Genomic DNA, 53,177 nt, shown 5'->3' on the forward strand with positions numbered 1-53,177 from the left:
GACTTCTACTGGGACATCCGGCCGAAGCCGGGTTTCGGCACGATCGAAGTACGGGTGATGGACACGCCGCTGTCGGTCGATCGCGCAGCGGCCATTGCCTGCTACATCCAGACGCTTGCACGTTACCTGCTGCTCGACAAACCCCTGACGTTGAAAGAGGACGACTACCTCGTCTATACGTTCAACCGTTTCGAAGCTTGCCGCTTCGGCCTGGAAGGCAGTTGCATCGATCCTCAAACGGGTGAGCGCCGCACGATTGCAGAAGACATCCTGGCGACGCTTGACGTGATCGCGCCTCATGCCGACGCGCTAGGGTCGAACGAAGCGCTGCGCCAGGTCGGCGATATCGCGCGCAGCAACATGAACGACGCGACCTGGCTACGAGGTGTTTTCGATCGCGAGCGTTCGCTGAATGAAGCCGTGCGCCAGCAGTGCCTGCAGTGGCGTGAGTGACGGATCTGCCTTGGCGCCAGCGGTTTGACCGCCTGCGGAAAAAAAAGAAACCCGCTTACCGGCGGGTTTTTTTGTCATTTTCTTTCAGGCTGTTGCCGATAACCCGCCTCCAAGGTTTACTGTCAAGAGTTCGTATACATACGTAATAGTAGTTAACAAGCATCGCGCAATTCTGTGGACAACCGATAAAATCTCCACAAACTCAACAGTTTGGAGTGCGCATAACCCTGGGACGAAGCCTTGCATCGGGAGGGGCAACGTGGGATAAGAAGGTGGCGGTTTTGTACGCCCGGGGGTTATCAAGAATCGGCGCACAGCCAATAATGTGGTTATCTACGGCCTTATCCACACTGTTTTGTGAATAACTAAGGTGTACGTTTGGTTCCAGTCGCTTAGAATGTCGGTTTTGCCGGTAGGGAGATGCAAAGCCGGTGAAACAAATCAAGCGCTGGAAGGTCTAGAACAGGCGCCACGGAGAAACATAGAAGTCCTGATCCGGACGACGAACTAGCTGCATCGGTTTGATCGCCCGAATTTTGAGACGGTAGTTGATACGAAAGGATTCGCCGGCCGGATACGTCGGTGATTAAGCCTGCAGCGGCTTGGGTAAAACGGGCGGGGTCTGACGTTTGCCGGTTTCAAGCCGTTGCCGAACCATCAGATAAGCATCAAGAAAGACGAAGCGAACGACTATGAGCGAAGGCGTATACGGAGAGCAGGCCACAGGGCGGGTGACCCACGGCTTGCTGCGGTTGAGCACGGCGATGCGTAGCCAGGCATGGGAATGGGCTGAGGGTGCGGGCTTGACGCCGACCCAGGGTGAAATTCTCGTGTTGCTGATGCAGCGGCGCGGTCCAATGCGGCTTGGCGAGATCGCACGGGAAACGGCGTTGACTGCCGCTACCACCAGCGATGCCGTCAGCACGCTGGAAGGCAAGGGTCTGGTCGAAAAGCGCCGCGCGCTGGACGACGGGCGCGCGCTGGCCGTGCGTCTGACGGCACGCGGAAAAACGGCGGCCAAGAAGGCGCTGGTATGGCCGGAGTTCTTGTCGAAGGCAGTCGGCACGTTGAAAGCCGATGAGCAGTCGCAGTTGTACCGCAGCCTGCTGAAGACCATTCGACAGCTCGAAGCGGTGCAGCAGATTCCGCCGCATCGCATGTGCCTGAGCTGCGCGCACCTGGAAGCGAGCAAGAACCCGAAGAAGACGCCGCATCACTGCACGTTGCTGAACATGGACATGGCCGATACCGACCTGCGTCTCGATTGTTCGGTATACGAAGAAGGCGATCTTTCCAAGCAGAAGAAGAACTGGAAGATTTTCGCGCAGGTCGCGTAAGCGTCACTGTGTGAATCGCCGCTTTCGCCGTCCGTGCTTCGCGCGTTGAGCGCGAAGCACGCGGTGTCGGTTAGACTATTCGAGCCGCGCGCCCGTTGGCGGCGCGCTGGCTGCTCGACCGTGCCTTTCCTTTGTGTGCGCCGCCTGATGCCGCGCGCTGATCTCAGCTTGCCGGCTCTTCTGGATAACCGCCGATGAAACGTGAAGTCCTGGCGATACGCCACGTCTATTTCGAAGATCTCGGCAGCCTGGAACGGGTGCTGGGCGATCGTGGCCAGCTGGTGCGTTATCTCGACGTGGGCCGCGCCCGCATCGACGCTCCCAATCCGCTCGATATTTCATTGATGGTCGTGCTCGGCGGCCCGATCGGCGCTTATGACGACCCGCTGTTTCCCCACCTGAACCCGTTGCTCGCCATGCTTGAAAAGCGCATTGCGGCGGGCTTGCCAACTATCGGGATTTGCCTGGGCGCGCAGTTGATTGCCCGCGCGCTGGGTGCGAGGGTGTATCCCGCGGCACAGAAGGAACTCGGCTGGAAAGCGCTGACGCTGACCGAAGCGGGCAAGGCCTCCGCCTTGCGGCATTTCGAAGCGGATGGCGAGCCGACACCGGTGCTCCATTGGCATGGCGATACCTTCGATCTTCCCGATGGCGCCACGCGGCTGGCATCCACGGACCTGTGTGAAAATCAGGCTTTCAGCTGGGGCGATCACGTCCTGGGCCTGCAATGCCATCCTGAAGTCCTGGTCGACCGGTTTGAAAGCTGGCTGGTGGCGTATCCGGGCGAAGTCGCGGAAAGCGGGACGACCGTGCCGGCCTTACGGGCTGACACCGCCAAATATGGCCCCGCGCTCGAACACGCTGCGGGCAAGATGTTTGGCGAATGGCTGGACCGGTTCGAGCCTGTCAAATAGAGTTCTGCAGAACGTACTGAAGGTAACGCGCCATGAATCCTGTGATTGACGCCGTGCTTACCGGAGAAGTCGCACCGCTCGGCACCCACGGCAAATACAGCGCGATTCACAAAGTGCCGGTGCCGGCCCGCGTTCGCGTAGGTGAAACCGGGCTGGAGGGCGACCACCAGTTCGAGCGCAAGCATCATGGCGGCCCTGAGAAAGCGCTGCATCACTACAGCCGCGACCACTACGCCACCTGGCAAGGTGAATGGCCGGTATCGTCTGCTGGTTTGAGTCGCTTCGATACCCCCGGCGCATTCGGTGAAAACATTTCGACGCACGGTTTGAATGAAGCGGATGTATGCGTGGGCGATGTGTTTCGCCTTGGCACCGTGATCGTGCAGGTATCGCAACCGCGCCAACCGTGCTGGAAACTCAACCTCCATTTTTCCCGCGATGACATGTCGCGACGCGTGCAGGACACGCGTCGTACGGGCTGGTACTACCGCGTGCTGGAACCCGGTGAAACAGGGGCGGGCGACGTCATTGAACGGCTCGCGCGGCCGCATCCCGAATGGAGTATCGAACGCTTGCTGAGAGTGTTTTACGTTGATCGCGATGACCAGGCAGCGCTTGAACAAATGGCCGGGCTCGCGGCGCTGACGCCATCGTGGCGAAGCACGGCGGCAAAGCGGCTCGATACCGGCAAGGTCGAGTCCTGGGCCATGAGATTGAATACGCCTGGGGACGAGGCGAAGTAGACGGCGAGGGCGGCAGCGTGACGGGTCAAGGGGCCCGGTCCGCGCTCAGCAGGGAAAAAACCGAAGTGCTATTCTGAAACGCCTTTTTTCCTTCCTCCGGAAACTCCCCCATGAGCGCTCTGTTTTCGCCCTTCACGCTGCGAGGCGTGACGCTTCCGAACCGCATCGTGGTGTCTCCGATGTGTCAGTACTCAGCCGAACGTGGCGAGGCCACTGCATGGCACATGATCCACCTCGGAAACCTCGCGCTCTCGGGTGCCGGCATGCTCTGCCTCGAAGCAACCTCGGTCGAGCCCGATGGCCGCATCACGCCCGGCGACCTCGGCCTCTGGGACGACGTGACCGAAGCCGCGCTCAAACCGGTCATCGCGGCAATTCGAAAGCATTCGCACATCGCCATTACGATGCAGATCAGCCACGCGGGGCGTAAAGCGTCGAGCGCGGTGCCTTGGGAAGGCGGTCAGTTGATCCCCGTGTCGGAAGGCGGCTGGATGCCTTCCGCGCCATCGGCGATTGCGCATAAAGAAGGTGAAACACCGCCGCTCGCACTCGATGCAGCCGGTCTGATCCGCATACGCGAAGCCTTCGTGGCGACGGCGAAACGCGCGGCGCGCCTGGGGCTGGATGCGCTTGAAGTGCACGCAGCCCACGGTTATCTGCTGCATCAGTTTCTCTCACCGCTTGCCAACCAGCGCACCGATGAATACGGCGGTTTGCTCGAAAACCGCATGCGTTTTCCGCTCGAAGTCTTCGACGCCGTGCGCGCCGCTTTTCCCGCCGACAAACCTGTTGGCCTGCGCGTGTCGGCATCGGACTGGGTGGAGGGCGGCTGGGATCTCGAGCAGACCATCGTGTTCGTGAAGGAGCTGCAAAAACACAAGGTGGACTGGATCGATGTGTCGTCGGGTGGCGTATCGCCGTTGCAGAAAATTCCGCTGTCGCCGGGTTATCAACTGCCGTTCGCAAAAGCCATCAAGGAAGCAACGGGCGTGAACACCATGGGCGTGGGCCTGATCACCGACCCGCAGCATGCCGAAGAGATCATTGAGTCGGGCGAGGCGGATCTGGTCGCGCTGGCACGCGCGCTGCTCTACAATCCGCGCTGGCCGTGGCACGCGGCCGCCCAACTGGGTGCGACCGTGGAGGCGCCGCCGCAATACTGGCGCTCGCAGCCGCGCGACCAAAAAGCGTTGTTCGGCGATATCTCGTTCGGCCAACGCTGAAACAGGCGGTATGAATTTATGGAGCGGTTGAACTCGTGCGCGCCTAACGTGTACGATGCCGTTGTTCGCCTGTGTGGTCTCACCGTAGTCTCGGTTCCGCATGGGCATCGAATGACAGTAAATTGCAGTACATGAAGCAGATGATGCACACCATGCGATGAGAAAGACAGCAACGCGGCGGCGCCTCGCATTCAGGCCGCCGCGTTTTTTTAATGCACGTTTCGGTTTGTCACCGTTCGCGTGAAACCGGGATGGGGCGAAGTTGAAGCGTCTGCCAAGCCAAACCGATTCGTTTTAAAGGATTCATTCGATGAGTTCACGGAGGGTCGCTGTCCGCCGTTCGGGCATACACGGCAAGGGCGTGTTCGCCGCGATGCCGCTCGCCAAGGGCGAACGGATTATCGAGTACAAGGGCGAACGCATTTCGTGGAAAGAGGCGTTGCGCCGTCATCCGCACAACCCGGACGAGCCGAACCATACGTTCTATTTCGCGCTCGAAAATGGCAAAGTGATCGACGGCAAGGTCGACGGCAACAGCGCACGCTACATCAACCATTCGTGCGCGCCGAATTGCGAAGCGGAAGAGAAGGAAGGGCGCGTGTTCATCCACGCGCTGCGCGCGATCAAGGAAGATGAAGAGCTGTACTACGACTACGGTCTCGTCATCGACGGTCGCGTCACGAAGAAGCTGAAGAAGGAATACGAATGCCGCTGCGGCGCCAAAAAGTGCCGCGGCACCATGCTGGCGTTGAAGAAGAAAAAGTAGGGCTTTCGTACCGGGTAAAAAAAACGCCACGGCAGGTTTCCTCCGTGGCGTTTTTCTATTTTCTATGCCGTTTTCAAAGGCATTTGCACGATGAAACGCGCGCCGCCTTCGGGCGCTGGAGCGTCCTCGTAATGCACGCTGCCGCTGTGCAGGACCATGATGTCGTGGACGATCGCAAGGCCCAGCCCGGCCCCGCCTTCCACGCCGTGGCCGTCGCCGCGAAAGAAGCGCTTGAACAGATCCGGTTGCTGTTCCAGCGGCACGCCCGGACCATTGTCTTCCACTACGATTTCGGCCATCTTGCAGCCTTTTTCATCGAAGGTTTGCGTCACCGTGACGGTCACGCGTGCACCTTCGGCCCGCGACGTGGGTACGTACTTCAACGCGTTATCGATGAGATTGGCGATCACCTCGCGCACCAGCACGAGATTGCCGCGGACTATCATCGGATGTTCGTTGTCGGGGTCGTCCAGACGCTGGAAGCCCAGGTCGACATGCGCGGCCAGTGCACGCGGCACCCATTCCGCGCCGGTTTCAAACGCGAGCGCGGCGTAATCGAAGTCAGTGAAACGTGCGGCCTGTTCACCCGGCTCGGCGCGCGCGAGCGAGAGCAATTGATTCGACAATCGCACTGCACGATCCGCCGATGCCCGCAGCTCCCTGACGGCGTCCAGCACCTTCGCGGGGTCCCTGGCGGTCGCTGCCTGCTCGGCATGCAGTTTCACGGCGGTGAGTGGCGTGCGAAGCTGGTGGGCGGCGTCGGCGATAAATTTGCGCTGGCCGTCCAGCGCCGTTTTCAGGCGCTCGAGCAGCGCGTTCATTGCGCTGGTCAGCGGACGAATTTCGACGGGGACAAACGATTCGTCGACCGGCTCCAGCGACATGTGGGTCTGCCGGTTGAGGGTATCGGCAAGATCGGTCAACGGGTTGAGCTGCTGGTTCACCACGCGCCACACGATTACCCAGCCCGCCAGCAGCAAGAGCAGCAGCGGCATCATGATGGCGACCATGAACTCGACCGCTATCCGGTACCGCGAGCCTACGCGCTGCGCGACCTCCACGACGATAGGATTGCCGTGCGTCTGGTCGACGCGCACCTGCGCCGCACGCACGCTCACGCCTTGGTAGTACGTCTCGAAGATGTAGGCGTAGTGAATCCGGCGCACGTTCGTACCGGTCAGCGGCAGATCGGGTTCGCCGGCGATCTCGCTATCGCCGTCGCTGATCCGGTAGATCAGTTGCTCGACGGGGTCCGAGAACATGGCGCGGGCGAGCGGCGGCACCGTCACCGGCGCGTCGACGCCCGCCAGCTGGATTTGCTTGGAGATAGCCGTGGCGAGATCCGCCAGCGAGCGGTCGACGACGTGCTGCGTGTATTGCCACGCCAGCCAATACGCCATCAGTCCGCTCATCAGCGCAAGCAGGGACAGCGGCGCGGCAAGGCGGCGCAGCAGCGAGCGCCGCAGGCTGGGCGGCACGCTGGCAGACATGGTTGTCGAGCGTGCCAGATGCAGCCAGTCGGCGCGGTCGAAACGTTCGTCGGGCGTGCGCCGGGGAGGGAATCGCAAGGTGCTGGGTAATCGCTCGTCAGGCTTGTTATGCCGTCGGCAAACCGCTTACGCGGCCTGCCGGATTTCCTGCAGCAAGTAGCCGAAACCTCGCACCGTCACGATTTCCACGCGGCAGTTTTCCAGTTTCTTGCGAACCCGATGCACATAGACTTCGATCGCGGTGTCGCCCAGATCGCCGCCGAAGTGCGTCAGGTGATCCTGCAACTGGGCTTTGCTGACCACACGGCCGTGGCGCAGCAGCAGCATTTCGAGCACGGCGAATTCACGCGGCGACAATTCGAGCGGCTTTTCGTCGTTGAAAATGCGGCGATCGACGCCCGACAGGCGCAAGCCGCCCAGCGACACTTCCGGACGCGGTACATCGCCATGCGGGCCGCTGCGGCGCATCACGGCACGAATGCGCGCTTCGAGTTCGGCGGGTTCGAACGGCTTGAGCATGTAGTCGTCCGCGCCGCTGTTCAGGCCCTGGACGCGGTCATGCAGCTCGTCGCGTGCGGTCAGGATAATCACGGGCGTATGGCGATTGCCCTGACGGAAACGCGACAACAGCGTCATGCCGTCGATACCCGGCAGGCCGAGATCGAGAATCACCAGCTCATGGCGATTTTGCGTGAGCGCCTGCTCCGCGAAAATGCCGTCGTGGACCATATCGACGGTGAAGCCGGCTTGTTCAAGGCTACTTTGGATGCCGCGCGCGATGGGGCGGTCGTCTTCGATTAGAAGGATTCGCATGGAAGTCGCTCTTATACGATGGGTTGGGCTCGATTGTGCGGCGCGGTCGCCAGCCGGAATTGCCTACCTTTCTTTACCGCGGCGCCGTCCGAGTCATATCAGCAATCCTTTTACGCCAAACGCTGCACCGCGCCTCGCTGTGCAGCGATTCTCCTGTGGCCGGACACGCCGAAATTCCCCGATCCCGGACGCCACCCCGTGATTGGTTTCCAGCACGTCCGCTCGGCCCCTGTGGCGACGAAACCGGTCGCTGAAGGGATGAACGGACAGTCCAAACCGTATGCGCTGCTGATTGTACAGTGTCGGTCTGTGCCGCCAATGGACTGGAGCCGTCAGAGCGCCCGAAGCATGGTGAAAGCTTACGCCTGCTTTAGATATTTGCTTTCTCGTTGAAAGATTTTGTTGCCATAAGCTTTCAAACACTATCATTTTTGCTTTCGAACAAGCGAGTCCAGGCCACATGCGGGGAGCTTATTGCGGTTTTTGAATGTCATAGTTTGTAATACGGCTGTTACGCCTTTGTCGCGGTAGTCAGGTTGGTAAACGGATTTCAGGCCGCCGGCGTGATGGAGTCGATGAATGTCGCGAGCTTTATATCGCGCTCCGTGAGGCCCTTCGCCGCGTGGGTGGAGAGCGCGATGTCCACTTTGTTGTACGCATTCGACCAGTCTGGATGGTGATCCATTTCCTGCGCTTTTATTGCCACGCGCGTCATGAAACCGAACGCCTCGTTGAAATCGGCGAACTTGAAACTTCGCTGAATTGCGCTTTCATCGGCGCTGAGTTGCCATTGCGTCAGCTGGCCGAGAAGTTCGGGGAGTTCGTCAGGTGCGAATTTCTTGATCATGGGGACCTCCTTGGCTTAAGCGATGGGGCGCCGCGCGGTTGAACGGCGCATGCGGCCGGGGAGCCACGCGGTAAGCTTGCGTCTTTCGGCACTTCACGCAGGATATCCACATGGTCGACCTCGATCACTTCGATCTCGCGCTGCTCGACGTTCTTCAGCGTTTCGGCCGCGCGACACATCAACAACTCGGCGAGGAAGTGCCGCTGTCGCCGTCGCAAATCGGGCGCCGCTTGCAACGCCTGGAGGCAACCGGTGTGATCGATGGGTATCGCGTGGTGCTGCGTCCCGAAAAGCTCGGGCTCGGCGTGACCGCTTTTACGAGCCTCAAGCTGAAGCATCACGGCGATACCGTTATAGACCAGTTCCAGCAGCAGATCGAAGCGCTGCCCGAAGTGCTCGAATGCCATGCGACGGTTGGCGACGCCGATTACTTGTTGCGCATTGTCGCGCCGGATTTGAACGCGCTGTCTACGTTTGTCATGAAAAAGCTGATGCGCGTTCCCGGCGTAGACAGTGTGCGCTCCAATATCGTGCTGACCACATTCAAGCGCAACGGACCGCTGCCGCTGGGACATCTCGCGGCCAATCCGCCGGATTCACCGGCTTCGCGGGGTTAAGCCAGCGGGGTTAAGCCGGCTCGCTCAGCAAGTCGACATACGCAACCGGCACGAGATCGCTTGCCGCCACGCCGAGCTTCGCGAACAATTCCTCCGCTTCCTTTTCGCCGCCGGCTTCGTCGTCATCCGGTGCCAGCAGCACTTCCAGTTCGATGAAATCGCCCAGTCCGTCCACGCGGTCCAGATGAATCCGCGTGCGCCCGACGATATACACGTGCCGCTCCTTGTTCACTATGCCGCGCGTATTCAGCGCCTGGGCGAGCAGCGCGTGCATGGCTTCGGGGTTGGTGACCGGGCTGCGCGAGTAGTACGAGACCTTCGGGCCGTCGCGGTCATCGCGTTGATAGAAAATCAGTTCGGCCGGCGTGTTGTCATCGAATTGACGTAGTTTCAGGCGGCCGTTCGGCACATCGTAGAAAAAATCTTGCTGGCGGTAGATCATCGGCGGTTCGCTGGCAAGCGCTGCTGCGCGTGCCAGAAGCTGGTCGAACTGATGTGCGCGAGCCTTGATTTCGATATTGCGTGCCATGTTGGGGTGTCCTGTTCACGTGGGCGCCAGATGCGCGACCCTCAGACTAACAAAATTTGATGACCGGGAGATTCCCCGGTTTCGTCAGGTCGCAGCCCTTCTTCGACTAGGTCGCCCATTGGTCTTCAATCAGACGTAACGCCGCCGCGATGCCAGGCTCTTCGCGGCGCTCCGCCAGCACGATGAACGAAAGCTGCGTAGGCACGGTGACGCCTTCCACGATGGTCAGCGCATGCGCGTGCGCTTCGGCGAGCGCAATGGAATCGCGCACGAGCGTCAGGCCCACGCCCGACTTGACCAGATCGAGCATGGACGGCTCCTGGTCCACTTCCGCCACTTTGACCGGCTGGACCCCGTGGGCGTCGAAGATCCGGGTGAGCAAGCGGTTGTGCGCCGACTCCGGCGGCGTCCAGATCCAGGGCAGCCGGGCAAGCGCCACCCAGCCATTCTCTCCGCCATCCGGGCGGTCGGGCCGGTTCACGCGCTCCTTCCAGCCCGCCGGCGCCAGCACGCGGTACAGATATGGCTTCAACTGCACAACGTGAAATCGGTCCGGATCGCGGGGTTCGTCGATTGCCGGATCGCCGATATAAAACCCCACATCGAGATCGCGCGCCTTGATGCGCTCGAGCACCCAGCCCGACATGCCGTGCCGCAGCGCGGTTTCAATGCGCGGATACGTCTCCACGAGTGCTCGCAGGAAGCCGCCGAGCCGGAGGAATTCGGGATCGAGGATCGTCCCGATGGTCAGGCGTCCGCTGACCTCGTGGCGAAGCGCGGCGGCCACGCGCCGGACCTCGCTCGCGGCCGTCAGTGCGCGCTCGGCGTGCGGCAGGAGGGTTTCACCGTCACGCGTGAGGATCAAGCCGTGCGACGTCCGCGAAAACAGCGCCACGCCGAGCGTCTCCTGCAAGTTCTTGATCTGGAGGCTGACGGCGGGCTGCGACACATGCAACAGCACCGCCGCGCGCGTGAGATTGCCTTCGCGGGCGACAGTGACAAAAGCGCGGAGTAGAGTCAGATCCATGCCTGATATTAGCCCAGCTTATAAAGCTGTTGAAGATATCTGATTGGATTGCTGCACTGCGTCCGCAGTAGCTTATGTCGAATATGGCATTAGAGCGGATCGCGCGAGCGGCGGTTTTCGGCGCTTCCAATCGGCCGGCGGTGAAGGTGAAGGGGTTGGCAGGAGACACAGATGAAACAGGACGCGCGCAAGCTTGAGGGTGAATTCGATTACATCATTGTTGGTGCCGGAACGGCGGGGTGCGTGCTTGCGAACCGGCTGACCGAAGACGCCGATGTGAGTGTGCTGCTGCTGGAAGCAGGCGGCAGGGATAACTACCACTGGATTCACGTGCCGGTCGGATACCTCTATTGCATTGGCAATCCACGCACGGACTGGCTATATAAAACGCAGCCCGAACCGGGACTCGATGGGCGTTCGTTATCTTATCCGCGGGGTCGCGTGCTGGGCGGTTGCTCATCGATAAACGGCATGATCTACATGCGTGGCCAGCGCGAGGACTACGACGATTGGGCGCGCATTACCGGGGACCGCGACTGGTCATGGGATTCGGTGCTGCCGGTGTTCAAGCGCAGCGAGGACCATCACGGCGGTCCGAATGAATGGCATGGCACCGGGGGCGAATGGCGGGTGGAGAAACAGCGGCTGAAGTGGAAGGTGCTGGAAACGTTCGCGCAGGCGGCTCAGGAGAGCGGTCTTCCCGCTACCGACGACTTCAATCGTGGCGACAACACCGGCGTTGGTTATTTCGATGTGAACCAGCGCAGCGGGATTCGATGGAATGCATCGAAGGCATTCTTGCGGCCCGCGATGAAGCGGCCCAACCTCACGATCATCACGGGTGCTCATACGCAGCGGCTGGTGATGGAAGGCAAGCGTTGCGTGGGTGTGGAGTATCGGGGTGGCGATACGGACTACCTGGCCAAGTCGCGGTGCGAGGTGATCCTGAGTGCGGGCGCGGTGAACTCGCCGCAATTGCTGGAGTTGTCCGGCATTGGCAATGGGGCGCGGCTGCAGAGGCTGGGTATTGACGTGGTGCAGAACTTGCGGGGTGTTGGCGAGAATTTGCAGGATCATCTACAGCTTAGGATGGCTTACAAAGTTCACGGCGTACAGACGTTGAACACGCTGTCGGCGCATTGGTGGGGTAAGGCGTGGATTGGCTTGCAGTACATGTTGATGCGAGGCGGGCCGATGTCCATGGCGCCCTCGCAATTGGGAGCGTTCGCGAAGTCCGATCCGGATGACTCGACCATTATGCGGCCCGACGTGGAGTATCACGTGCAGCCGTTGTCGCTTGACCGGTTCGGGGAGCCGTTGCACTCGTTCAATGCGTTCACGGCTTCGGTATGTCCGTTGCGGCCGACGTCGCGCGGGAGCGTACATATTGCGTCACCGGATGCGCGGGATGCGCCTTTGATCGCACCGAATTATTTGTCGACCGAACGTGATCGTGAGGTGGCGGTCAATGCTTTGCGTTTGACGCGGCGGATTGTAAGTGCGCCGGCGTTGGCGAAGTATTCGCCGGAGGAGATCTTGCCGGGGCCGGCGTTCCAGACGGACGCAGAGCTTGCTGTTGCTGCGGGCAAGGTCGGGACGACTATTTTTCATCCGGTGGGGACATGCAGGATGGGGACGGATAATGATCCGGCTGCGGTTGTTGATGGGCGTTTGCGTGTGATTGGTGTGAGCGGCTTGCGGGTGGTCGATGCTTCGGTGATGCCGACTATCACCTCCGGCAATACGAATTCCCCAACGTTGATGATTGCTGAACGGGCAAGCGAGATGATTCGCGCCGACCGGCCGTTTTTGTTTTCGCTTGCGCCGGTGAGTGGACTCTCTGGTTAATTTCCTGCTCCAGCCGCCAACCGCAACATGATCGACCCCGCATAAACCCGACCCTAAATCCGTTCACCGGTGCGACCGAAATTCGACGTCCACCGGTTCGAACGAAAACCAAGCTTAAAACTAAGTGCAAATCCCGATGATTGCGCTGCATCATTGGCGCGACAATAACGCGTTCGCGCTTGTGGCGCCGCAGGTCTGCATCACCATTGTGCAGCACGCAAGAAGTGCAACAGCGGTGCAACAAAACTGCAACAGCAACATCGCAATCACCCAACACAAACACCGCCAGCAAAACCACGGGCATGCGCCAAAAGCGCGCCGAGCTGAAGCTGAAACAAAGGCTCAAACAAAGCACGGAAGGGGACATGATTCTCGGCGATACGATTCTGGAAACCCGCGGCCTGACAAAAGAGTTCAAGGGCTTCACCGCCGTCAACGGCGTGAACCTGCGCGTGCGTCGCGGCTCCATCCACGCATTGATCGGCCCTAACGGCGCGGGCAAAACAACCTGCTTCAACCTGCTCACCAAGTTCCTGGAACCCACCGCAGGACAAATCGTCTTCAACGGCATCGACATCACCGGCGAACGCCCCGCGCAAATCGCCCGTCGCGGTGTCATCCGCTCATTCCAGATTTCTGCTGTATTCCCACATCTGACAGTGATGCAGAACGTACGCATCGGCTTGCAACGCTCGCTTGGGACATCGTTCAAATTCTGGAAAAGCGAACGTGTCCTGGACGAACTCAATGACCGCGCCATGGACCTGCTCACCCAGGTCGGCCTTACCGATTTCGCCGATACCACCACCGTCGAACTTTCCTACGGCCGCAAGCGCGCGCTCGAAATAGCAACCACGCTTTCGATGGAACCCGAACTCATGCTTCTCGATGAACCCACGCAAGGCATGGGTCACGAAGACGTTGACCGCGTGACGGCGCTGATCAAGAAAGTATCGGCGGGACGCACGATCCTGATGGTCGAACACAACATGAACGTGATCGCAGGCATCTCCGACACCATCACCGTCCTGCAACGCGGTGAAGTGCTGGCCGAAGGCAGTTATGCAGAGGTATCGAAGAACGCACTGGTGATGGAAGCCTACATGGGCAGCGCCGACGCGACCCTCGCCGGAGCGCATGCATGAGCACGATCGTTGCGGAACGCCGCGCGGAACAATTGCGTGAAGCATCGACTCGGGAGCCGGCGCTCGAGCTGCTCGGTGCGCAAGCCTGGTACGGTGAATCGCACATCCTGCATGGCGTGGACCTGACCGTGCACAGAGGCGAAGTGGTCACGCTGCTCGGGCGCAACGGCGCAGGCCGCACAACAACGCTGCGTGCCATCATGGGCCTCACCGGCCGTCGCACGGGATCAATTCGTATTGGCGGACACGAAACCGTCGGCATGTCGACGCATAAGATCGCGCACTACGGCGTGGGATATTGCCCCGAAGAACGCGGCATCTTTTCAAGCCTCTCGTGCGAGGAGAACCTGCTCCTGCCGCCGCTCGTGGGTAACGCGAAAGACGCCATGTCGATCGATGAAATCTATTCGATGTTCCCCAATCTCAAGGAACGGCGCAGCAGTCAGGGTACGCGTCTGTCGGGCGGCGAACAGCAGATGCTGGCCGTCGCGCGCATCCTGCGGACCGGCGCGAATCTGCTGCTCCTCGATGAAATATCGGAAGGACTTGCGCCTGTCATCGTCCAGACGCTCGCGCGAATGATCCTGATGCTGAAGGCGCGCGGTTACACGATCGTGATGGTCGAACAGAATTTCCGTTTTGCCGCACCGCTCGCCGATCGCTTCTATGTCATGGAGCACGGGAAGATCGTCGAGCATTTCAACTCCGGTGAACTCGACACGAAAATGCCGGTACTGCACGAGCTGCTCGGGGTTTAGGACGTTGAACGTGCGTTCAAAGCAAGTTCAACACATCAGCATGCGGCCCACCGCAAGAACAACAACTCAACGGAGACTGTAATGAAGAAGAAGACCCTCGCGCGCCTGTCGGGACTCTGCTTGGCGATTGCCGCGGCCACAGCCTCGCTGATCGCAGGCAACGTCCAGGCCGCCCCCGGCGACACGGTGAAGATCGGCTATATCACGGACCTGTCCGGCCTGTATGCGGACATCGATGGGCCGGGTGGCCTCGAAGCTATCCGCATGGCAATCGCGGATTTCGGCGGCAAGGTGAACGGCAAGCCGATCGAACTCGTCTACGCGGATCACCAGAACAAAGCGGACATTGCGGCATCGCGGGCGCGTGAATGGATTGACCGCGACGGTGTGAACGTGATTATCGGCGGAACGAATTCGGCAACGGCGCTTTCAACGAATCAGGTCGCCGGCGAAAAGCATATCCCGTACATCAACATTGGCGCGGGCGCGGACAACCTGACCAACGAGCAGTGCACGCCATACACGGTTCACTATGCGTACGACACCATGGCGCTCGCCAAGGGCACAGGCTCGGCGGTGACGAAGCAGGGCGGCAAGACGTGGTTCTTCCTGACGGCCGACTATGCGTTCGGCAAGGCGCTGGAAAAGAATACATCGGACGTGGTGAAGGCGAACGGCGGCCAGGTGCTCGGCGCGGTGCGCCATCCGTTGTCGGCCTCTGACTTCTCGTCTTTCCTGTTGCAGGCGCAAGCATCGAAGGCGCAGGTGCTGGGTCTGGCGAATGCTGGCGGCGACACGATCAACTCGATCAAGGCCGCAAAGGAATTCGGTATCACCAAGACGATGAAGGTCGCCGCGCTGCTGATCTTCTTGTCGGATATCCACAGTCTTGGCCTCGAAACTGCGCAAGGCCTGGTCGCAACCGACAGCTGGTACTGGAACAAGGACGCAACGACACGTGCCTGGGCACAGCGCTACTTCGCCAAGATGAAGAAGATGCCGACGAGTCTTCACGCAGCCGATTACTCTGCGGTCACCACGTACCTGAAGGCGGTGCAAGCGGCCGGCACGACGGATAGCGACAAGGTGATGGACCAGTTGCACAAGATCAAGATCAACGACTTCTACACGCAGAACGGCTACATCCGCGCGGACGGAAGCATGATCCACGACATGTACCTGATGCAAGTGAAGACGCCGGCGGAATCGAAGGAACCTTGGGACTACTACAAGATCACGGCGACCATCCCGGGCGACCAGGCTTTTGACACCAAGGCGGAAACGCGCTGCGCGTTGTGGAAGTAAGCGGCCGGGTTTTAGCGGCACTGCGGATTCAGGTGTGACGCGTAGGGCGCTGAAGCTTATGCGCCGCTCGTGATCCGCATGATCGATCGACGCATGACGGCCTGCTCATCTTGAGTCAGGGCGGCATGCGTCGAAACTACTCTGACGGCAGATTCAATGGAAATTTTCGGCATTCCGCTCGCGGCGATGATGAGCCAGTTGCTACTCGGGCTGGTGAACGGATCGTTCTACGCCATCCTGAGCCTTGGCCTCGCGGTGATTTTCGGCCTGCTCAACGTGATCAACTTCGCCCACGGCGCGTTGTTCATGCTGGGCGCGATGCTCACATGGATGGGTTTTTCGTATTTCAATGTGCCGTACTGGGCGATGCTCGTGCTCGCGCCGCTGATGGTGGGCGTGTTCGGCATCGTGATCGAACGGACGATGTTGCGCTGGCTCTATAAGCTCGATCATCTGTACGGCTTGCTGCTCACGTTCGGCCTGACGCTGGTGATTGAAGGCGTATTCCGGTCTATCTACGGTTCATCCGGCCAGCCCTACGATGTGCCCGAACTGCTGTCCGGCGCGACGAATCTCGGCTTCATGTACCTGCCGAACTATCGCGCGTGGGTGGTGCTGGCGTCGCTGGTCGTGTGTTTCGCGACGTGGTTCGTGATCGAAAAAACGCGGCTGGGCGCCTATCTTCGCGCAGGCACCGAGAACCCGAAGATGGTCGAGGCGTTCGGTATCAACGTACCGTTGATGGTCACGCTCACCTACGGTTTCGGCGTGGCGCTCGCGGCGTTCGCCGGCGTGCTTGCCGCGCCCGTGATCCAGGTGTCGCCGCTGATGGGACAGTCGATGATCATCACCGTGTTCGCGGTGGTCGTTATCGGCGGAATGGGGTCGATCATGGGATCGATCCTGACCGGTCTCGGGCTTGGCGTGATTGAAGGCCTGACGCGCGTGTTTTATCCGGAAGCCTCTGCGACCGTCGTTTTCGTGATCATGGCGCTGGTGCTGCTCGTGCGCCCGGCGGGACTTTTCGGCAAGGAAAAATGATGGTTAGGAAAGTGCTTTACGGCGTGTTGCTTGCCGGCCTGATCGCGGCGCCGTTCCTCGGCGTGTACCCGGTCTTCATGATGAAAGTGCTGTGTTTCGCGCTGCTGGCGGCAGCCTTCAATTTGTTGATCGGCTACACGGGTCTGCTTTCTTTCGGCCACGCGATGTTCCTCGCCAGCGCGGGCTATTCCGCCGGTTACGCCATCCAGACGCTCGGTTTTACGCCGGAACTCGGCGTGATCGCGGGCACGGCCGTGGCGACGCTGCTTGGCCTGGTTGTGGGCTTGTTCGCGATTCGACGCCAGGGCATCTACTTCGCGATGGTCACGCTGGCGCTCGCCCAGATGGTCTATTTCGTATTCCTGCAGGCGCCGTTCACGCATGGCGAAGATGGTATGCAAGGTGTGCCGCGCGGCAAGCTGTTCGGCGCAATCAGCCTCAGTTCCGACCTGACGCTCTACTACGTCGTGCTGCTGGTCATGGTGCTGGCGTTTGGATTTATTGTGCGTGTCGTGCATTCGCCCTTCGGGCAAGTGCTGATCGCGATCAAGGAGAACGAGCCGCGCGCCATTTCGCTGGGTTACGACACGTCGCGTTTCAAGTTGCTGGCGTTCGTGTTGTCGGCGGGACTGGCGGGACTGGCGGGTGCGCTTCAAACGCTGGTGCTGGGATTCGAAACGCTTGGCGACGCGTACTGGACCATGTCCGGTCTGGTCGTGCTGATGACCCTGGTGGGTGGCATGAGCACCATGTTTGGGCCCCTGCTCGGTGCGTTCATCATTGTGGCGCTGGAAAATCGTCTCGGCGATATTGGCACTGCACTGTCTTCGCTCACCGGTATTGATTGGTTCAACTCGCTGGGGGAGTCGGTGACGATCGTGACGGGACTGATCTTTATTGCGTGCGTGCTGCTGTTCAGGCGCGGGATTGTGGGGGAAATCGTCGCACGGGTGAAGCCGTTGCGCGGCTAGAACCACGAAACCGGGACCCACACAATTTAGTTGGCGATCCGAATCATATGCAGCCACGAACCATGATTTTCCGCAGTTAACCGCGGTATTTAAGATGGCACGGAGAAACCGGCGCCCAATAAAGGTGCTAACGTGCACCACTAGGGTAAATGCTAGGTTGTCGGTATTGGTTGCACAATCTAATATCCGTTTCAGTTCTGTTGCACCCGAATTTTGAGGTGGAGAACGAGGAGACAACGAGGCATCAAGTGCCCGACCGAAAGCGCTGTTGGATGATTCCAACAGCGCTTTTTATTTGTACTCCGCATTCACACGCATTCGCGAATTCTCACGTCCAGATCAATTTATTTTGCCGAAATTAAAGGGCCAGACGCGGTCCTCGAACATCGGCGATTCTCATTAAGTTAATCATTTTCATACGGGTTTTCCCGGCATTTTTCAATGCGTGCATTAGCGCGCACTCGCACATTCAAATTCCTTCAAAACGCTTGCCCCACGCGGTTCTCGTCCGCTACACTCGCGATTCACCGACCGTGTGGTCGGTATATAGAAATCGTAAAATCGTGCCGGTGAACAAAACACATTTACGGGGCATATCAATGAAGTTGGCTTTACGCTGGATCTCGACGGCGGCATTCGTCGCGAGCGTTTCCGCAGTGATAAGTACGCAGGCTTTCGCAGACGTAAAAATTGGTGTGACGTTGTCCGCCACGGGCCCGGCTGCATCGCTGGGAATTCCGGAAAAGAACACGATTGCGCTGCTGCCGAAAGAGATCGCCGGGCAGAAGATGGAATACATCGTTCTGGACGATGCGACCGATTCCACGCAAGCCGTCAAGAACGCCCGAAAGCTGACCAGTGAAGATCACGTCGACGCCCTGATTGGTTCCACGGTAGTCCCGAATTCGCTCGCAATGATTGACGTGGCGTCCGAGACCTCCACGCCCATGATCTCGATGGCCGCGGCGGCCACGATCGTCGAACCGATGGATGCCAAACGCGCGTGGGTATTCAAGACGCCGCAGAACGACATCCTGATGGCGACCGCCATTGCGCAGCATATGTCGAATCATGGTGTGAAGTCGGTGGCGTTCATTGGTTTCAGCGACGCCTACGGCGAAAGCTGGTTCAAGGAATTCACCAAGGCCGCCGATCTCGCGAAGATCAAGGTGGTCGCGAACGAACGGTTTGCGCGCAACGATGCATCGGTGACCGGGCAGGTCCTCAAGATGATGTCGCAGAATCCGGATGCCGTGCTGATCGCGGGTGCGGGCACGCCGGCCGCGTTGCCGCAAAAGACGCTGAAAGAGCGGGGCTACAAGGGCAAGATTTATCAGACGCACGGCGTGGCGAACAACGACTTCCTGCGTGTGTGCGGCAAGGATTGCGAAGGCACGTTCCTGCCAGCCGGGCCGTTGCTGGTCGCGGCGCAATTGCCTGATTCGAACCCGGTGAAGAAAGCGGCGCTGACCTATAAGCAGGCTTATGAAAGTGCCTACGGCGCGGGTTCGGTGTCCACATTCGGCGGTCACGCGTGGGACGCCGGTTTGTTGCTGCAACGGGCCATTCCGATTGCGTTGAAGAAGGGACAGCCGGGCACACAGGCATTTCGTGAAGCGCTGCGCGCGGCTATCGAAAGCACGAAGGATTTATCCGGCTCGCACGGGATCTTCAACATGAGCGCGAACGATCACTCGGGACTCGATCAGCGTGCGCGCGTGATGGTGGAGATTGTCGGCGGGCAGTGGAAGCTCGCCAAAGACTGACGGCGGCCCACACGACGATATGAACCGACCAAAGGCGCGTTGCTTCGAACGCGCCTTTTTTTCGGGTTTTCATGTGCTCGGCAGTGTTGGCCTGATGTGATGGCTAGCGCTGAGGGAAAACGAGCCTAGGCATGGGCAACGACCGAAAATAGATTGAGCGGCATTTAATCAAGGACCGCACGACAAAGATTCATAACAACTCGCAGTAGCGTACAAGGCGTGCGCGATGGCATAGCGTCTGGAGACGATGCAATGAAAAAGACTAACGCGTGGAAGTGGCAGGGAAGACTGACGAGCGCGGCGCTTGGCGTGGCGCTCGCCTTTAGTGCCGGCGCGGCGTTCGCGCAGGTGAAGATTGGCGTGACGTTATCGGCAACGGGGCCGGCGGCATCGCTTGGGATTCCCGAGAAAAATACGATCGCGTTGTTGCCGAAGGAGATCGGCGGGAAGACTGTGGAGTACATCGTGCTCGACGACGGTTCGGACACCAGTCGCGCAGTGCAGAACACACGCAAGCTGATCGATGAAGATCATGTCGACGCCATCATGGGCTCGACCGTCACGCCGAACTCGCTTGCAATGCTCGACCCCGCCAGCCAGGGCAAGACGCCGATGATCTCGCTGGCCGCATCCGCCGCGATCATCTCGCCGATGGACGCCAAACGCTCATGGGCGTTCAAGACGCCGCAGAACGACAGCCTGATGGCCGACGCGATTGCCGAGTATATGGAGAAGCACGGCGTGAAGACGGTTGGCTTTATCGGCTTTGCGGATGCGTACGGCGATGGCTGGTATAGCGTGTTCAACACTGCGGCGGCCGCGCACAACCTGAAGATCGTCACGAACGAGCGCTTTAATCGCACGGATACCTCGGTTACCGGCCAGGTGCTGAAGACCATGAGCGCGAATCCGGACGCGGTGTTGATCGCCGGTGCGGGCACACCGTCCGCGTTGCCCGCCAAGGCGCTGAAGGAGCGCGGTTACAAGGGCAAGGTCTATCAGACGCATGGTGTGGCGAACAACGACTTCCTGCGCGTGTGCGGCAAGGATTGCGATGGCGAACTGCTGCCGGCGGGGCCGATCCTGGTGACTGATCAATTACCGGACAGCAATCCGGTGAAGAAGTCGTCGCAGGCTTATAAGGCAGCGTATGAGAAGGCGTACGGAGCAGGGTCGGTCTCCACGTTTGGCGGCCACGCATGGGACGCGGGTCACATGCTCGAGCAAGCCATTCCCGAAGCGCTCAAGACGGCTCAGCCGGGCACCGAAGCGTTCCGTGCAGCGCTGCGCACCGCGCTGGAAAACGTGAAGGACCTGCCACTCGCGCATGGCGTGATGAACACCACGCCGACCGATCACAACGGCCTCGACAAGCGCGCTCGCGTGATGGTGCAGATTGTCGACGGCAAGTGGAAGTTGCAGAACGACTAGCTGTGACATGGACCGCTTGCCCGCCGGCAATTTGGCGCGTTAGCGTTCCAACGTTCAGCGTTCCGGAGTTTCAACCATGGCCTGAGGCTGCATTTTTCTCGCAGCGTCGGGCCATGTTTCGATGGGCTGGCCCGGCAGCCCCAGTTGCAGGATGCTCCTAAAGAGGAAGTATGGACTTATCGATTGCGGCGATTCTCGCGCAAGACGGCATCACCACGGGCGCGATCTATGCATTGCTCGCGCTCGCGCTGGTCCTCGTGTTTTCGGTGACGCGTGTCATCTTCATCCCGCAGGGCGAGTTTGTCGCGTACGGTGCGCTGACGCTGGCCGCGCTGCAAACGCAGAAGCTGCCGGCAACCTGCTGGCTGCTGATTGCGATGGGCGTGGGGTGCTTCGTCGCGGAGGTCGCGGGCATCGTGCGGCATCCGTCGCGACACCGGCACATAGGGCGCACGCTTGCCGTTCTGGCTGGCAAATATCTGCTGTTCCCGGTGGCGGTCTATGCGCTGACGCAAAGCGTGCTGATGCAGCCGCTGCCCATGATCGTGCAGGTCGCGCTCGCGCTGCTGATCGTGATTCCGATGGGTCCGTTTGTCTACCGGTTGGCCTACGAGCCGATCGCCGAAGCCAGCACGCTGCTGCTGCTGATCGTGGCGGTCGCCGTGCATTTCGCGATGGTTGGCCTTGGCCTCGTCATGTTCGGCGCGGAAGGGTCGCGCACGACCGCGTTCTCCGACGCCACGTTCAATCTCGGCAGCGTGTCCATCTCCGGGCAGAGTCTCTGGGTGGTCGGGACGGCCGCGGTGCTGATCGTCGCGCTGTATCTGTACTTCGACCGCACGATTTCGGGGAAGGCGCTGCGCGCGACCTCGGTGAACCGGCTTGGCGCGCGCCTGGTGGGCATCGGCACGACGCAGGCTGGACGGCTTGCCTTCACGCTCGCGGCCGGCTTAGGCGCGCTTTGCGGCGTCCTGGTGGCCCCAATCACGACCATCTACTACGACTCGGGCTTCCTGATCGGCTTGAAGGGGTTTGTGGGCGCGATCGTGGGCGGATTGGTGAGTTATCCGCTCGCGGCTGCGGGTTCGCTCCTGGTCGGGCTGCTGGAATCGTATTCGTCGTTCTGGGCGAGCGCGTACAAAGAGGTGATCGTCTTCACGCTGATCATTCCGGTGCTGCTGTGGCGGAGTCTGGCAAGCCCGCATTCGGACGAAGACGAGGAGTGACGCGATGAAATTCGTCATGCGAAACAAGTTTTTCTGGGTATTCCTGCTGGTCGTATTCGCGCTGCCGGTGCTGCCGCATCCGATCCATACGCCCGAATACTGGATCACGCTGCTGAACTACATCGGTTTGTATTCCATTGTCGCTATCGGGCTCGTGCTGCTGACGGGCATTGGCGGGATGACGAGCTTCGGGCAAGCGGCGTTCGTGGGCGTGGGCGCTTATTCAACGGCCTACCTGACGACGCAGTTCGGCGTGTCGCCGTGGCTGGCGTTGATAGTGGGCGTGGTGCTGACGGCGTTGATCGCGCTTCTGCTGGGCATGGTGACCATGCGGCTCTCCGGCCATTTCCTGCCGCTCGGGACGATCGCGTGGGGACTGTCGCTGTTTTTCCTGTTCGGGAATCTCGAATTTCTCGGCAAATACGACGGTATCAACGGCATTCCGGTGCTCAACCTGTTCGGATGGCATCTCGAATCCGGGCGGTCGATCTACTACCTGATCTGGGTGGTCGTGCTGCTGTCGGTAATATCTGTTCAGAATCTGCTTAATAGTCGGCCGGGGCGGGCGATTCGGGCGCTGCGCGGCGGCGGCACGATGGCCGAAGCCATGGGCGTGAATACGGCGTGGATGCGTGTGGTGATTTTCGTCTATGCGGCGGTTCTGGCTGCGATCTCGGGCTTCCTGTATGCGCATCTGCAGCGCGCAGTGAATCCGACGCCATTCGGTCTGAATCATGGCATCGAGTTCCTGTTCATGGCGGTGGTCGGGGGCGTGTCCCACGTCTGGGGTGCGGTATTGGGCGCGACAATCCTCACCGTTCTGCAGGACTACCTGCAGACCTTGCTGCCCAAGCTGCTTGGGTCGAATGGCAATTTCGAGATCATCGTGTTCGGCGTATTGATGGTCTTGCTGCTTCAATACGCACGGCAAGGGGTCTGGCCATTCGTTGCGCGGCTTTTCCCCAGTGGGCCGCGCGCCCGTGCCCCTGAGCACGCGGAAGCGCTGCCGCAACGCCCGAAGCCAACTCTTGGTGAACCCTTGCTGGTCGTGGATAAAGCCCGTAAGCAGTTCGGCGGTCTGGTAGCGGTAAACGATGTCAGTTTCCAGGTGAAGGCGGGCGAGATCATCGGCTTGATTGGACCGAACGGCGCGGGAAAGTCGACGACGTTCAATCTGGTCACGGGTGTGCTGCAAGCCACGAGCGGTTCGATCACCTTCCACGGCGAACGTATTGATGCACTGTCTTCACGTGAAATCGTCAAGCGCGGTATTGGGCGGACGTTTCAGCACGTGCGCTTGCTATCGGGAATGACGGTGCTGGAGAACGTGGCAATTGGTGCGCACCTTCGTGGCAAGACTGGCGTCTGGCGCAGCGTCGCGCGGCTGAACGCAGCAGAAGAAGGGCGTTTGATGGCGGAAGCGGCGAAACAGATCAAGCGCGTCGGTCTGGAAAAGCATCTCTACGACGAAGCCGGGAGTCTGGCGTTAGGACAACAGCGGATCCTGGAGATCGCTCGCGCTCTGTGCTGCGATCCGACTTTGCTATTACTGGACGAACCTGCTGCAGGTTTGCGCTATCAGGAGAAACAGCAGTTGGCGGAACTGCTGCGGCGCCTGAAGGGCGAGGGCATGAGCATCCTGCTGGTGGAACATGACATGGATTTCGTGATGAATCTGACTGACCGGCTGGTGGTGATGGAGTTTGGAACCCGGATTGCAGAGGGATTGCCCGAGGATGTCCAGAAGGATCCTGCGGTGTTGGAAGCTTACCTGGGTGGGGTGGACTGATGGCCGATGCAATTCTTCAAGTCGCTGGTTTGTCCGTCCGTTACGGCAAGGTTGAGGCGCTCCACGAGGGAAAGCTCACCGTTGGGGCTGGGCAGATTGTCTCGGTGATTGGTCCGAACGGCGCCGGCAAGTCCACGTTACTCAACGCAATCATGGGTGCGTTGCCTTCAACCGGTTACGCGAAGGGAACAGTGCTCTATCAGGGCGAAGATATTTCTACGCTGGCAATCGAGAAGCGTGTTTCACGTGGAATGTGTCTTGTACCGGAGAAGCGTGAGTTGTTCGCGAGCATGACAGTGGAAGACAACCTGGTTTTGGGCGCATATCGGCGAAAGCGCGCTGGCGAGCGCAATTTCCTCGATCAACTCGATCATGTATTCGAGTTGTTCCCGCGCCTGAAGGAGCGCCGCAAGCAGGCGGCCGGAACGTTGTCGGGCGGGGAGCGGCAGATGCTGGCGGTCGGCCGTGCACTGATGGGCAAACCCGATTTGCTGATGCTGGATGAGCCTAGCCTCGGGTTGGCGCCGTTAATCGTGAAGGAAATCTTCCATATCATCAGCGCGTTGCGGCAAACGGGCGTCGCTACATTGCTGATCGAGCAGAATGCACGCGCAGCGCTACAGATCTCCGACTACGGCTATGTGCTTGAGACAGGTGAATTTGCAATGGAAGGTGTAGCTAGTGAGCTGGCGCACGATCCGAGGGTTATCGAAACGTATTTGGGGTTGGCCAAGAGGGTGGCATAGGACCCTTCGACTTCAGCGAGTTTTGATGGCGTGTTTCACGTGAAACACGCCATTTTTTTATCTGGAGCGTGTCGCTCGCGGTCTGGCTCGGAACCGGAATGTTATTTAAGCGACTTCGCGCTCAGCGAGCAACACGGCTCAAAGCCCCTTATTCCCAACGAATATCGATGTTGTGTTTCACGTGAAACACATCATTTTTTCGCGTTAGCCGTTTAGCCTGAATCGCAGCAAAAGCTAACCGGATATAATTCTTCGATATCTCTTTCGAAGGTCCGCCACATCGCGCGGGAACCCATGCTTTATCCAACTGAATTCGATGTGATTGTCGTCGGTGGCGGTCACGCTGGAACTGAAGCCGCATTAGCCTCGGCCCGAACGGGCGCGGCTACGCTGTTGTTGACCCATAACATCGAAACACTCGGTCAAATGAGCTGCAATCCCTCGATCGGCGGGATTGGGAAGGGGCATTTGGTTAAGGAAATCGACGCGCTTGGCGGCGCAATGGCAGCGGCAACCGATGAAGCGGGTATCCAGTTTCGAATTCTGAACTCATCAAAAGGGCCGGCAGTCCGCGCCACACGGGCGCAGGCGGATCGGGTTCTGTACAAGCAAGCGATTCGGCATCGGCTAGAAAATCACCCCAATCTGTGGCTGTTTCAGCAGGCCGTGGATGATTTAATCGTCGAGGGCGACCGTGTTGTCGGCGCTGTAACCCAAGTTGGCGTGAAATTCCGCGCGAAAGCGGTTGTATTGACAGCCGGCACCTTCCTCGACGGAAAAATTCACGTGGGTTTGAATAACTACACGGGCGGCAGGGCAGGTGATCCGGCGGCTGTGTCTTTGTCGGCGCGGTTGAAGGAGCTTCAACTCCCTCAAGGACGGCTCAAAACGGGTACGCCGCCGCGTATCGATGGCCGGACCATCGACTATTCGAAGCTTGAAGAACAACCGGGCGATCTTGATCCAGTGCCCGTGTTCTCGTTCCTCGGTCGCGTTGAGCAGCATCCGCGGCAAGTGCCGTGCTGGGTGACGCATACCAATGAGCGCACGCACGACATCATTCGTGCCGGTCTGGATCGCTCGCCGATGTACACAGGCGTGATCGAGGGTGTCGGGCCACGCTATTGCCCGTCGATTGAAGACAAGATTCACCGGTTTGCATCTAAGGATTCGCATCAAATCTTCCTGGAACCCGAAGGCCTGACGACAAACGAGTTCTACCCGAACGGTATTTCCACGAGTTTGCCGTTCGATGTCCAGCTCGAATTGGTCCGCTCGATGAAGGGGCTGGAGCACGCGCATATCCTGCGGCCAGGCTACGCGATCGAATACGATTACTTCGATCCGCGGGCGCTCAAGGCATCGCTGGAAACCAAAGCAATTGGTGGCCTGTTCTTCGCCGGACAGATCAATGGCACAACCGGCTACGAGGAAGCTGCTGCACAGGGCTTACTCGCGGGCCTGAACGCGGCGTTGCAAGTTGCCGGCAAGGATGCGTGGTGCCCGCGTCGTGATGAGGCGTATTTGGGTGTTCTGGTCGACGATCTGGTCACGCAAGGCGTGTCGGAGCCGTATCGGATGTTTACTAGTCGCGCGGAATATCGCCTGTCGCTGCGTGAAGATAACGCCGATATGCGTTTGACCGAGGCGGGCAGGGCGCTGGGCATCGTGGATGACACTCGCTGGAACGTGTTTAACGAAAAGCGCGACGCTGTTTCACGTGAAACACAGCGCCTGAAATCGACCTGGGTTAACCCTAAAACATTACCGACCGAAGAAGCCATCGCACTGCTCGGTAAGCCGATTGACCACGAATACAGTTTGGCGGATTTGCTGCGCCGACCGAGTATCACGTACGCGGACGTTTGTGCGTTGCGGAACCACACGTCAGGCCCGGAAACGCCGCTGGCTCAAGATCCGGTCTTGCTCGGCCAAATCGAGGAGCAGATCGAGATTGCGGTGAAGTATCAAGGCTACATTGACCGTCAGGCTGGTGAGATCGAGCGTAATGGCACGCACGAAAACACGCGCCTGCCGGAAGCATTTGATTACGCGGAAGTACGCGGGCTTTCCTTCGAGGCTCGCCAAAAGCTGATGCAACACCGTCCGGAGACGATTGGCCAAGCGTCGCGTATCTCGGGCATCACGCCAGCCACCATCTCCTTGCTCATGGTGCATCTCAAGCGGGCGATGGGCCGGCGCGACAGCGCCACAGGTCAGGCCGGGGCGTCACATAGCAGAGCCGGGCGCGGCGGCGCTCGCTCCGTCTCGTGATGCAGCGTGACGCCGGGGATACCGGACTACCAGCGCTGCTTAATGAAGGAATCGAGCAACTAGGCATTGCCGTCACCAGCGCGCAGCGTCAGAAGTTGCTCGACTACGTGGCCTTGCTGGGTAAGTGGAACGCGGTCTACAACCTGACCGCGATTCGCGACCCACGTCAGATGCTGATTCAGCACATTCTTGATTCTCTCGCGATCATTCCGTTTATCACTCGCCGTCCCGGGCCTCAGTCAGCGCTCGATGTTGGCTCCGGTGGCGGTTTGCCCGGGATCGTCATGGCGATTGTCCTGCCCGAGTGGCAAGTCACGCTGAACGACATTGTTCATAAGAAAACGGCCTTCCAATCGCAGGCAAAACTGCAACTTGGATTGACTAATCTGTCGGTTGTAACCGGGCGTGTCGAGAATCTGCATGCAGGTGCGGAAGTCCCAGGTCTTTTCGATGTAATCGTGTCGCGTGCGTTCGCAGAGCTCTCCGACTTCGTTACACTTGCGCGTCATCTGGTTGCCGGCAACGGCCGCATCTGGGCGATGAAAGGAATCAGGCCGGATGCCGAGATCGCCCGGCTTCCCGCCGGCACGAAAGTCTGCTCTATCGAACGCCTCCGCGTCCCCATGCTCGACGCCGAGCGCCACCTGATCGAAATTGAAATCGGAGCGGCCCCACATTGAACACTGCAGTCGACATCTCACGCGCGCCTGAAATCCAGTCAGAAAAAAAGGGACACATCACGATGGCAAAGATCTTCTGCGTCGCGAACCAGAAGGGCGGTGTCGGAAAGACGACGACAGCAGTCAACCTCGCGGCGAGCCTGGCGGCGCTCGACCAGCGCGTCTTGCTGATCGACCTGGACCCGCAGGGCAATGCCACCATGGGAAGCGGTATCGACAAAGCGGCGGTCGAGAACACCGTGTACGACGTGCTGGTCAACAGCGTGACGGTGCGTGATGCCTGCACCCGTACGGACGCAGTCGGCTACGACGTTGTGCCGGCTAACCGCGAACTCGCGGGGGCGGAGGTGGAACTGGTCGGCGTGGAAAACCGCGAACGCGTGCTGCGCAAGGCTTTGACCGAGGTCGAAAGCGACTACGATTTCATCCTCATCGATTGCCCGCCGGCTTTGTCGCTGCTTACACTGAACGGTTTGTGCGCCGCCCATGGCGTCGTTATCCCGATGCAGTGCGAGTATTTCGCCCTCGAAGGCCTGTCTGACCTGGTCAACACGATCAAGCAGGTCCATGCGAACCTCAACCGCGACCTGAAGGTGATCGGATTGTTGCGCGTCATGTTCGATCCACGCATTACGTTGCAGCAACAAGTATCGGATCAACTGAAACAGCATTTCGGCGACAAGCTCTTCGACGTCGTCATTCCCCGCAATGTCCGTCTGGCCGAGGCGCCCAGTTACGGTTTGCCGGGTGTCGTGTTTGACCGGGCGTCGCGTGGCGCGCAGGCGTATATCCAGTTCGGTACGGAAATGATCGAGCGCGTACGCGCGCTTTAACGGACACAGCGTCAAGATGGCAGAACGAGGAAGCAAGATGAACGCAACGATGAAGAAGAAGGGCCTTGGGCGTGGGCTGGAAGCCCTGTTGGGTGGTAGCTCTGACATCACCGAAGCCGTGCGCAGCGAAGGGTTGCCGAGCGTTCTACGCCTCGACGTCATGCAAGCCGGCAAGTACCAGCCGCGTACGCGTATGGACGAAGGTGCGTTGCAGGAACTTGCCGCCAGCATCCGGGCGCAGGGCGTGATGCAGCCGATCCTCGTGCGTTCGATTGGCGACGACCGGTACGAGATCATCGCCGGCGAGCGGCGGTTCCGGGCTGCGAAACTCGCAGGTCTTGACGAAGTGCCGGTGCTCGTGAAGAACGTGCCGGATCAGGCCGCTGCGGCCATGGCGCTGATCGAAAACATCCAGCGCGAGGACCTGAATCCGCTGGAAGAGGCGCAGGGCATCCAGCGTCTCCTCGATGAATTCGATTTCACGCACGAGCAAGCGGCAGAATCAGTCGGGCGTTCGCGTAGCGCAGTATCGAATTTGCTCCGCCTGCTTAACCTGGCCATGCCGGTTCAAACCATGTTGCTCGCTGGCGATCTCGACATGGGCCACGCCCGTGCGCTGCTCGCCGTCGATGCCGCCACGCAGATCCAGTTGGCCAACCAGGTGGTCAACCGGCGCATGTCGGTGCGCGAGACTGAAAAGCTGGTTTCATCGACAACCAGGGAAGCGCCCGCTACGAAAGCGCGCGCGGCGAACGACGGCGGCCGCGACACGCGCCGGCTTGAAGAGGAATTGTCCGACCTGCTGTCGGCGAATGTGAAGATCAAGATGAGCGGGCGAGGGCGCGGCAAGTTGCAAATCGATTTCGGCAACCTCGATGCGCTCGAAGGCATTTTGGGACGGCTGCGCACGGGCACCGGCAACGGCAAAGCGGAAACTACGGACAACGTATCTGCGGCGCAGGCGTAGGCCGATGCAGTCTCCCGCGGACGCCAGGTCCGTCCAGGCGAATTTTTTGGCCAAAACATGGGCTCTCGTTACCAAAGAACCCGTGCTGGTGATTCTGATTGTGGCGCTCATCGCGCTGCAAGTCCTGCATCCGAAGCCGTGGGCGTCGCTACCCGGGTTGATCGACTGGCAGACCGTGCTGACGCTTGCCGGCTTGCTGATGTTGACCAAGGCGGTGGAGCTGTCGGGTTTCCTGATGTGGATGGCGCACCGCGTTGTACATCGGATTCATGGTGAACGCGGACTCGCGTTTCTGCTGATCGGCCTTGCTGCAGTGCTCTCGACTTTGCTCACCAACGACGTCGCGCTGTTCGCCGTCGTGCCTTTGACTCTATCGCTGCACAAGCTCGCACCGCTCCCCATCAAGCGGCTGGTGATTTTCATCGCGATCGCGGTGAATGCCGGGTCAATCCTGACGCCGCTCGGCAACCCGCAGAACCTGTTCCTCTGGCAGACGAGCGGCGTGTCATTCGGCGGGTTCGTGTGGGCGCTGCTGCCCTTATGTGCAGCGCTCATGGTGATGCTTTACGCGCTGGCCGCCGTGATGTTTCACAACCGGACGCTCGATCTTTCCGGCGATACCGAAACGCATCCCGTCGATATCCCGCTCTGCACGGTAGCGGGCGTTGCGTTCATCGCGTTCGTCATTCTCGCCGACGCCCACTATGCCGGTATCGGCCTGGCCGCCGTTGCACTAGGCTTCCTGTTGTGGCGACGTCAGGTCGTGTTGAAGATCGACTGGTTGCTGTTGCTGATCTTCGTGCTGATGTTCATCGTGCTGCGCAGCGTGGCCGCGTTGCCATGGGTGAATCACGCAATCGCAAGCCTTGGCCTCGATTCGCCACTCAAGGCGTATGCGGCCGGCGCCGTGTTGTCCCAGGGAATCAGCAACGTTCCGGCGGCAATCATGCTCGCGGAGTTTTCGAAAGATTGGCGAGCACTGGCGTTCGGTGTGAGCGTAGGCGGATTTGGCATCGCGATTGGTTCGCTTGCCAATCTGATTGCCGTTCGACTGTCGGGTGAACGTGGCATGTGGGGTCCGTTTCACCTCATCTCGATTCCGTTCTGGATCGTCGCAGCGGCTGCCGGAGCATGGCTCGTTTGATCACATGAAAATGGTGCGATGCACGCAATGCGATCCGTGTCCTGCTGAAAAACGACGTGAAACCACTGCACATCCGGCGTCAATCAAACTCGTTGTCGGTACAAGCGAAATCTCCTTTCAGAGACGTATTTTTAAGGCTTGGCCGCGTGTTTTTTGATGGCCCTAAGCTATTGAATCTGTGACAACAATCGCTTACAATCCCCCGGATTTATCAGCTTGGCGACCCCGAAAGCGCAACGTAAGTATGTGGCTGAATCCAGCCACAAATGCACGGCAATGCGGACGATAAATGCGGACGGTCGATGCGCAGGTTGCAACTGACTTTAGTGAGATGTGTGATGGCGGTGCGAGAGCAGGATCGAGCGCCGGAAGGCGGGCAAGATGGGCGCGATTCACGCCCTGCCGCTGATTTGATCGGACACAAGACGTCCGGTTCAACGCCCAACTCCACTTCTTCTGGTCAGTCGAGCCGTGCATCGGATCATCCGTTTGAGGATTCGTGGGACGCCGAAGCGCAAGATAACAAGACTGTTCCGCTTACGCGGGCAGAGGCGGAGACGCTGTTTGGTCCCGGAGTGAGTCGTCCATCGCGTGTCACGCCGTTCAAGGTGGTGGCGGCGCAAATGGTTTTATCCCTGTGTGCGACGTTGGCATGGTGGCTGTTCTACAGTCCACCGGGCGCTGCTGCGCTGTCAGCGTTCCTCGGGGGAGCGATTTGCTGGGTGCCGAGCGCATTGTTCGCAGCACGTTTGAAAGCGAAGAGCGGTGCCGAAACCATCGCAAGCTGGGTGATCGGCGAAGCAATCAAGATGGGCGCGACCATCGGCATGTTCGTAGCGATCGCGTACGGTTTCAAAGGCGTGCTGTGGGTGCCGTTGCTGGTGACGTACCTCATCGCGTTGAAGACGTACTGGATCGCGATGGCCTGGAAATAAGGCGCGCTAAGCAGCCTGCCTACCAGGCTTTACGCGCCAGGTAAGTGAAGTGCCAACGGTATCAGAGCAAAATAATACGTGCGGATTTCATGTCCTGCACGCGGGCCCGTGCCCTGCGAACCGCCAACGAAGTGGCGGCTCGAGGATCACGCGGGCGGCGGAAGATTTTCGACAATTTGGGTGGCTTTAACGTTATGGCAGCTAGCGAAGGAACGCGCGCGATGGATCCGTCGGAGTACATCGCGCACCACTTGCAGAATCTTTCCACCTCGCAACAGACGTCGATTTTCGACATCCACGTCTGGAATCTCGACACGTTGTTCTGGTCGATCTTGTGCGGCATCGTCACGATCATCATTCTTGGTCTGGCAGCGCGCAAAGCAACGTCCGGCGTGCCGGGACGTTTCCAGTGCGCCATCGAGATGCTGGTCGAGATGGTTGAAGACCAGTCGAAGTCGATGATCCACGGCAGCCGCCGCTTCATCGCACCGCTCGCACTCACCGTGTTCGTGTGGGTCGCGCTCATGAACTCACTCGACTTCATCCCCGTTGACTTGCCCACGCGCGTGATCGGCTGGCTCGGTCTGTCGGAGACGTTCCCGCACATGCGCGTGGTCCCCACGGCTGACCTGAACGGCACGCTCGGCATTGCTATCGGCGTGTTCGTGCTGATGATTTACTACAACTTCAAGATCAAGGGCGCCGGCGGTTTCATTCACGAACTGCTGTCCGCTCCGTTCGGCGCGCATCCGCTGCTGTGGATCCCGAACCTCGCACTCAACATCATCGAGTTCGTCGCCAAGACGGTTTCCCTCGGCATGCGGCTGTTCGGCAACATGTACGCAGGCGAACTGTTGTTCCTGCTGATCGCGCTGCTCGGCAGCATGTGGCACTTCGGCGCGGACGCCTCTGTGCTCGGCTTTTTGGGCCACGTAGTTGCAGGGACGGTTTGGGCGATCTTCCACATTCTGATCGTGTTGCTGCAGGCGTTTATTTTCATGATGCTGACGCTGGTGTATCTCGGCCAGGCGCATGACTCGCACTAAGAATCAGGGAAGGCTCACGGTAGTTCGGTAAAACGCTGCAGAACGCCGCAGCGGTGAACCAAAAGTCAGCAGAATCGTATCGAGTTTCAATTTTATAAATCTAGTTCCAAAGTCTTTTTCACATAGGAGTAGTCATGAACGCTTTCATCGCCAACATCCAGGGTCTGACCGCCATCGGTATCGGCATCATCATCGGCCTGGGTGCAATCGGCGCCTGTATCGGTATCGGCCTGATGGGTGGCAAGTACATTGAAGCGTGCGCTCGCCAGCCGGAACTGATGAACCCGCTGCAAACCAAGATGTTCCTCTTGGCTGGTCTGATCGACGCGGCGTTCCTGATTGGCGTTGGTGTGGCAATGCTGTTTGCGTTCGCGAACCCGCTGCTGTCGAAGCTCGCCGCAGGCTGAGGTTCCTCGGAAGTGTGCGCTCGAGCTTTCAAGCTACGAGCGCAGGACGGAACGTGCGACGGCGCTTAATCGATGCAAGCTTCGATCAGGCGCCTTGCCGTTTCACTCTCCGGATTAGCAACGTTTAAGGAAACACCGTGAATCTCAACGCAACCCTGTTTGCGCAAATGGTCGTGTTTCTGATCCTCGCGTGGTTCACGATGAAGTTCGTGTGGCCGCCGTTGATCAACGCCCTGGATGAGCGCTCGAAGAAGATCGCCGACGGCTTGTCAGCCGCCGAAAAGGGCAAGGCCGAACTCGAAGCCGCACATAAGCGCGTCGACCAGGAACTCGCGCAAGCCCGTAACGACGGCCAGCAGCGTATTGCGGATGCTGAAAAGCGCGCAGTCGCAGTCGCCGACGAAATCAAGGCTAACGCTCAAGCTGAAGCTGCGCGCATCATTGCACAAGCAAAGGCCGACGCAGACCAGCAAGTCGTCAAGGCGCGCGAAGCATTGCGCGGCGAAGTCGCGGCGCTGGCCGTGAAGGGCGCCGAGCAGATCCTGAAGCGCGAAGTCGATCAATCGGTTCATGCCGAGATGCTGAATCAACTCAAAACCGAGCTCTGATCATGGCCGAACTTGCAACCATCGCACGACCGTACGCAGAAGCCGTATTCCGCGTGGCCGAAGCGGGTGAGCTCGCCGCCTGGTCCGACTTCGTCGAGGAGCTGGCTCAGGTTGCGCGTCTGCCTGAAGTGCTGTCCATCGCGACGAGCCCGAAAGTGAGCCGCGATCAGGTCAGCGAGCTGTTGTTGACGGCGGTGAAATCACCGCTCGCGCAACAGCCGGAGGCCAAGAACTTGGTGCGGATGCTGGTGGACAACCACCGGCTGACGCTGATGCCGGAAATTGCCGTGCAGTTCGACGAGCTGAAGAATTCCCGCGAAGGTGCGGCCGATGCGCTGATTGTCAGCGCATTCCCGCTGGAAGGCGCACAGTTGACCGACCTTGTCGCGAATCTCGAACGCAAGTTCCACTGCAAGCTGAAACCTACTGTTGAAGTCGATAAGTCGCTGATTGGCGGTGTTCGCGTGACGGTAGGCGACGAAGTACTCGATACCTCGGTCCGCGCGCGTCTCGCGAGCATGCAGACGGCTCTGTCCGCCTGACGCGCTTTTGCGCCGGCGCACGTAAAGAATTGACTATCAGGAGTGACTAATGCAACTCAATCCCTCTGAGATCAGCGAGCTGATCAAGAGCCGGATCCAGGGCCTGGAAGCGAGCGCCGATGTTCGCAACCAAGGCACTGTGATTTCCGTGACCGACGGTATCGTGCGTATTCACGGTTTGTCGGACGTGATGCAGGGCGAAATGCTCGAATTCCCGGGCAACACCTTCGGCCTCGCGCTGAACCTCGAGCGCGATTCGGTTGGCGCCGTGATTTTGGGCGAATACGAACACATTTCGGAAGGCGACATCGTCAAGACGACGGGCCGCATTCTTGAAGTGCCGGTGGGTCCGGAACTGCTCGGCCGTGTGGTCGATTCACTGGGCGTGCCTATCGACGGCAAGGGTCCGGTCAACGCAAAGATGACCGACGCGGTCGAAAAGATTGCACCGGGCGTGATCTGGCGTAAGTCGGTTTCCGAGCCGGTTCAAACGGGTCTGAAGTCCATCGACGCAATGGTGCCGATTGGCCGTGGCCAGCGCGAGCTGATCATTGGCGACCGCCAGTGCGGCAAGACGGCCGTGGCCATTGACGCGATCATCAACCAGAAAGGCAAGAACCTCTTCTGTATCTACGTTGCTATCGGTCAGAAAGCCTCGTCGATCATGAACGTGGTGCGCAAGCTGGAAGAAAGCGGCGCGATGGAATACACCGTCGTGGTCGCGGCTTCGGCTTCGGAATCCGCTGCGATGCAATACCTCGCACCGTACGCCGGTTGCACGATGGGCGAATACTTCCGCGATCGCGGTCAAGACGCGCTGATCGTGTATGACGATTTGACCAAGCAAGCATGGGCGTATCGTCAGATTTCGCTGCTGCTGCGCCGTCCGCCGGGCCGTGAAGCGTATCCGGGCGACGTGTTCTACCTGCACTCGCGTTTGCTGGAGCGTGCTGCTCGCGTGTCGGAAGACTACGTTGAGAAGTTCACGAACGGCGAAGTGAAGGGCAAGAGCGGTTCGCTGACGGCACTCCCGGTCATTGAAACGCAAGCCGGCGACGTGACCGCATTCGTTCCGACGAACGTGATCTCGATTACGGACGGCCAGATCTTCCTGGAAACCGACTTGTTCAACGCCGGTATTCGTCCTGCTATTAACGCAGGCGTGTCCGTGTCGCGAGTCGGCGGTGCAGCGCAGACCAAGGTCATCAAGAAGCTGTCCGGCGGTATTCGTACCGACTTGGCGCAGTATCGTGAATTGGCCGCGTTCTCGCAGTTCGCATCGGACCTGGACGAAGCTACACGTAAGCAACTGGAGCGCGGCCGCCGCGTGACGGAATTGCTGAAGCAGCCGCAGTATCAGCCGCTGCAAGTGTGGGAACTGGCGATCGCGCTGTTCGCCGCGAACAACGGTTACCTCGACGATCTCGAAGTTGCTCAGGTGCTGCCGTTCGAAAAGGGTCTTCGCGACTACTTGAAAACGAAGCACGCGGACGTGATCAATCGCATCGAACAGAACAAAGACTTGTCGAAGGACGACGAAGGCGCATTGCATGCCGCGCTGAAGGACTTCAAGAAGTCGGGCGCTTACTGATCCTCGTATTGGTCGAACTTTGAAGCGGCGCGGGCCGCTTTCAGAACCAACGAAGCATCCCGCGCCACTTCGATCATGGAGTAAGCAATGGCTGGAATGAAGGAAATCCGCGGCAAGATCAAGAGCGTGCAAAACACGCGCAAGATCACCAAGGCGATGGAAATGGTGGCTGCGTCGAAAATGCGCCGCGCGCAGGAGCGCATGCGCTCTGCTCGCCCGTATGCCGACAAGATCCGCGACGTCGCGGCTCATATGAGCGCTGCCACGCCTGAGTATCGCCACCCGTTCATGGTTGAGAACAAGGGCGCGAAAGCGGCCGGCATGATCCTCGTCACGACCGACAAAGGTCTGTGCGGCGGCATGAACACGAACATCCTGCGTGCTGCGCTCCTGAAGTTCAAGGAGCTGGAGCAGCAGGGCAAGACGATCGAAGCATCGGCGATCGGCAGCAAGGGTCTGGGCTTCCTGAACCGGTTGAAGGCCAAGACCGTGTCGCAAGTCACGCATCTGGGCGACACGCCGCATCTGGAAAAGCTGATCGGCGCGATCAAGGTTCAGCTCGACCTGTATTCGGAAGGCAAGATCAGCGCGGTCTATCTGGCGTTCACGCGCTTCGTCAACACGATGAAGCAGGAAGCCGTGATCGAGCAATTGCTGCCGTTGTCGGCGAGCGATTTCGCGCGCAAGGACGGCCTCGATAAAAACAGCGAGCCGGTTACGCCGAAGACATCGTGGGATTACATCTACGAGCCGGATGCGCAGACCGTCGTCGACGAACTGCTCGTGCGTTATGTCGAAGCGCTCGTGTATCAGGCAGTGGCGGAAAACATGGCATCGGAGCAATCGGCTCGCATGGTCGCCATGAAGGCTGCGTCGGATAACGCGAAGACCGTGATCGGTGAATTGCAGCTCGTGTACAACAAGAGCCGGCAAGCAGCGATTACGAAGGAATTGTCAGAAATCGTCGGTGGCGCGGCAGCGGTCGGTTGATCGCCCAAGCGTCGAATCGAACTGCGCTTGTCGCGCGAGTGAAGAATCAAGTATCTAAAGGAAATGCGATGAGTACTACTGCTTTGGTAGAAGGCAAGATCGTACAGTGCATCGGCGCGGTTATCGACGTGGAATTCCCGCGTTCCGACATGCCGAAAATCTACGACGCGCTCGTTTTGGAAGGTTCGGACCTGACGCTCGAAGTTCAGCAACAGCTGGGCGACGGCGTGGTCCGCACCATTTGTCTGGGTGCATCGGACGGATTGCGTCGCGGTACGGTGGTGAAGAACACCGGCAAGCCGATCAGCGTGCCGGTCGGCAAGCCGACGCTGGGCCGGATCATGGACGTGCTGGGTCGTCCGATTGACGAAGCGGGTCCGATCAACTCGGACATCACGCGCGGCATTCACCAGAAGGCGCCGAAGTTCGAAGAACTGTCGCCGTCTACTGAACTGCTCGAAACCGGTATCAAGGTGATTGACTTGATCTGCCCGTTTGCGAAGGGCGGTAAGGTGGGTCTCTTCGGTGGTGCCGGCGTGGGCAAGACCGTGAACATGATGGAACTGATCAACAACATCGCTAAAGAGCACGGTGGTTATTCCGTGTTCGCCGGTGTTGGCGAGCGTACCCGCGAAGGGAACGACTTCTATCATGAAATGAAGGACTCGAACGTTCTGGACAAGGTTGCGCTGGTGTACGGCCAGATGAACGAGCCGCCGGGCAACCGTCTGCGCGTGGCGCTGACCGGCCTGACGATGGCCGAGCATTTCCGTGACGAAGGTCTGGACGTGCTGTTCTTCGTGGACAACATCTACCGTTTCACGCTGGCTGGTACGGAAGTGTCGGCTCTGCTGGGACGTATGCCGTCGGCAGTGGGCTATCAGCCTACGCTGGCTGAAGAAATGGGCCGTCTGCAAGAACGGATCACGTCGACGAAAACCGGCTCGATCACCTCGGTGCAAGCCGTGTACGTTCCTGCCGATGACTTGACCGACCCGTCACCGGCGACCACGTTTGGTCACCTGGACGCAACCGTCGTGTTGTCGCGTGATATTGCTTCGCTGGGTATTTATCCGGCAGTAGACCCGCTCGATTCGACCTCGCGTCAGATCGACCCGAACGTGATTGGTGAAGAGCACTACGCCATCACGCGCGGTGTGCAGCAAACGCTGCAGCGCTACAAGGAATTGCGCGACATTATCGCGATTCTGGGCATGGACGAACTCGCGCCGGAAGACAAGCTCGCGGTTGCGCGCGCTCGTAAGATCCAGCGTTTCCTGTCGCAGCCGTTCCACGTCGCGGAAGTCTTCACGGGCTCGCCGGGCAAGTACGTGCCGCTGAAGGAAACCATCCGCGGCTTCAAGATGATCGTGGAAGGTGAATGTGATCATCTGCCGGAGCAGGCGTTCTACATGGTCGGCACGATCGACGAAGCCTTCGAAAAGGCTAAGAAGATCCAGTAAGGATCGGGTGTAACGCAGAGGGCGCTCGCTTCATCCAAAGCGAGCGCCTCGTAATACACTGGTCGAAGGGAGTCGATATGGCAACAATTCAAGTAGACGTCGTCAGCGCGGAAGAGCAGATCTTCTCGGGCCGGGCGAAGTTCGTCGCACTGCCAGGCGAAGCGGGTGAACTCGGCATTCTGCCGGGCCACACGCCGCTTATCACGCGGATTCGTCCGGGTGCGGTGCGTATCGAAGCGGAGAACGGTGACGAAGAGTTTGTGTTCGTTGCAGGCGGGATTCTCGAGATTCAGCCGGGCGTGGTGACGGTTCTTGCCGATACCGCGATCCGTGGTCAGGATCTCGACGAAGCCAAGGCGCAGGACGCGAAGAAGCGCGCTGAAGAAGCGTTGCAGAACACGGGTTCGAACCTCGAGTACGCAACCGCGCAAGCGGAGCTGGCGTACGCGACGGCTCAAATCGCGGCAATTCAGCGCCTGCGGAAACTGCGTGGTAATCACTAAAGCTTTTCGCGAGTCTGGCGAGATGAAAAAGCAGCCTTCGGGCTGCTTTTTTTATGTGCGCTCAGAACGCCAGCACATGCGCCCAGGATCCACGCGCTTCCACACAAAACTGCATAACGAACATGCGTTGATCCGCAGGTTTTTGCGGGTAAGACTCAATGCCCTGGCGCTCCCTCGCGATGCACAATTGGCCTTCCGAATCGCTTTCATGGCGCTTCGTCCTCGTCTTATCTTATAGCGCGCCATTCCACGGAGGAGACCTTCGATATGCCTACCCAACCTACGCACGCCGGGCCGCAGATCGAACCACGCGACGGCCTGTCTTATGTTCGCGGCTCGACGGATATCCCGCTGAGCGACGCCACCGTTTCCCGTCTCCTGCGCGCTACAGCCGCGACATACCCCGACCGTCCCGCGGTGATCTTCCGCGAGCAAAACATACGCTGGAGCTGGCGTGAATTTGCCGACGAAGTCGATGTCCTCGCATCCGGCCTGTCAGCGCTCGGTGTGGAAGCGGGTGACCGCGTGGGCATCTGGTCGCCGAATCGGTCGGAATGGCTGCTCACGCAATTCGCCACTGCCCGGATTGGCGCGATCCTGGTGAATATCAACCCGGCGTATCGGCTTGCGGAACTTGAGTACGCGTTGAACAAGGTCGGCTGCAAGGCGTTGATCGCGGCGGAACAATTCAAGACATCGAAGTATCTGGAGATGCTGCAAACGCTCGCGCCGGAACTGGCTACCGCCGAACCTGGTTCACTCGATGCCGCCCGTTTCCCCGGCTTGCGTGCCGTGATCCGAATGGGCGAGGGTTCGACGCCGGGCATGCTGCGTTTCCCCGATGTCATGTCGCGCGGCCGGGATCGGCTCGACACGGCGCAACTCGACGTGCTGGAATCGACGCTCAGCGCCGACGATCCCATCAACATCCAGTTCACGAGCGGCACCACCGGCAACCCCAAGGGCGCCACGCTCACGCATCACAACGTGGTGAACAACGGCCGCTACATCGCGCGCTCCATGCTGCTGTCCGAACAGGATTCGCTGTGCATTCCCGTGCCCCTGTATCACTGCTTCGGCATGGTCCTGGCGGTGTTGGCGTGCGTGTCGGTGGGCGCGGCGATGGTGTTCCCGGGCGAAGCCTTCGATCCCGCCGCGACGCTCGCCGCTGTCGATGAAGAGCGCTGCACCGCGTTGCACGGTGTGCCGACGATGTTTATCGCAGAACTCGATCTGCCGAACTTCGACAAGTACGACCTCAGCCGTTTGCGTACCGGGATCATGGCGGGATCGCCGTGTCCTATCGAAACGATGAAAAAGGTGGTCTCGCGGATGCACCTGGGCGAAATCACCATCGCGTACGGGATGACCGAAACGAGCCCAGTGTCGTTTCAAAGCTCGACCACCGATCCGCTCGATAAACGCACCACGACCGTCGGTCAGATCCAGCCGCATCTGGAGGTGAAGCTGGTCGGTCCGCTGGGTGAAATCGTGCCGGTTGGCGAGACGGGCGAACTCTGCACGCGCGGGTATTCGGTAATGAAAGGGTACTGGGGCGACGAAGAAAAAACGCGTGAAGCGATTATCGATGGCTGGATGCATACCGGCGATCTGGCGACCCTCGACCCTCAGGGATATTGCAATATTGTCGGACGTTTAAAGGACATGCTGATTCGCGGTGGCGAGAACATTTATCCCCGCGAAATCGAAGAATTCCTGTTCCGGCATCCGAAGATTCAATCGGTGCAGGTATTTGGTGTTCCAGACAGTAAATACGGCGAGGAAGTGTGCGCGTGGATTGTGCTTCGGCAAGGTGAGCATGCAACGGTGGAAGACATCCGCGAGTTCTGTCAGGGCCAGATCGCGCACTACAAGATTCCGCGGCATATCCGCTTTGTCGACGAGTTGCCGATGACGGTCACCGGCAAGGTTCAGAAGTTCATCATGCGAGCGAAGATGATCGAGGAACTGAAGCTATCGGAGGCTAAAACTGCGTGACTGCGGGTATCTACCGAGATCCACAACTGAAAATGGCCGCCGGAATAATCACGGCGACCATTTAAATCCTTACGCAAACGTTTGTACAGACGAAAAAAAAGCGGGCCTGGAGCCCGCTAAAAACCACACGCTACGGGGTTAGCGCGAGGAGACCAAGGGTGGGACAAGGCCGATACAATTTTCATCGGCCAACGACCGCAACAAACATGTCCCTGTAGGCGGGATTCGGCACCAGGCCGACCGATGAGTGCAACTAGACGTTGTAGTTCACCAACGCTGCACCCGATCACATCCGTGTTGAGACCGTTGAAGAGATTGTGGGCGAATAATCAGGGCATCACCGTAACAAAGTGTTTCAGGTTGTAACCCCTGACGCACAAGGCTCAACGATTATTCCGTCCACACTTGCCCATTATTGTGATTTACAAGCCGATATTTCGGCGGTTTTTAGAAATGCTTGCGCTGCCGAGCGCGATATGTCGATTTTAAGGACAATCAAAAACCGTCGACCCGACCGGGCGGCGAACCGCACTGGAGACAACCGCATGACCATCGACGCAGACCTTCTCGCTTACTACGCCAAGGTTGCCGCAGCGTTCCCCGAGCTGCCGGCTGATGCTGGACCAATCGCCATCCGGAGGCAGTTCCAGGACGTCGCGCGTGAGTTCGCCGCGCCGCGTCCGGCTGGGGTAGATGTTGAAGACACGGTCCTGCCGCTCGACGGACGTACCCTGCGGGCGCGGGTTTATCGGCCGGCGGGGGCCAGGAAGCCGTTACCTCTCGTGGTCTATCTGCATGGCGGCGGCTGGGTAGTCGGGGATCTTGAGACGCACGACCTGATGGTCGCGCGCTTCGCCGCGGACTCGCATTGCGCGGTGGTGAGCGTGGATTACCGGATGGCGCCGGAGCATCCGTTCCCCGTGCCTGTTGAGGATGCGCTCGACGCGCTGCTATGGCTTGCCGAGCATCGTTCGCGTCTGGGCTTCGCAACCAACCGGCTGGGCGTGGCCGGCGACAGCGCGGGCGGTCATCTTGCGGCCGTGGTTGCGCGTGCTGCGAACGACCGCGTGGCCGGTCTGGTCACGGCGCAGTTGTTGATCTATCCGGTGGCGCGTTGCCGTTTCGAAGGCGGCAGCTTTACCGCCAACGCGGAAGGGCCGGGCTTGTCCACCGAAGAGATGCGCTTTTACTGGGCCCAATTCCTCACGGCCGAACCGCCCGCCGACGACGACGTGCGCGCGTTCCCGCTCGCGCAATCCTACGATCGGACGCCGGCGCGGGCGTTGATCGTCGCCGCAGCCTACGATCCGCTCTACGACGATGCTCACGAATTTGCGCGTTTTCTGGAAGCAAATGGCGGGCGCACCGAGGTTATCGACGCGCACGACATGACTCACGGCTTCGGCAGAATTCAGGCGCATTCGAAAGCGGCGGCGGCCTGGATGAAAAAAACGTCAGCGCGCTTCGGTGAATTGTTACATGCAGCGCGTTGACTTTTCGATGCCGGGCGACATCAGCTTACGTAGAGATTACGTGAAGCTTTGAGCACGCTGAACCCGGCTTGCGTCAGCTGTTGTGCGGAAAAAAGCGGCCTGACCCCGGCCGCCTCCGCCCTCACTTCAGCCATTTATCGAGCATCGCCTGAAACTCGCCTGTCGAGCGCGACAGGTGCAGCCATTGATCGACGTATTGCTGGAACACCACGTCGCCGCGCGGCAGCAGGTACGCCTTTTCTCCGAACTGGAAAGGCTTGTCCGGATGGACCGAGCACAAGCCGGGATTCAGCTTTTGCTGGAGCAGCGTTTCGGAGGCGTCGGTGACCATCACGTCGGCTTGGCCGTCGAGGATTTGCTTGAAGATCGTCACGTTGTCCGGGTATTCGATCAGTTGCGAATGCGTGAAGAACTGCTTCGCGAACTTCTCGTTCGTGCCACCCGGGTTGACGATGGTGCGCACGCCAGGTTGATCGATTTGCGCGACGGTCTGGTATTTATCGACGTCGGCGCAGCGGACGATGGGCGTCTTGCCGTCGACCATGTACGGCTGCGTAAAGAATGCGCGTTTCTGTCGTTCGAGCGAGGTTGAAACCCCGCCGACCGCGATGTCGCACTTCGCGACGAAATCGTTCATCAGGTTCGACCACGACGTCTTGATGAACTCGGCTTTCACGTTCATCGACTGCGTGAGGTTTTGTGCGGCATCAATGTCGATGCCTTCGAACTGGCCGTCCGGCCTCAGGAACGAGTACGGCTTGTAGTCGCCCGTGGTGCAGACGCGCAGCGTGCCGCGGGCGAGGATGTCGTCGAGTCTCGATGGAGCGGGCGCGGCTGCCGGTGTGCCGGCTGGTGACGTCGCGTTGGGTGCCGCGGTGATGCTGCCGGCCTGCACGGTTTGCGCCTGCGCGCCGATGGCGAAGCCGAGCAGCAGGGCGCAAGCACCTGTGCGAAAGATACCGCGAAGCGACACGCAACCAGGGGCAAGAACTTTCATCGACACTCCTCGAAAGATTATTTCTGTCGCCGATGATATCGAAGGGGTCCGTCGTTCGCACCCTGTTTGAGGAGGATCAGGCCGGCACCTGCCGCTACCCCAAAAACCCCGGGCCATGAGTACGAACGCAAACCCCCGTCCGGTAGAATGCCCCTTTGCCCTACGCTCCAAGCCACGTGCCTTCCACACTCCTGAACGACACTTTCCTGCGCGCGCTGCAGCGCCAGCCCACCGACTACACGCCGATCTGGCTAATGCGTCAGGCAGGACGCTATCTGCCCGAATACAACGCCACGCGTTCGCGTGCCGGTAGCTTCCTGGGCCTCGCGACCAATCCCGATTACGCAACGGAAGTCACGCTTCAGCCGCTGGAGCGCTTCCCGCTCGACGCCGCCATCCTGTTCTCGGACATCCTGACCATTCCCGACGCAATGGGCCTCGGCCTGAATTTCGTCCAGGGCGAAGGCCCGAGATTCGAGCGCACGGTTCGCACGGAAGAGGACGTCGCCAAGCTGCACGTGCCGGATATCGACAACACGCTGCGCTACGTGACCGACGCCGTCTCGCAGATCCGCCGCGCGCTTACCGACGCGCAAGGCCGCCAGAAAGTGCCGCTGATCGGTTTTTCGGGCAGCCCCTGGACGCTCGCCTGCTACATGGTGGAAGGCGGCGGATCGCCCGATCACCACACGGTCAAGGCCATGGCCTACACGCGGCCGGACCTGATGCATCGCATCCTCGATATCAACGCGCAGGCGGTCGTCGCTTATCTGAACGCGCAGATCGAAGCGGGCGCGCAAGCCGTGATGATCTTCGACACCTGGGGCGGTGCGCTGGCCGACGGCGCGTATCAACGCTTCTCGCTCGACTACATCGCGAAGGTGGTCGCCGGATTGAAACGCGAGCACGACGGCGTCAAGGTGCCGGTCATCACGTTCACGAAGGGCGGTGGTCTGTGGCTGGAACAGATCGCGGCAATCGGCGTGGACGCGGTCGGGCTCGACTGGACCGTGAACCTGCGCCAGGCGCGCGAAAAAGTGGGCAATCGGGTCGCGCTCCAGGGCAACATCGATCCATCGGTACTGTTCGCGTCGCCAGCCGTGATTCGCACCGAGGCGCGCGCCGTGCTCGACAGCTTCGGCAATTTCCCGGGCCATGTCTTCAATCTCGGCCACGGTATTTCGCAGTTCACGCGTCCGGAGAACGTCGCGGAACTGGTCGATGAAGTCCATCGCCATAGCCGTGCCATCCGCGCAAAGAACTGACATTTGATCAAAAAAGATTGCTGCTGTGCGTCACGAAAAGTTCACGTTTAACGTTTGGGCGGCAAGGCAAGAATGCCGCGACATGCCCGTAGATTGGCCGTTCCGCCGATGTCAAGAGTTGACTTATGCACATTTTGTACGTTGCGGCGCGCAATCTTCAAATCAGACTTAAGCGCCATCATGAGGGCATGGTTTGTGTCTTCAAATACATGATTAATAAGAGAAATTTGAGAGCGACCCGGAATGTGGGCTACCGCACACAACAAGCGAGATCGCCAATTTTTGTCCCTGTCAATCAAAGTTCTCAACAAAGTTATCCACAGGCCTGTGGAAAGCTTGGAAATCTCAAAAATAATCCGCAGCTTAGCGTCGATTGTGATGTTTCACTTTAACTACGCCACGCACGGCCCCATGCTCAGGTTGAGTAGTTGCACCAGCGCGGCTTGCGGCGGGTGCGTCAATTGAGCGTCTTTGTCCGGGTCGCGCTGGACCATCCTCTGTCAACGCTTTTCGACTATCGATACGATCTGGCCGCAACGCCGCTGCCCGGCATGCTGGTACGGATTCCGTTCGGACGTCGCGACGCGGTTGGCCTGATTTGCGAGGTCACCGATCACACCGAGGTGCCCGCAGACAAGTTGCGCGATGTGGCTGCCATTTGCAGCACGCTCGCGCCACTCGCCGATGAATGGCGCGCGCTGACGCTGTTCGCGGCCGAGTATTACCAGCGCGGTCTGGGCGAAGTGGCGCTGCCCGCGTTGCCCCAGGTTCTGCGCGACGCCTCGCGCTGGGCGAAATTGCTCGCGCCGGAGGAGCGGTATCGGCTGATGCCGGAAGGGCGCGCAAGTCTGCCCGACGCGCTTCCGGTGCGCGCGACCGCGCTGCGCCGTCTCGCCGATGCCCTCGCCGCGAATCCCACGTTGCCAGCCGCAGAGGCGCGCGCGCTGCATCCGAAAGCACGTGCGACGCTCGATGAATGGCAGATGCGCGGATGGGTATTGCTGGAAACCTCGCTGGAAACCGGTGATGGGCCGGAGCAGGACATTGCGCTCGCGCCTGCGGTCGAAAAGGCCGCGCTGCACGCGAGCGACGTGCTTTTGCCGCGATTGACCGCGGAGCAGTCCGATGCCGTCAATGCCATTACCGGCGCGAAAGGCTTCGCCGCGTTCTTGCTGCACGGCGTGACCGGCAGCGGCAAAACCGAGGTCTATCTCCACGCACTGGCCGATCTGCTCGGGTCGCGCCCCGACGCGCAAGCGCTCGTGCTGGTCCCGGAAATCAACCTCACGCCGCAATTCGAAGCCGCATTCCGCACGCGTTTCGCCGCGTTGCCGGAGGGGGCCATCGTGACAATGCATAGCGGGCTGGCCGAAGGCGAACGTGCGCGCAACTGGCTCGCGGCGCACACAGGCCGCGCGCGGCTCGTGCTCGGGACGCGCCTGGCGATCCTGGCGTCGTTGCCGAAGCTGGCGCTGATTGTCGTCGATGAGGAACACGATCCCGCCTACAAGCAGCAGGAAGGCTTGCGCTATTCGGCGCGCGATCTCGCGGTTTATCGGGCGAACAAGCTGGAGATTCCGGTTGTGCTGGGGTCGGCGACGCCATCGCTCGAAAGCTGGTGGCAGGCCGAGCAGGGCCGATACACCAAGCTCACGCTGACGCGGCGCGCCGTGGCAACGGCGGTTTTGCCGAGTGTCCGGCTGATCGATCTGGAGGAGGAGCGGCAGCGGGGACGGGCGTCGGTGGAGGGTTTGTCGGGGCCGTTCATTGCCGCGATGAAAACGCGCCTGGAACGCGGCGAGCAAAGCCTCGTGTTCCTCAACCGGCGCGGTTACGCGCCCATCCTTTCGTGCGACGCCTGCGGCTGGGTCGCAGGCTGCCCGCGATGCAGCGCCTATGTCGTGCTTCACAAGCCTGAACGCGCGCTGCGTTGCCACCATTGCGGCTGGGAATCGCGGATTCCCAAGTCCTGCCCGGATTGCGGCAATGTGGATATCGCGCCAATGGGCCGCGGCACGCAGCGCGTGGAAGAAACGCTCGCGACGGCGGTGCCGGGAGCGCGGGTGTTACGTATTGATGCCGACAGCACGCGGCGCAAGGGCAGCGCACAAGCGCTTTTCTCCGATGTCCACGCGGGCGAGGTCGATATCCTCGTTGGCACGCAGATGATCGCGAAGGGCCACGACTTTCAGCGCGTGACGCTGGTCGGCGTGCTCAACGCCGATACCGCGCTTTTCTCCCACGATTTCCGGGCAAGCGAGCGGCTTTTTGCCCAGTTGATGCAGGTGAGCGGCCGCGCCGGACGCGCAGGCTTGCCGGGTGAAGTGATGATCCAGACGCGCTACGCGCGGCACGCGCTTTATCACGCGCTGGCCCGGCACGATTACGTTGGTTTTGCCAATTCCACGCTGGCTGAGCGCCGCGACGCGCATCTGCCGCCGTTCGTCTATCAGGCAATGCTTCGCGCCGAAGGGCGCACGCTCGAGGCCGCGCTGGACTTTCTGGGAGCGGCGGCAGCGGAGTTCGCCACGCTGGCCGGCGCTGAACGCGTGACCGTGTACGACGCGGTGCCGCTGACTATCGTGAAGGTGTTTAACGTGCATCGCGCGCAGTTGTTGCTGGAATGCGCGTCGCGGGCCGTGTTGCAGAATGCGTTGCGGGCCTGGCAGCCGGCGTTACGCAGTCTCAAGGTAAAAGGCGTGATCCGATGGAACGTCGAGGTCGATCCGCTCGATATTTAGGGGCGCTCGCTCGCACGCCGATGGGCGGCTTTTAACCGCGCGCCGCCCGGCGTCCCCTCGTAGGCTCTCAGCTATTGCCGTGGTCCGTGCCGTGCACGCGTGCAACCGTCAGGCCGCCTACCGTCAAGTCATTCCCGTTGTCCCGGCTGTCGCCGTCGGGACGCTCGACGTACGGATGCGCGCCGCGGATGAACAGCACCACGCATAGCGCGCATATCGCCCAAACGCTGCAAAAAATCATCCAGGTGCTCATATCCTCTTCTCCCCGAAACCGTGCGGCTGAATGTTTAGACGGCCCGCAAAGTTTCATCGCTGGTATGGCCGTACCAGTTCTTATCGGCACCAGGCAGCAATTAATTAGGGGTGACCCAAGAAAAATTATCAAACGCGAAATCCTAGAGCAGGCCTAGCCCAAACCGCCATACTCAATTACCCGTAATCCCTTGTTCCAAAAGGACTTTCTAAAGGTGCAACCCGTCTCGAAATGTGGTTGCACCTTTTTTATGAGCGGGTTACGATTCGGCCACTTTTCAAGCTATCGCCGGTTCCGATTCCGGCAAGGAAGGATATATGGCGAGCACCACCCTGGGCGTCAAAGTCGACGATCTGCTGCGCACCCGCCTGAGAGACGCCGCCACGCGGCTCGAACGGACCCCGCACTGGCTCATCAAGCAAGCCATCTTCGCGTATCTCGAACGCATCGAACATGGACAGTTGCCACCTGAACTGTCCGGTGCAATGGGTTCAGCCGATTCGCTGGATCCTTCCGGGCACACCGACTCTGAGGAAGACGGTGCGCCGCATCCCTTCCTCGATTTCGCCCAGAACGTGCAGCCGCAATCCGTGCTGCGCGCCGCGATCACGGCCGCGTACCGGCGTCCGGAACCGGAATGCTTGCCCTTCCTGATCGGCCAGGCGCGGCTGCCGGCCAGTGTCGCCGCTGAAACGAATGCAATGGCGACGAAGCTTGTCGAAGCGCTGCGCAAGAAGCAAACGGGCGGTGGTGTCGAAGGGCTGATTCATGAGTTTTCGCTGTCCAGCCAGGAAGGCGTCGCGTTGATGTGTCTTGCGGAAGCTTTGCTGCGCATTCCCGATCGCGCCACGCGCGACGCGCTGATCCGCGACAAGATCAGCAAGGGCGACTGGCGCTCGCATATGGGCCAGGCGCCCTCGCTGTTCGTGAACGCGGCGACGTGGGGCCTGATGATTACCGGCAAGCTGGTGACGACGAATAGCGAAGCGGGGTTGTCGTCGGCGTTGACGCGCCTGATCGGACGCGGCGGTGAGCCGCTGATCCGCAAGGGCGTCGATATGGCCATGCGGTTGATGGGCGAACAATTCGTTACCGGCGAGACGATTTCGGAAGCGCTCGCAAACAGCCGCAAGTTCGAAGCGCGCGGTTTCCGTTATTCCTACGACATGCTCGGCGAAGCCGCGACGACGGAAGAGGATGCGGTTCGCTATTACGCGTCGTACGAGCAGGCCATTCACGCGATCGGCAAGGCGGCCGGATCGCGCGGCATTTACGAAGGCCCGGGAATTTCCATCAAGCTGTCCGCGCTGCATCCGCGTTACTCGCGCTCGCAGCAGGAACGCACGATGACCGAGTTGCTGCCGCGCGTGAAAGCGCTGGCGTTGCTCGCGCGGCGTTACGACATTGGCTTGAACATCGATGCGGAAGAGGCCGACCGGCTGGAAATTTCGCTCGATCTGCTCGAGGCGCTGTGCTTCGATCCGGAACTGGCCGGCTGGAACGGCATCGGTTTCGTGGTGCAGGCTTATCAAAAGCGCTGCCCGTTTGTTATCGATTATTTGATCGATCTGGCGCGTCGCAGCCGTCATCGGATCATGGTTCGGCTGGTCAAAGGCGCGTACTGGGATTCCGAAATCAAGCGCGCGCAAGTCGATGGCCTCGAAGGTTATCCGGTCTATACGCGCAAGATCTACACGGACATTTCCTACGTGGCCTGCGCGAAGAAACTGCTCGGCGCGCCCGATGCCGTTTATCCGCAATTCGCGACGCACAACGCATTCACGCTGTCGGCTATCTACCATCTTGCCGGCGGGAATTATTACCCCGGCCAGTACGAGTTCCAGTGCCTGCACGGCATGGGCGAACCGCTGTACGAAGAAGTCACCGGGCGCGACAAGCTCAACCGGCCGTGTCGCGTGTATGCGCCTGTCGGCACGCATGAAACGCTGCTCGCGTATCTCGTGCGCCGTCTGCTCGAGAACGGCGCGAATACGTCGTTTGTGAATCGCATTGCCGATAGAACGATTCCCGTCAGCGACCTGGTGCAGGATCCTATCGACGAAGCGTCCAAGCTCACGCCGCTTGGTCTGCCTCATGCAAAGATCGCGTTGCCGCGCCAGTTGTACGGCAGCGAGCGCCTCAATTCGATGGGCTTCGATCTGTCGAATGAGCATCGGCTGGCGTCGTTGTCGTCGGCGCTGCTGGCGAGCGCGAATCATCCGTGGCGCGCGGCGCCCATGCTCGAAGCCGCTGATTCCGTAGAGGGCGTTGCACGCGATGTCCGCAACCCGGCCGACTTGCGCGACCTCGTAGGCACGGTGGTCGAAGCGACGCCGGAGCAAGTCGCATTGGCTATTTCGAACGCCGTTGCCGCCGCGCCGATCTGGCAATCGACGCCAGTGGATGAACGCGCCGATTGCCTCGCTCGCGCCGCCGACCTGCTTGAAGCGCAGATGCATACGCTGATGGGCCTGGTCGTGCGCGAAGCGGGTAAATCGCTGGCGAATGCGGTGTCGGAGATTCGCGAAGCGATCGACTTCCTGCGTTATTACTCGGCGCAGATCCGCAGCGAGTTTTCCAACGATACGCACCGCCCGCTGGGCCCCGTGGTGTGCATCAGCCCGTGGAACTTCCCGCTCGCGATCTTCATGGGACAAGTGGCCGCAGCACTCGCCGCCGGTAATCCGGTGCTCGCGAAGCCGGCTGAACAGACGCCGCTGATCGCCGCGCAAGCCGTGCGCATCCTGCGCGAAGCCGGCGTGCCGCCGGGCGCGGTGCAACTGCTGCCGGGCAATGGTGAAACCGTGGGCGCGGCGTTGGTCGCCGACCCGCGTACGCGTGCCGTGATGTTCACGGGATCGACGGAAGTCGCGCGCCTGATCAACAAGACCTTGTCCGAACGGCTCGATCCGGATGGCCGGCCGATTCCGCTGATCGCGGAGACGGGCGGACAGAACTCGATGATCGTCGATTCGTCCGCGCTGGCCGAGCAAGTGGTCGCGGACGTATTGCAGTCTTCCTTCGATTCCGCCGGTCAACGCTGTTCGGCGCTGCGCGTGTTGTGCCTGCAGGACGACGTCGCGGATCGCACGCTCAACATGCTCACCGGCGCCATGCAGCAGCTTTCGATGGGGAACCCCGACCGGCTTTCCACCGATGTCGGCCCTGTGATCGATGCCGAAGCGAAGCAGAGCATCGACGCGCACATTGCAGCGATGCGCGAGAAGGGCCGCAATGTCGTGCAGTTGCCGGTGCCTGAAGGCTGCGCACAAGGCACGTTTGTCCCGCCGACGTTGATCGAACTTGATTCCATCGACGAGTTGAAGCGCGAAGTGTTTGGTCCGGTACTTCACGTAGTGCGGTATCGCCGGGCACATCTTGATAAACTGCTCGACCAAATTAAAGCGACGGGTTACGGGCTGACGCTGGGCATCCATACGCGCATTGATGAAACCATCGCGCACGTGGTCAGCCGCGCGCACGTGGGCAACATCTACGTGAACCGGAACGTGATTGGCGCGGTGGTCGGCGTGCAGCCGTTCGGCGGCGAAGGTTTGTCAGGCACGGGACCGAAAGCGGGTGGCGCGCTGTACTTGCAGCGGCTCCTTGCCAAGCGCCCCACGGGCTTGCCGAAATCGCTGGAAAGCGCGCTGATCGTGGACCAGACGGCCGCGAACGCAACACCGGCCGCGCTGACCGCATTGCGCGACTGGGCTATTGCCGAGCGCGATCCGCAAACGGCGGCACGTTGCGAAGGCCATCTGCAACACGTGATGGCTGGCGCGACCGCCGTGCTGCCCGGTCCGACTGGCGAGCGCAACACCTACACGCTTGGGGCACGCGGTACGGTGCTGTGCGTGGCAGCGACGGCAAGCGGTGCACGCGCGCAACTCGCCGCGGCGCTCGCCACGGGCAACAAGGCGCTGTTTTCCGGCGCGGCGGGCGAACAGCTCGTGGCGGCGCTGCCGGCGTCGATCAAGCCGTATGCATCGACGCGCAAGGGCCAGGATGCGGCCTTCGATGCGGTCTTGTTCGAAGGTGACAGCGACGAATTGATGGCGTTGGTGAAGGACGTCGCGAAACGCCCGGGACCGATCGTCTCGGTGCAGGGTGTGCCGGCGGGGGCATTCGCCGACGACGCCCACGATGGCGAGCAGGATTACGCGCTCGAACGGTTGCTGACGGAATGCTCGGTGAGCGTGAACACGGCGGCCGCGGGCGGCAATGCGAATTTGATGACGATCGGCTGAGCTGTATTCAGCACGGCGGGTCGGCTCAAACAAACGGCAGCAAGCACGGCGATCCCGGCACACGCTGCCACTTACATGGGAATCAGGAGAGTTTATGGATTACACGATGAAGAAGCTGGCAGCAGCAATGCTGGTCGCCGGCCTGTCGGTTGCTGCAACAGCTCAGGCTCAAACCGCTGAAGACGTGAAGGTAGGATTCGCCGGCCCGATGACCGGCGCGCAAGCGCACTACGGCAAGGATTTCCAGAACGGCGTGGTGCTCGCGGTTGAAGATTTCAACGCGACCAAGCCCGTGATCGGCGGCAAGCCGGTTCGCATCGTGCTCGATTCCGCCGACGACCAGGCTGACCCGCGCACCGGCACGACCGTCGCACAAAAGCTGGTAGACGACAACGTCAAGGGCATGCTCGGTCACTTCAACTCGGGCACGACGATCCCCGCTTCGCGCATCTACGCGAACGCCGGCATTCCCGAAATCGCAATGGCAACCGCGCCGGAATACACGACGCAAGGTTACAAGACCGCGTTTCGCATGATGACTTCCGATACGCAGCAAGGATCGGTGGCCGGCGAGTTCGCGGTGAAGACGCTGAAGATGAAGAAGATTGCGATTGTCGATGACCGCACGGCCTATGGCCAGGGTCTCGCCGACCAGTTCGAGAAGGCCGCGAAGGCATCGGGCGCGACCATCGTGGATCGTGAGTATGCCAACGACAAGGCCGTTGACTTCAAGGCCATCCTGACCAAGATCAAGTCGTTGAACCCGGACCTCGTGTACTACGGCGGTGCGGATTCGCAAGCTGGCCCGATGGTCAAGCAGATGAAGACGCTGGGCCTGCGTGCGCCGTTGATGGCGGGCGAAATGGTCAAGACCGACACGTTCCTGAAGATCGCCGGCAACTCAGCCGACGGTACGGTGGCATCGCTGGCCGGCTTGCCGCTTGATGAAATGCCGGGTGGCGCGGCTTATGTTGCGAAGTACAAGGCGCGCTTCAACGAAGACGTGCAAACGTACTCGCCGTACGCGTACGACGGCGCAATGGCCATGTTCTCGGCAATGAAGACCGCAAACTCGACCGATCCGGCAAAGTACCTGCCGCTGCTCGCCAAGACCGACATGCCCGGCGTGACGTCGAAGCAGCTCGCGTATGACTCGAAGGGCGATTTGAAGAACGGCGGCATCACGCTGTACAAGGTCGTCGACGGCAAGTGGACGACGCTGCAAAGCGTGGGTGGCAAGTAAGGTTCAGAGGGTTTGGCTTGAGGTTTCGAAGCCCCGCATGCGTTCTGCGCTGCGGGGCTTTTTCATGTGAGCTCTTCTTTGCGCAGACTAGACCGTACTTTTCCCCATCAATTAGCCGAAACCTCCGCTAGCATTGGGTTTCGGCTATTTTTAGGGTTTAGGTGTAGCC

45 protein-coding genes (1 of these 45 only partly in view) are annotated in these 53,177 nt (G+C 60.1%); 38 read left to right on the forward strand and 7 right to left on the reverse strand.

Annotated features, from left to right (window positions below; genetic code table 11):
• The 6 genes from AWB69_RS19585 to AWB69_RS19610 form a co-directional block, all read left to right on the forward strand.
• Nucleotides 1–453: the end of a YbdK family carboxylate-amine ligase gene (locus AWB69_RS19585; protein ID WP_062087707.1), read on the forward strand. Its footprint begins 663 nt before the window's first position; the window shows 453 of its 1,116 coding nt (coding positions 664–1,116); the start codon falls outside the window, past its left edge; the stop codon is at nucleotides 451–453.
• 692 nt (nucleotides 454–1,145) lie between these two features.
• Nucleotides 1,146–1,790 (forward strand): MarR family winged helix-turn-helix transcriptional regulator, encoded by a 645-nt coding sequence (locus tag AWB69_RS19590; protein WP_062087710.1) that lies wholly within the window; start codon nucleotides 1,146–1,148, stop codon nucleotides 1,788–1,790.
• A 194-nt stretch (nucleotides 1,791–1,984) separates the two neighbouring features.
• Nucleotides 1,985–2,704, forward strand: a complete 720-nt coding sequence (locus tag AWB69_RS19595) for a glutamine amidotransferase (protein ID WP_062087713.1) — start codon at nucleotides 1,985–1,987, stop codon at nucleotides 2,702–2,704.
• 32 nt (nucleotides 2,705–2,736) lie between these two features.
• On the forward strand, nucleotides 2,737–3,447 hold the full coding sequence (locus tag AWB69_RS19600; protein WP_062087717.1) for an MOSC domain-containing protein: 711 nt from the start codon (nucleotides 2,737–2,739) through the stop codon (nucleotides 3,445–3,447).
• Nucleotides 3,448–3,557: 110 nt separating this feature from the next.
• Complete coding sequence (locus AWB69_RS19605; protein ID WP_062087720.1) at nucleotides 3,558–4,670, forward strand: NADH:flavin oxidoreductase/NADH oxidase; 1,113 nt, start codon at nucleotides 3,558–3,560, stop codon at nucleotides 4,668–4,670.
• Nucleotides 4,671–4,980: 310 nt separating this feature from the next.
• Nucleotides 4,981–5,436 (forward strand): SET domain-containing protein, encoded by a 456-nt coding sequence (locus AWB69_RS19610; RefSeq protein ID WP_062087723.1) that lies wholly within the window; start codon nucleotides 4,981–4,983, stop codon nucleotides 5,434–5,436.
• Between the two features lie 62 nt (nucleotides 5,437–5,498).
• On the opposite strand, the gene AWB69_RS19615 is transcribed toward AWB69_RS19610, so the two are convergent.
• From AWB69_RS19615 to AWB69_RS19625, 3 genes are all read right to left on the reverse strand, one after another.
• Nucleotides 5,499–6,926 carry a sensor histidine kinase gene (locus AWB69_RS19615; protein ID WP_062087807.1) on the reverse strand — a complete coding sequence of 476 codons (1,428 nt, stop codon included), beginning with the start codon at nucleotides 6,924–6,926 and terminating at the stop codon, nucleotides 5,499–5,501.
• 126 nt (nucleotides 6,927–7,052) lie between these two features.
• The gene (locus tag AWB69_RS19620; RefSeq protein ID WP_047895218.1) at nucleotides 7,053–7,739 is read right to left on the reverse strand and encodes a response regulator transcription factor; all 687 of its coding nucleotides are present in this window, start codon (nucleotides 7,737–7,739) and stop codon (nucleotides 7,053–7,055) included.
• 550 nt (nucleotides 7,740–8,289) lie between these two features.
• Nucleotides 8,290–8,586, reverse strand: a complete 297-nt coding sequence (locus tag AWB69_RS19625; protein WP_062087735.1) for a 4a-hydroxytetrahydrobiopterin dehydratase — start codon at nucleotides 8,584–8,586, stop codon at nucleotides 8,290–8,292.
• Between the two features lie 110 nt (nucleotides 8,587–8,696).
• Here AWB69_RS19625 and AWB69_RS19630 point away from each other — a divergent pair, with 110 nt between their 5' ends.
• Nucleotides 8,697–9,203: an Lrp/AsnC family transcriptional regulator gene (locus AWB69_RS19630; protein ID WP_062087737.1), complete on the forward strand. Its 507-nt coding sequence runs from the start codon at nucleotides 8,697–8,699 to the stop codon at nucleotides 9,201–9,203.
• 10 nt (nucleotides 9,204–9,213) lie between these two features.
• Here the strand turns inward: AWB69_RS19630 and AWB69_RS19635 are convergent, their stop codons facing one another.
• Together AWB69_RS19635 and AWB69_RS19640 are read right to left on the reverse strand one after the other, a co-directional pair.
• Nucleotides 9,214–9,732 carry a class IV adenylate cyclase gene (locus AWB69_RS19635; protein WP_062087739.1) on the reverse strand — a complete coding sequence of 173 codons (519 nt, stop codon included), beginning with the start codon at nucleotides 9,730–9,732 and terminating at the stop codon, nucleotides 9,214–9,216.
• A gap of 106 nt (nucleotides 9,733–9,838) precedes the next feature.
• Nucleotides 9,839–10,759 carry a LysR family transcriptional regulator gene (locus AWB69_RS19640; protein WP_062087741.1) on the reverse strand — a complete coding sequence of 307 codons (921 nt, stop codon included), beginning with the start codon at nucleotides 10,757–10,759 and terminating at the stop codon, nucleotides 9,839–9,841.
• A gap of 171 nt (nucleotides 10,760–10,930) precedes the next feature.
• On the opposite strand from AWB69_RS19640, the gene AWB69_RS19645 reads away from it, so the two are divergent.
• The 27 genes from AWB69_RS19645 (at nucleotide 10,931) to AWB69_RS19775 (ending at nucleotide 42,259) form a co-directional block, all read left to right on the forward strand.
• On the forward strand, nucleotides 10,931–12,607 hold the full coding sequence (locus AWB69_RS19645) for a GMC family oxidoreductase (protein ID WP_062087743.1): 1,677 nt from the start codon (nucleotides 10,931–10,933) through the stop codon (nucleotides 12,605–12,607).
• A gap of 365 nt (nucleotides 12,608–12,972) precedes the next feature.
• Entirely contained in the window at nucleotides 12,973–13,752 is a 780-nt protein-coding gene (locus tag AWB69_RS19650; protein ID WP_062087809.1) for an ABC transporter ATP-binding protein, read from the forward strand.
• Nucleotides 13,749–14,510: an ABC transporter ATP-binding protein gene (locus AWB69_RS19655; protein WP_062087745.1), complete on the forward strand. Its 762-nt coding sequence runs from the start codon at nucleotides 13,749–13,751 to the stop codon at nucleotides 14,508–14,510. Before AWB69_RS19650 ends, AWB69_RS19655 begins: the two co-directional genes overlap by 4 nt.
• An 81-nt stretch (nucleotides 14,511–14,591) precedes the next feature.
• Nucleotides 14,592–15,815 (forward strand): ABC transporter substrate-binding protein, encoded by a 1,224-nt coding sequence (locus AWB69_RS19660; protein ID WP_062087747.1) that lies wholly within the window; start codon nucleotides 14,592–14,594, stop codon nucleotides 15,813–15,815.
• A gap of 156 nt (nucleotides 15,816–15,971) precedes the next feature.
• Nucleotides 15,972–16,856, forward strand: coding sequence for a branched-chain amino acid ABC transporter permease (locus AWB69_RS19665; RefSeq protein ID WP_062087748.1), 885 nt, complete (start codon nucleotides 15,972–15,974; stop codon nucleotides 16,854–16,856).
• Nucleotides 16,856–17,827 (forward strand): branched-chain amino acid ABC transporter permease, encoded by a 972-nt coding sequence (locus tag AWB69_RS19670; protein ID WP_062087750.1) that lies wholly within the window; start codon nucleotides 16,856–16,858, stop codon nucleotides 17,825–17,827. The genes AWB69_RS19665 and AWB69_RS19670 overlap by 1 nt, the downstream gene beginning before the upstream one ends.
• A 599-nt stretch (nucleotides 17,828–18,426) precedes the next feature.
• Complete coding sequence (locus AWB69_RS19675) at nucleotides 18,427–19,593, forward strand: ABC transporter substrate-binding protein (RefSeq protein ID WP_062087752.1); 1,167 nt, start codon at nucleotides 18,427–18,429, stop codon at nucleotides 19,591–19,593.
• 252 nt (nucleotides 19,594–19,845) lie between these two features.
• The gene (locus AWB69_RS19680) at nucleotides 19,846–21,024 is read left to right on the forward strand and encodes an ABC transporter substrate-binding protein (protein ID WP_062087755.1); all 1,179 of its coding nucleotides are present in this window, start codon (nucleotides 19,846–19,848) and stop codon (nucleotides 21,022–21,024) included.
• A 170-nt stretch (nucleotides 21,025–21,194) separates the two neighbouring features.
• On the forward strand, nucleotides 21,195–22,250 hold the full coding sequence (locus tag AWB69_RS19685) for a branched-chain amino acid ABC transporter permease (protein ID WP_062087757.1): 1,056 nt from the start codon (nucleotides 21,195–21,197) through the stop codon (nucleotides 22,248–22,250).
• Between the two features lie 4 nt (nucleotides 22,251–22,254).
• Nucleotides 22,255–24,039: a branched-chain amino acid ABC transporter ATP-binding protein/permease gene (locus tag AWB69_RS19690; protein ID WP_062087759.1), complete on the forward strand. Its 1,785-nt coding sequence runs from the start codon at nucleotides 22,255–22,257 to the stop codon at nucleotides 24,037–24,039.
• Nucleotides 24,039–24,785 carry an ABC transporter ATP-binding protein gene (locus tag AWB69_RS19695; protein ID WP_062087761.1) on the forward strand — a complete coding sequence of 249 codons (747 nt, stop codon included), beginning with the start codon at nucleotides 24,039–24,041 and terminating at the stop codon, nucleotides 24,783–24,785. The genes AWB69_RS19690 and AWB69_RS19695 overlap by 1 nt, the downstream gene beginning before the upstream one ends.
• Nucleotides 24,786–25,079: 294 nt before the next feature.
• A complete protein-coding gene (gene mnmG / locus AWB69_RS19700; protein ID WP_062087763.1) occupies nucleotides 25,080–27,059 on the forward strand; it encodes a tRNA uridine-5-carboxymethylaminomethyl(34) synthesis enzyme MnmG in 1,980 nt (659 codons plus the stop codon).
• The gene (rsmG, locus tag AWB69_RS19705) at nucleotides 27,059–27,739 is read left to right on the forward strand and encodes a 16S rRNA (guanine(527)-N(7))-methyltransferase RsmG (RefSeq protein ID WP_062087765.1); all 681 of its coding nucleotides are present in this window, start codon (nucleotides 27,059–27,061) and stop codon (nucleotides 27,737–27,739) included. The genes mnmG and rsmG overlap by 1 nt, the downstream gene beginning before the upstream one ends.
• A 62-nt stretch (nucleotides 27,740–27,801) precedes the next feature.
• A complete protein-coding gene (locus tag AWB69_RS19710; protein ID WP_062087811.1) occupies nucleotides 27,802–28,572 on the forward strand; it encodes a ParA family protein in 771 nt (256 codons plus the stop codon).
• A 37-nt stretch (nucleotides 28,573–28,609) separates the two neighbouring features.
• Nucleotides 28,610–29,539, forward strand: coding sequence for a ParB/RepB/Spo0J family partition protein (locus tag AWB69_RS19715; RefSeq protein ID WP_062087767.1), 930 nt, complete (start codon nucleotides 28,610–28,612; stop codon nucleotides 29,537–29,539).
• Nucleotides 29,540–29,543: 4 nt separating this feature from the next.
• Entirely contained in the window at nucleotides 29,544–30,683 is a 1,140-nt protein-coding gene (locus tag AWB69_RS19720) for an SLC13 family permease (protein WP_062087769.1), read from the forward strand.
• A 338-nt stretch (nucleotides 30,684–31,021) separates the two neighbouring features.
• Nucleotides 31,022–31,618, forward strand: coding sequence for an ATP synthase subunit I (locus tag AWB69_RS19725; protein WP_062087771.1), 597 nt, complete (start codon nucleotides 31,022–31,024; stop codon nucleotides 31,616–31,618).
• A 194-nt stretch (nucleotides 31,619–31,812) separates the two neighbouring features.
• Nucleotides 31,813–32,664 (forward strand): F0F1 ATP synthase subunit A, encoded by an 852-nt coding sequence (atpB, locus tag AWB69_RS19730; RefSeq protein WP_062087773.1) that lies wholly within the window; start codon nucleotides 31,813–31,815, stop codon nucleotides 32,662–32,664.
• 134 nt (nucleotides 32,665–32,798) lie between these two features.
• Nucleotides 32,799–33,071 carry a F0F1 ATP synthase subunit C gene (gene atpE, locus AWB69_RS19735; RefSeq protein ID WP_047895197.1) on the forward strand — a complete coding sequence of 91 codons (273 nt, stop codon included), beginning with the start codon at nucleotides 32,799–32,801 and terminating at the stop codon, nucleotides 33,069–33,071.
• Between the two features lie 137 nt (nucleotides 33,072–33,208).
• Nucleotides 33,209–33,679: a F0F1 ATP synthase subunit B gene (locus tag AWB69_RS19740; RefSeq protein WP_050382343.1), complete on the forward strand. Its 471-nt coding sequence runs from the start codon at nucleotides 33,209–33,211 to the stop codon at nucleotides 33,677–33,679.
• A gap of 2 nt (nucleotides 33,680–33,681) precedes the next feature.
• Nucleotides 33,682–34,221, forward strand: a complete 540-nt coding sequence (locus tag AWB69_RS19745; RefSeq protein WP_062087775.1) for a F0F1 ATP synthase subunit delta — start codon at nucleotides 33,682–33,684, stop codon at nucleotides 34,219–34,221.
• Between the two features lie 49 nt (nucleotides 34,222–34,270).
• On the forward strand, nucleotides 34,271–35,812 hold the full coding sequence (gene atpA / locus AWB69_RS19750; RefSeq protein WP_062087777.1) for a F0F1 ATP synthase subunit alpha: 1,542 nt from the start codon (nucleotides 34,271–34,273) through the stop codon (nucleotides 35,810–35,812).
• An 87-nt stretch (nucleotides 35,813–35,899) separates the two neighbouring features.
• A complete protein-coding gene (gene atpG / locus AWB69_RS19755; RefSeq protein ID WP_062087779.1) occupies nucleotides 35,900–36,802 on the forward strand; it encodes a F0F1 ATP synthase subunit gamma in 903 nt (300 codons plus the stop codon).
• A 68-nt stretch (nucleotides 36,803–36,870) separates the two neighbouring features.
• Nucleotides 36,871–38,265, forward strand: coding sequence for a F0F1 ATP synthase subunit beta (gene atpD / locus AWB69_RS19760; RefSeq protein WP_062087781.1), 1,395 nt, complete (start codon nucleotides 36,871–36,873; stop codon nucleotides 38,263–38,265).
• A 77-nt stretch (nucleotides 38,266–38,342) separates the two neighbouring features.
• Nucleotides 38,343–38,768 (forward strand): F0F1 ATP synthase subunit epsilon, encoded by a 426-nt coding sequence (locus tag AWB69_RS19765; protein ID WP_062087783.1) that lies wholly within the window; start codon nucleotides 38,343–38,345, stop codon nucleotides 38,766–38,768.
• Between the two features lie 267 nt (nucleotides 38,769–39,035).
• On the forward strand, nucleotides 39,036–40,766 hold the full coding sequence (locus AWB69_RS19770; protein WP_062087785.1) for an AMP-binding protein: 1,731 nt from the start codon (nucleotides 39,036–39,038) through the stop codon (nucleotides 40,764–40,766).
• A gap of 545 nt (nucleotides 40,767–41,311) precedes the next feature.
• Nucleotides 41,312–42,259, forward strand: coding sequence for an alpha/beta hydrolase (locus tag AWB69_RS19775; protein WP_062087787.1), 948 nt, complete (start codon nucleotides 41,312–41,314; stop codon nucleotides 42,257–42,259).
• 121 nt (nucleotides 42,260–42,380) lie between these two features.
• Here the strand turns inward: AWB69_RS19775 and AWB69_RS19780 are convergent, their stop codons facing one another.
• A complete protein-coding gene (locus AWB69_RS19780; RefSeq protein ID WP_082913482.1) occupies nucleotides 42,381–43,256 on the reverse strand; it encodes a transporter substrate-binding domain-containing protein in 876 nt (291 codons plus the stop codon).
• Between the two features lie 176 nt (nucleotides 43,257–43,432).
• Between AWB69_RS19780 and hemE the strand changes: the two genes are divergently transcribed.
• Complete coding sequence (hemE, locus tag AWB69_RS19785; protein WP_062087789.1) at nucleotides 43,433–44,521, forward strand: uroporphyrinogen decarboxylase; 1,089 nt, start codon at nucleotides 43,433–43,435, stop codon at nucleotides 44,519–44,521.
• 461 nt (nucleotides 44,522–44,982) lie between these two features.
• Nucleotides 44,983–47,262: a primosomal protein N' gene (locus AWB69_RS19790; protein WP_062087815.1), complete on the forward strand. Its 2,280-nt coding sequence runs from the start codon at nucleotides 44,983–44,985 to the stop codon at nucleotides 47,260–47,262.
• Nucleotides 47,263–47,329: 67 nt separating this feature from the next.
• On the opposite strand, the gene AWB69_RS47835 is transcribed toward AWB69_RS19790, so the two are convergent.
• Nucleotides 47,330–47,515 carry a hypothetical protein gene (locus AWB69_RS47835; RefSeq protein ID WP_156528904.1) on the reverse strand — a complete coding sequence of 62 codons (186 nt, stop codon included), beginning with the start codon at nucleotides 47,513–47,515 and terminating at the stop codon, nucleotides 47,330–47,332.
• A gap of 317 nt (nucleotides 47,516–47,832) precedes the next feature.
• Here AWB69_RS47835 and putA point away from each other — a divergent pair, with 317 nt between their 5' ends.
• Both putA and AWB69_RS19800 read left to right on the forward strand, forming a co-directional pair.
• Nucleotides 47,833–51,765, forward strand: coding sequence for a trifunctional transcriptional regulator/proline dehydrogenase/L-glutamate gamma-semialdehyde dehydrogenase (gene putA, locus AWB69_RS19795; protein ID WP_062087791.1), 3,933 nt, complete (start codon nucleotides 47,833–47,835; stop codon nucleotides 51,763–51,765).
• Between the two features lie 94 nt (nucleotides 51,766–51,859).
• Complete coding sequence (locus AWB69_RS19800; RefSeq protein ID WP_062087794.1) at nucleotides 51,860–53,008, forward strand: branched-chain amino acid ABC transporter substrate-binding protein; 1,149 nt, start codon at nucleotides 51,860–51,862, stop codon at nucleotides 53,006–53,008.
• Nucleotides 53,009–53,177: the final 169 nt, after the last annotated feature.

The organism is Caballeronia udeis (genome assembly GCF_001544555.2).
Taxonomy (GTDB): Bacteria; Pseudomonadota; Gammaproteobacteria; order Burkholderiales; family Burkholderiaceae; genus Caballeronia; species Caballeronia udeis.

Coding starts and splice junctions, on each gene's coding strand:
- AWB69_RS19670 (WP_062087750.1), top strand. CDS start 16,856: ATGGTTAGGAAAGTGCTTTACGGCGTGTTGCTTGCCGGCCTGATCGCG.
- AWB69_RS19610 (WP_062087723.1), top strand. CDS start 4,981: ATGAGTTCACGGAGGGTCGCTGTCCGCCGTTCGGGCATACACGGCAAG.
- AWB69_RS19715 (WP_062087767.1), top strand. CDS start 28,610: ATGAACGCAACGATGAAGAAGAAGGGCCTTGGGCGTGGGCTGGAAGCC.
- AWB69_RS19765 (WP_062087783.1), top strand. CDS start 38,343: ATGGCAACAATTCAAGTAGACGTCGTCAGCGCGGAAGAGCAGATCTTC.
- AWB69_RS19630 (WP_062087737.1), top strand. CDS start 8,697: ATGGTCGACCTCGATCACTTCGATCTCGCGCTGCTCGACGTTCTTCAG.
- mnmG (WP_062087763.1), top strand. CDS start 25,080: ATGCTTTATCCAACTGAATTCGATGTGATTGTCGTCGGTGGCGGTCAC.
- AWB69_RS19645 (WP_062087743.1), top strand. CDS start 10,931: ATGAAACAGGACGCGCGCAAGCTTGAGGGTGAATTCGATTACATCATT.
- AWB69_RS19685 (WP_062087757.1), top strand. CDS start 21,195: ATGGACTTATCGATTGCGGCGATTCTCGCGCAAGACGGCATCACCACG.
- AWB69_RS19800 (WP_062087794.1), top strand. CDS start 51,860: ATGGATTACACGATGAAGAAGCTGGCAGCAGCAATGCTGGTCGCCGGC.
- AWB69_RS19590 (WP_062087710.1), top strand. CDS start 1,146: ATGAGCGAAGGCGTATACGGAGAGCAGGCCACAGGGCGGGTGACCCAC.
- atpB (WP_062087773.1), top strand. CDS start 31,813: ATGGCAGCTAGCGAAGGAACGCGCGCGATGGATCCGTCGGAGTACATC.
- AWB69_RS19665 (WP_062087748.1), top strand. CDS start 15,972: ATGGAAATTTTCGGCATTCCGCTCGCGGCGATGATGAGCCAGTTGCTA.
- AWB69_RS19745 (WP_062087775.1), top strand. CDS start 33,682: ATGGCCGAACTTGCAACCATCGCACGACCGTACGCAGAAGCCGTATTC.
- AWB69_RS19620 (WP_047895218.1), bottom strand. CDS start 7,739: ATGCGAATCCTTCTAATCGAAGACGACCGCCCCATCGCGCGCGGCATC.
- AWB69_RS19710 (WP_062087811.1), top strand. CDS start 27,802: ATGGCAAAGATCTTCTGCGTCGCGAACCAGAAGGGCGGTGTCGGAAAG.
- AWB69_RS47835 (WP_156528904.1), bottom strand. CDS start 47,515: ATGAGCACCTGGATGATTTTTTGCAGCGTTTGGGCGATATGCGCGCTA.
- AWB69_RS19640 (WP_062087741.1), bottom strand. CDS start 10,759: ATGGATCTGACTCTACTCCGCGCTTTTGTCACTGTCGCCCGCGAAGGC.
- AWB69_RS19695 (WP_062087761.1), top strand. CDS start 24,039: ATGGCCGATGCAATTCTTCAAGTCGCTGGTTTGTCCGTCCGTTACGGC.
- putA (WP_062087791.1), top strand. CDS start 47,833: ATGGCGAGCACCACCCTGGGCGTCAAAGTCGACGATCTGCTGCGCACC.
- rsmG (WP_062087765.1), top strand. CDS start 27,059: ATGCAGCGTGACGCCGGGGATACCGGACTACCAGCGCTGCTTAATGAA.
- AWB69_RS19660 (WP_062087747.1), top strand. CDS start 14,592: ATGAAGAAGAAGACCCTCGCGCGCCTGTCGGGACTCTGCTTGGCGATT.
- AWB69_RS19600 (WP_062087717.1), top strand. CDS start 2,737: ATGAATCCTGTGATTGACGCCGTGCTTACCGGAGAAGTCGCACCGCTC.
- AWB69_RS19780 (WP_082913482.1), bottom strand. CDS start 43,256: ATGAAAGTTCTTGCCCCTGGTTGCGTGTCGCTTCGCGGTATCTTTCGC.
- AWB69_RS19770 (WP_062087785.1), top strand. CDS start 39,036: ATGCCTACCCAACCTACGCACGCCGGGCCGCAGATCGAACCACGCGAC.
- AWB69_RS19725 (WP_062087771.1), top strand. CDS start 31,022: ATGGCGGTGCGAGAGCAGGATCGAGCGCCGGAAGGCGGGCAAGATGGG.
- AWB69_RS19655 (WP_062087745.1), top strand. CDS start 13,749: ATGAGCACGATCGTTGCGGAACGCCGCGCGGAACAATTGCGTGAAGCA.
- AWB69_RS19615 (WP_062087807.1), bottom strand. CDS start 6,926: ATGTCTGCCAGCGTGCCGCCCAGCCTGCGGCGCTCGCTGCTGCGCCGC.
- atpG (WP_062087779.1), top strand. CDS start 35,900: ATGGCTGGAATGAAGGAAATCCGCGGCAAGATCAAGAGCGTGCAAAAC.
- atpA (WP_062087777.1), top strand. CDS start 34,271: ATGCAACTCAATCCCTCTGAGATCAGCGAGCTGATCAAGAGCCGGATC.
- AWB69_RS19720 (WP_062087769.1), top strand. CDS start 29,544: ATGCAGTCTCCCGCGGACGCCAGGTCCGTCCAGGCGAATTTTTTGGCC.
- atpD (WP_062087781.1), top strand. CDS start 36,871: ATGAGTACTACTGCTTTGGTAGAAGGCAAGATCGTACAGTGCATCGGC.
- AWB69_RS19605 (WP_062087720.1), top strand. CDS start 3,558: ATGAGCGCTCTGTTTTCGCCCTTCACGCTGCGAGGCGTGACGCTTCCG.
- AWB69_RS19675 (WP_062087752.1), top strand. CDS start 18,427: ATGAAGTTGGCTTTACGCTGGATCTCGACGGCGGCATTCGTCGCGAGC.
- AWB69_RS19775 (WP_062087787.1), top strand. CDS start 41,312: ATGACCATCGACGCAGACCTTCTCGCTTACTACGCCAAGGTTGCCGCA.
- AWB69_RS19625 (WP_062087735.1), bottom strand. CDS start 8,586: ATGATCAAGAAATTCGCACCTGACGAACTCCCCGAACTTCTCGGCCAG.
- AWB69_RS19690 (WP_062087759.1), top strand. CDS start 22,255: ATGAAATTCGTCATGCGAAACAAGTTTTTCTGGGTATTCCTGCTGGTC.
- AWB69_RS19680 (WP_062087755.1), top strand. CDS start 19,846: ATGAAAAAGACTAACGCGTGGAAGTGGCAGGGAAGACTGACGAGCGCG.
- AWB69_RS19595 (WP_062087713.1), top strand. CDS start 1,985: ATGAAACGTGAAGTCCTGGCGATACGCCACGTCTATTTCGAAGATCTC.
- AWB69_RS19635 (WP_062087739.1), bottom strand. CDS start 9,732: ATGGCACGCAATATCGAAATCAAGGCTCGCGCACATCAGTTCGACCAG.
- AWB69_RS19650 (WP_062087809.1), top strand. CDS start 12,973: ATGATTCTCGGCGATACGATTCTGGAAACCCGCGGCCTGACAAAAGAG.
- atpE (WP_047895197.1), top strand. CDS start 32,799: ATGAACGCTTTCATCGCCAACATCCAGGGTCTGACCGCCATCGGTATC.